Here is a 57,003-nt window from a genome sequence, read left to right as displayed (position 1 = left end):
CTTCTGCGGCCAGCGTGTCCTTAACGCTGTCGCCATAACCATCGGCCAGGGCTGCACTGGAAAGGGCTGTTAACGCGGTGCCAACGAGCAGCAGACGCACCGTCTCAGTCAATCGCGACATGAACCACACCCCACCAGCACTTAGCCCGCGGCCTCCTTCTCAAAGGCGCAGGCAACTCGAGAATAGAAAAGCGCAGCCCAGGCATCCGAACAAGAGCAAACGCAGGGCTCTCTCAAGGACGCTGCGGGCTTGTGTCTCCGCCGCCACGCCTATCGGGTTTGGTAGCTGAGATACAAACGAAAACGGGACCCGTGAGGGTCCCGTTCCGTTAGCTTTCGCGTGCTCGCCGGATTAGGGCAGCGTGATGCTGGCCGTGAAGACGAAGCGCTCGTCGGCAGTGCCCTCGTTCGAGATGTTCGTATCCCAGTAGCGGAAATCGAAGGTGAACTTCTCGACGCCGAGAGAGAGGCCGGCATTCCAGTACGTGTAGTCATCCTCGCCGAAGAAGAAACCAGCTTCGCTCGCATCGGAGTAACCGATGAGGCCGCTGATCGTCGGCGTGAAGATGCCGACCTGCGGCAGCTCATAGGCGGCCGTGCCCTCGATCGTGTAGGTCTCGGCGTAGTTGTCCTGATCCGGCGTGTACCAGAAGACCGGCGTCAGGGTCAGCTTGTCGACCGGCGAGAACTCGGCACCGGCCTTCAGCTCGACGTAGTTCGTCTCGCTGGGGTCGCCCCAGAAGTAGGTGTAGTAGACAACGCCGAAGTCGAAGGTCACAGGACCCCAGACCGGTTTGATACCAGCGTACCAGTCGAGCTCCACGGGCTCGAAACCGTCGCCGTCGATCATCGAGCCCCAGACGCCGGCATAGAAGATGCCGTAAGAGGCGTCGATCGATGCCTGGAATGCCGGATCTTCCTCGGTCAAGGAAATGCCACGGAAAATGTAGTCGCTGGTGCCGGTGGCCGTGACTGACCACTCAAACTTGCGCTCCTCGGCGAGGGCAGCGCCCGACATGGCCGCAACCGCGAGGCCTGCGGCCCCGACGGCTGTTCCGACCGATTTCATGAAGGATTTCGTCATCGACATCGTACCTTTGACCCCCAAAAGTCCCACACCTTGAATTTCGTGCGCCCCAGTCCTTCGGTTTCCAGGTGCCCTTTTGGGTACGACCTTCAACCAACGGCCCGATTATGACGGCGCGTCTTGAAGGTAGAAGAACCGAAACAGAGCCCGCAGCACAAGCGCAATGACGCAAAAGTCCACCACTCCCCTGGCTGACTGTCTCATCCGGGCCACTCTGGTTGCGATATGGGCGTCTCGTGCTCAAAAATGGCGCAGATTGTGGATGTCAGCAGACAGATCTTGCGCGCCGAGCAGGCTGATTTGCGCGCCAAGCACGCGAATCATCGGTCGATCGTCTCCGGCGCTCCTCAAATGCAGTCCGCTATGAGTGCACCGGTGCTGAAGTGGAATCAATTCTGGCGCAAAAAAGCGGGGCCCAATCGAAGCGGGCCCCGCAATCACGCTCCGTTATGAGCGCTCCGGATCAGTAGAGCGATACCGATGCGGTGAAGACGAAGCGCTCATCAGCTTCATCCACGTCGGACAGGTTCGTATCCCAGTAACGGAAGTCGAAGGTGAACTTGTCGTAGGCGAGCGACAGGCCTACGTTCCAGTAGGTGTAATCGTCCTCGTCGAAGAAGAAGCCATCGTCGCTCGACTCGGTGTAGCCGACAAGGCCGCTGATCGTCGGTGTCCAACCGCGGATGGCAGCGAATTCATACGAAGCCGTACCTTCGATCGTATAGGTCTCGGCGTAGTTGTCCTGGTCGGGTGTGTACCAGAACACCGGCGCCAGCGTCAGGTTCGTGATCGGCGAGAACTCTGCGCCGGCCTTCAGCTCGACGTAGTTGGTGTCGCTCGGGCTGCCCCAGAAGTACGTGTAGTAGACGACGCCGAAATCGAACGTCACAGGGCCGAGGGCCGGCTTGATGCCGGCGTAGAAGTCAAGCTCGACGGGCTCGAAGCCCTCGCCTTCGAGCGACGAACCCCAGACGCCGGCATAGAAGATGCCGTAAGAGGCATCGATGGCGGCCTGGAACGCCGGTTCCTCGTCGCTCAGCGAGACGCCGCGGAAGACGTAGTCGCTGGTCACCGTGCCGGTGACGTTCCACTCAAACTTTCGGCCCTCCGGCGGAGGCGTGATGTCGCTTGCAAAGCCGGGCACGGAAAGAGCCACGAGCGCTGCGCTCGCCACGCCGACCGATTTCATGAATGTACGTGCCGTCATTATATCTCTAACCCCCAGTTCAAGTTCCCACACGCTAAAGTCTCATGCCCAAGACGGCTCCCAATCGCGGCCAGCCCAGAGGGGGGCGTTGTCCGAATGTGTCACCTGTTGGTGCAATGCAACTCAGCTGTCATAGAGCGCTAAAATCCTCGGGGACAACAAGCGTTACCTCTTTGGCCGCCGGCGCTCTCGAGACTTGTGTCGCGTTGCGGCAACGAAAGCCCGCAGATGATCATAAGTTGTTCAAGTTACGCTCGCGCGGTGGGCATCAGGCGTCTGATCATGCTTGAATTTTGCGGCCAGGTTGCTCGCTTTGTACGCTAGATCTGATGGCAGACAGTATGTTGGCAGAGCTATTCTTCATTGCTCGGCCGTTCTCGTCGTCATGACTCGTACTTGTGCGATATGTGAAATAGGGACCCTCGTCACCTACGGGATAGCTTCATGTCCGCACACACCGTCCTGATCACCGGAAGCGCGCGCCGCATCGGACGCGCCATTGCGCTCGACCTGGCGCGGGCCGGATGGAAGGTGTGCGTGCACTACCGACGGTCGGCAGCAGAGGCCGAGGATCTCGTCTCCGAGATCGTGCGCCTCGGCGGCGCGGGTGTAGCTGTGGCGGGGGATCTCGCCTCGCAGGCGGATGTGGAGCGGCTCATCCCGGCGTGTCGCGAGGCGTTGGGCACGCCCATCTGTCTCATCAACAACGCGTCGGAGTTTCTCCTGGATACGGTTGAGACCGTGACGCCGGGGACGTGGGACACCCACCTCGATATCAATCTCAAGGCGCCGGTGTTTCTCGCCAGGGCCTTGTTTCTCAACCTGCCAGAGGGCGCGACCGGCAACGTGATCAACATTATCGATCAAAGGGTTTGGAAGCTCACGCCGGACTTCTTCTCCTATACGATCTCGAAAGCCGGGCTTTGGACGGCGACCCGCACCCTGGCGCAGGCTCTGGCGCCACGGGTCCGGGTCAATGCCATCGGCCCCGGGCCCGTGCTCAAGAGCATTCATCAGACTGACGCCGATTTCGCTCGCGAGGAAGACTCGACGCTGCTGGGCCGTGGCCCGACCCCGGACGAGATCGCAGCTGCTGTGCGCTTTATTCTCGCTTCGCCCTCGCTCACCGGACAGATGGTGGCGCTCGATGGCGGGCAGCACCTGACCTGGGGCTAGGCCAAGCCGGCCATCCAGGGGTGCGACAAGCGCGGCCTGGGTTCGGGAACGCCCGGACTATCCGTTGGCGCCACAATTCCTCCCTTTCCTCCCCCCACTGGCGCCCCAAACTTGGGCGACGGGTAACTAAGTGGGGTGGGTCGGTGGGTCGTGTGTAAACCAGCTCTTAAGCTTAAGGGTCTAGGAACAATTGTCCGGACCGCTGGGCGCCAACCCGCGATAAGCAATACGGGATGTTGGATGCGGGCTGCCAAATGCTGATCGTCGGGGATCAGGTCGGCCCAGCTTCCGGCGCCGCGTACAAGACTGGGGTGTCCTATGACCTGCCGACTTAGGTCGTCTCGTTTCGGCGTTGCGCTTCTTGCAGCGTCGCTTTTCGGTCCCGCGGCGGCCGGTGCCGCCGATCTGCCTCCAATCCGGACCAGTGGAACAAACCAGGTCGCGGACTGCGCTACGCCCGGCCGGCTTACGGTCTATCTCAAGCAGCGCAACCCCAAGCTCGATCCGCGCTATGAGAGCCTAGCCCACGAATATATGCGCCACGGCGAGGCGCTTAGCGTGCGCTGGGATTACGCCTTCTTCCAGATGATCCTCGAGACCGGCGCGCTGGCCTACGGTGGCGACGTCAAAGCCGAGCAGAACAATTTCGCGGGTCTCGGTGCGACCGGGAAAGGCGCCCGGGGCGAGCGCTTCCCAGATATCTCGACAGGCGTGCGCGCGCATATCGAGCATCTCGTCATGTACTCGGGCGATCGGGTCGAGAGTCCCGTGGCCGAGCGCACCCGCAACATTCAGGACTGGGGCGTTCTTACCGACTGGCAGCGTCAAATCGGCGGACCAATTACGTTTACACAGCTTGCGCGGAAGTGGGCACCGGGCAGCCGTCGCTACGCGACTGATATGACAAACATCGCCACCCGTTTCTTCGATGGCCCGTGCCGCGAGCCGGATCCCTATCTCGATGTGGTCGCATCACGCACCGAGGCGCTTTCTGAAAAACGCGCGCCGGTTCAGCAGGATGCAAGCGCACCCGCGTCCGAGCAGACGCCCGGCGATGCCGTGCGTGCCTCCATGGGTTCACCTGACGCGCCCGCCATCGTCGATGATGCGCTGCCGTCCAAGGGGGCTGCGGCTGTGGCGGCCGTTACTTCGCAAAATCAGACACAATCTCCTCAGAAGCAGACGGCCACGATGACACCGCCGGTTACGGTGCTCAACCCGGAGCCGGTAGCCGACGCACCCGCCCAGCCGGCGAAAGTCGGCGCTGCGGATGTCGCTGCCAACGCGAAAGCCAATGCCAATAGCAGCGCCAAGGCTAAAGCATCGTCGATGGAAGTTGCGGCGCTCCCCGGCGCGCTGAAGGGCGCGGGGCAAGCTGGAGCCGACAAGAAGGCCGAGACGAAGCCAGAGAAAAAGCCGGAAGCTGAAAAGAAGCCTGAGAAGAAGGACGCTGCGGCGAGCGGCAAGTGCCGTGTCTGGACGGCGAGCTACGGCGGAAGCAAGGCCATCATCATCAAGGCCATGGCCGACAAGACGGTCAACTACACCGTGCTTGACGTGAACGAAGGCGCGGAGAAGCGCGAGGCGGACGCCTACATCAACGCTTACGCCAAGGGCGGGCAGTCGGTGGGCGAGTTCTCAAGCCAGGCGCAGGCGCTGGAAAAAGCGTTCGAACTCTGCCCCGAAGGCTGATCGGAGTAGATGTCAGTGGTGTTCAGCAAAATGATCAGTTTGACGCCGCACCCCGCCGGTATGCGGCGGTCGCTTTCGATGGCGGCCGCCTTGGCGGCATTCGTCACGGTGGGCGGTCACGCAACGTCTGCCGCGCCGGCGCTGCCAGAGATCCGTCTTTCTGCGCAGAATGCCGTGCCCCGTTGCGTCACGCCCGAGCGGCTGATGGCCTTCCTCAAGCAGCGCACCGGCAACCTCGATCCGCGCTTCCGCAACATCGCCTCGTTCTACAAGCGTCATGGCGAGGAGTGGGGCGTGCGCTGGGATTACGCCTTCTTCCAGATGGCGATCGAGACCAATTTCCTCTCCTATCGTCGCCCGAACGGGCGCATGGGTGATGTTGATCCCCGGCAGAACAATTTCGCGGGCATCGGGACGACCGGTGGCGGCGTGCCCGGTGACAGTTTTCCAGACGTCTCGACGGGGGTGCTCGGGCAGATCCAGCATCTTGTGGCCTATTCGGGCGAGTGGGTGGATCGGCCCGTTGCGCAACGTACGGCGCTCAAGCAGCAGCACATTCTCGAGATTTCGCGCAAGCTGAACCGCCCGGTCCGCTTCTCGGATCTGGCGAAGCGTTGGGCCGTGGATCCCAAGTACGCCAGCTCCATCGAATGGGTCGCGTCACGTTTCCGCGCCGAGTACTGCAAGGGCCGCGACGTGCCGCAGGAGGCGGAAATTCTGCCCTGGCAGCAGCGGCCCGCCCGCGGGGCCGATGCGGGCCGCGGCACACAGCAGGCCAACGCCGCGAATGTTCCTCGCCCAGACCAAGCACCTGCATCGAAGGCCAAGGCTGCGAAACCTTTGCCAGCGGCGGTCCCACCCAAGTTGGCCGAAGTGGAAGTGATCCCCGCCCCGACCCCTGCACAGGCGGCCGGCGTGGAAACTCTACCCGCTCGTGACGACTCCGGGGAACGCCTCGCGCTGTTCTCACCCCCGGCTGGCCTTGCGGACGCGACGGTGCCCGGAACTCGCAACGATGAGCCTCAGGAGATGCCAGCGAAGGCGCCAATGGCGGTCGCAGGCGTCTCCGTCGGCGGTTTCCTGGTGAACGACAGGCCGGGGCTTCCACCTCCGTCGGGTCTCGGCGTGAAGCCCGGTCGCTGCGTTGTGGAGATGGCGCGCTACGGCGGCGAGACGACTGTACTCGTCAAGTCGTCGGCCGGTGCCGACGTGCGCTACATTGCGGTGTCGGTGCTCGACGGGTTCGAGGACAGCATGGTCAAGAACTTCCTCGCCTCGCGGGCACAAGGCGGCGAGGTGCTGGGCACGTTCCCGTCACGCGATGCGGCGCTTGTTCAAGCACGCCGGCACTGTCCGGAGTGATCGACAGAGGCTTCTTGGACGAGCGCTTGCCGATGCTACGGCTCGGGGGCGAGATACTTGAGGGCAGCCGACGAGATGGCGCCTCCGACAACGCACGGAATACCCGCCGCGACCATGCCGCCTGCTGCGGCGCCGACGCAGCCCAGGGCGAAGGCGGTTTGTCCGGCCTGACCCCACCAGGCGAAGTCACGTGATTTCTGCGAGCCCTTCGTCTTCAGCTCTTCGATGGCGGCGAGGGCATCTTTTCTGATCTTGCCGGTTTCGAAAGTCTCGGCAGCGTCGATCACCTCACGTAGCGGCTTTCTGACCTCGGCAGGCTGCGTGTTCATCTCGGCCGTCAGGATATCGAGCAGGTCCTTTTCACGCGACGCGTTGGTGGCAAGCGTCCACTTGACCATAGAGCCGATGGTCAGCTTCTCGACGTCGTTCTTTTCCGTCGAGAGCGCCAGTGCGCTCACGATCCGCTGGATCGGTTCGTGATAGCCGGTGGCGTAATAGTAGCCCCAGAGGGCATCGATGACGTAGGCGCCCTCATCGACAGGCAGCTCGGCCAGCGTCTTGCCGTCGCCGTAAAGATATTTGCGGATCAGCACCATGCGGGCCGGCATGCGCTCGATGAACTTCTGCAGAAGGTTCTTCCAGTCGGGTAGGCCGGAGTAGGCGATGGCGCGGATCAGCACCACCTGGTCCTCGGGCGGCATGGGGAAGATGCGCGAGACGAGAAGCTCGGCGCGGTCCGGATTGGAGCCGAGCACGCCGCCGATGAAGCCGATGTAGACGCCTGCCGAGTCGAGCTCGCGGAACAGGCCGAGATCGCCCATGGCGCGCACGACCTCAGGCAGCCGGTCGGGCTCGGGCGAGCGGCGGTATTCGTTGATCCATTTGAGCACCTGCTCGGACTTGCGGAACTCGAGCGGGGGCGGTTTGCGAGCGCCGTCGCGCGCCAGGGCCGGAGCCAGCGCGAGGACGGCTGAAAAGAAAGCGATCAGGATACGCATGGTGGCCGTCATCTCCGGACGTGCCTTGGTTGCTGCAGTCTCGTCCAGCCGGGGAATGGTCGCCCGAGCTGGCACTTATTTCCATTCCGGGCCAAGGGCCGCGATGTCCTAGGCGGTTTTGTGGCGAACGGGCGGGGCAATTCGCTCCGGGCCGCTTGACGGGCGCGTTCCGGCCGCCAATGTTCCGGCCATGTCCACCCCCTCTACCAAAGACGATGGTCCGGCGGCCTCCGTCCGGCCCGAGCCGGCGCGCGCGGACAGCGCTCCGCCCGCCACCGGGCCGGAGGTGATTGCCGGCTATCTGAAGACACTGACGACAGGCCCCGGGGTCTACCGCATGCTCAATGCGGCGGGTGACGTCATCTACGTCGGCAAGGCGCGGAACCTGAAAGCTCGCGTGCAAAACTATACGCGGCTCGCCGGGTTGCCGAACCGGACGCTGCGCATGATCCAGTCCACCGCCTCGATGGAATTCGTGACGGTTAGGACCGAAGCCGAGGCACTGCTGCTCGAAGCCAATCTGATCAAGCGCTTCCGGCCCCGCTTCAATGTCACTTTGCGCGATGACAAGTCGTTTCCGTATATCCTGATCCGCCGCGATCAGGGGGCGCCGCAGATCCTCAAGCATCGCGGTGCGCGCACGATCAAGGGCGAATACTTCGGCCCGTTCGCGTCGGCCGGCGCCGTGAACCGCACCATCAACATGCTGGAGCGGGCCTTCCTTCTGCGCTCGTGCTCCGATTCCGTGTTCGAAAGCCGGACGCGGCCGTGCCTTCTCTACCAGATCAAGCGCTGCTCGGCGCCGTGCACCGGGGAGATCAGTCTCGAGGACTACGGCCGGCTTGTCGACGAGGCGGTGCGCTTCCTGCGGGGTGAAAGCCAGTCGGTACGCGAGATGTATCAGAGGCTCATGGAGGAAGCGGCCGAGAAGCTCGAGTTCGAGCGCGCGGCGCGCTTTCGCAATCGGCTCTGGGCGTTGGCGCATGTCACGGCCGAGCAGGCGATCAACCCGGAAGGCGTCGAGGAGGCGGATGTGTTCGCGGCGTTCCAGGAAGGTGGGCAGACCTGCATCCAGGTGTTCTTCTTCCGCGTCGGGCAGAACTGGGGCAACCGTGCCTACTACCCGAAGGCCGACCGGTCGCTGCCGGTCGAGGAGGTGCTGGATAGCTTTATCGCGCAGTTTTACGATGACAAGCCGGTGCCGCGGCTGATCCTGCTCTCGCACGACATCGCCAACCGCGCTCTGCTTGAGGAGGCGCTGTGCATCAAAGCGGATCGCAAGGTCGAGATCCGGGTGCCGCAGCGTGGCGTGAAGTCTGGGCTTGTCGACCATGCGCTGAGCAATGCGCGCGAGGCGCTGGGGCGCAAGCTCGCGGAATCGTCGTCGCAGCGGACGCTCCTGGCGCACCTTGGCGAGCGCTTCGGGCTTGCGCGTGCGCCGCGGCGCGTCGACGTGTTCGACAATAGCCACATCATGGGCACCAACGCGGTGGGTGCGATGATCGTCGCAGGGGCCGATGGATTTGCGAAGAGCGCCTATCGCAAGTTCAACATCCGCTCTGAAACGCTGACGCCGGGTGACGACTACGGAATGATGCGCGAGGTTCTCGAGCGGCGGTTCCGGAGGCTGGCGGAGAACGAGGCGGAGGCGCCAAAAGAGACGCCGGCGGAGGCGTTGTGGGAGCACGTTGCAGCCGAGGAAGAAAGCGCTTCAGTCGAGGACGAGCCCGCCTTCGGGGAAGCGCTACCGGAGCGGCCGGATCTCGTGCTCGTGGATGGTGGCGCGGGGCAGCTCACCGTTGCGCGTGAGGTTCTGGCCGAGATCGGCCTCAATGACATCGCTGTCGTCGGTGTAGCCAAGGGGCCTGACCGCGACGCGGGGCGCGAGCATTTCCATGTGCCAGGTCGGCCGTCATTCATGCTCGAGCCGCGCGATCCGGTGCTCTACTTCGTGCAGCGGCTGCGCGACGAGGCGCATCGCTTCGCGATCGGGACACACAGGGCGAAGCGGGCCAAGGCGCTGGGCGCCAATCCGCTCGACGAGATTCCGGGCATCGGGCCGACGCGCAAACGGGCGCTGCTCAAGCATTTCGGATCGGCCAAGGCCGTATCCCGGGCGGGCGTCGAGGACCTGGCGGCGGTCGCCGGCATCTCGGAGGAGATGGCGCGAAAGATTTACGACTTCTTTCACGAGCGGCGCGTCTGACGGCCCGGCCAGGGCGTCTTCATTCATGCATTCTTCAGACTTCGCCGCTGCTGGGTCGATCTTTCTGAATATTTGTTGTGAAACAATCTCTTTGCTGCCCTGTGCTCAAATCCTTTATCAACTACTTCGCCAGCATATTCGAAGCGGTATCAAGGCGGGCGGCTCACGCATGAGGCCGCGCCGTGCCCATGTGTGCCCGGGAGCTGGGCACGTCACGAGGGCACCAAGGGGGGCAGTTGAGATGCGTACAAGTGAGATTGTGCGGAGCGGAGACGCGCGGAGTGCGCGTGCCCGAAAGGCAGTTGTGCAGACGGCGACAACCGCGACGCGGACCGCGCGCGGCGTAAAGGCCGCGAAGCCGAAACAGGCAAAGCCGGCGTCGCGCGCCAAATCGGCTGTAAAAGAGCCCGCGACCGGGTCGCTGCCCGTTCTTTACATGCTCTCGCCGCAAAAGTTCATGAGCCCGTTCGATTGCAATATGGCAATCGATTCCGGCTACAAGGTCGTGCTGCCCTACGATGGCGTCGGTGTCGGCGATGTGGGCGCGTTGGTGCAGGACGCGATTTTCTCGCGCCCACCTAAGGCGTGCACCGGCGTTTTCATCGGCGGCAAGGATATCAAGCTTGCGCTCGACATGATGGCCGCGGCACGCGCGGCCATGGTGCCGCCGTTCGAGGTGTCCGTGTTCGCCGATCCCGGCGGATCGTTCACGACGGCAGCGGCGATGATGGCCTCTGTCGAACGCCTGCTGAAGGGCCGCTTCGGACACAACCTCAAAGGGCTCCGCATCTCGGTGTTCGGCGCTTCGGGCGTGGTGGGCTTCGCTTCAGCCGTGATCGCGGCGCGCGAGGGGGCCAGGGTGCGCATCGTTGCGCACGACACCGTCGAGCCGCTCATCGCATTGGCTCAGTTTGCCAAGGAGCGCTTCGATGTGACGCTCGAGCCCGTTGCGGGTCAGACGGAAACGCTCAAGGCCAAGATCCTCGCTGTGTCGGACGTGGCGCTCAGCGCAGGGCCGGCGGGTGTCAACGTGCTGCCGCGGCGGCTCATCGCCCGCGCACCATCTCTTCTGGTGGCGGCCGACGTGAACGCGGTCGCGCCCTACGGCGTCGAAGGCATGGATCTCTTCATGAATGGCGCGCCGCTACCCGGATGCAGCACGCTTGGCGTTGGGGCCCTTGCCATAGGCGACGTGAAGTACAAGACGCAGGCGGGGCTTTTCCGCCGCATGCAGGCGGCGGCCCAGCCGCTCGCTCTCGATTTCCGGGACGCCTTCGACCTAGCGCGCGAGATCGTGTCTCCGCCGCGCCGGCCCGCCAAGAAGCGCCCGGCGCGCACTCGACGCTAGCGCTGAAACGAAAAGAGCGGAGCAGGAGCGTCTCGCTCCAGCTCCGCTCCATTGTGCGCTCGACTCCCAGATACGCGGCTACATTTCGAGCGCTGCCGACCAGCAGTCGACGACGCAATACGTACGGCGGCTGCTTGACGTTTCCGCGACGACACTCGGTCGTACGGCCTGATATATTATTTGCCCCACAATTCGTCAGTGGACAAGCTGCTTCGGCCGTTGTGATCATTCCTGGCCACACTTGCTGCAAGCGGTGTTGACGCTTTGCAACGTACCCCATTGACTGGTATTGGCCCCAATGGTGTTACCTAGGTGCCATGGATCCGCCCATCCCGACCCGGACTCACGCGATAAACCTGCCGAACGTGCTCACGTATGCGCGGATTGCGGCCGTTCCGGCGCTTGTTGCGTGTCTGCTGCACGTTCAGGGCGATGCGGGGCGGTGGTTCGCCTTCTGGCTTTTCGTCGGTGCGGCGATTACGGATTGGCTCGACGGCTATCTGGCGCGCCGCCTCGAGCAGCAGTCCACGCTCGGGCGCATGCTGGATCCGATCGCCGACAAGCTCATCGTCGGCGCGGCGATCCTGATGCTGGTTTACGATCGTACGATCGACGGGGTCTCGATCTGGGCGGCGGTCATCATTCTGAGCCGCGAGATCCTGGTTTCCGGGCTCAGGGAGTTCCTGGCCGAGCTCAACGTCAAAGTGCACGTGACGGCGCTCGCCAAATGGAAAACGGCGGTCCAGATGGTGGCGCTCGCGGTCCTGATCGCGGGGGAGGCCGGGGACCGCATTGTGCCGGGCATCTCGGCCGTCGGCATCATATTGCTCTGGGTGGCGGCGGTCCTTACGCTTTGGACCGGCTATGACTATCTCAAGGCCGGTATACGCCGCGCCATGGAAGGATGAGAGCCGTGCCGGACGGAACGATGACAGAGCCCGCCAACGCGGGGGCGGCCGGGCAGCGCCTCACAGTGCGCTATTTCGCTTGGGTTCGTGAGAAAGTCGGGCGCGCCGAGGAGCGTATCGTCGTGCCGGATGGGGTCGCGACTGTGCGGGATCTGGTGGGCTGGCTGAGAGAGCAGGGTCCCGAGTACGCGAACGCCTTCGAGCGCCCGGATGTCGTGCGGGCCGCGGTCGATCAGGTGCATGTGAAGCCCGCCCAGCCGATCTCCGGCGCCCGCGAAATCGCGTTCTTTCCGCCCGTCACGGGCGGATAGGAGGCCATATGGCGGTGCGGGTGCAGCGCGAGGCCTTCGATGCGGCGGCCGAGGTCGCGGCGCTGACCGAGGGTCGCCTCGACATTGGCGGCGTCGTCACGTTCACCGGGCTCGTGCGCGGGGACGTGGGTGGGCGCCCGCTCGCCTCTCTGACGCTCGAACACTATCCGCAGATGACGGAAGCCGAGCTTGCCCGTATCGAGGGGGAGGCGCGAGAGCGGTTCGATCTCATCGATTGCCTCGTTGTTCACCGCTATGGGGAGCTCAGGCCGGGCGACCCGATCGTGCTGGTCATCGCCCTCTCGGCCCACCGGCAAGCCGCCTTCGCCGCTGCGGAATTCCTGATGGACTATCTGAAATCCCGGGCGCCGTTCTGGAAGAAGGAGACGTTCGCGGACGGGGGCCAAACGTGGGTCGACGCGCGTGAGACGGATGGTGAGGCAATCGCCCGCTGGGCGGGCTCGGCAACCCAAAAGTAACCGTATCCAATATTTTAGTCCGCCCTCTTACGCTGTTGAATCTCTGATATTTTAATGGTAATTACCTCGTTCATGCACGGGGTGGTTAGAACTTCCTTAACCTTTATCGATCCATAAAATTGGCGGATGGCGTCCTGCAAAACGCCATCTTCTGTGGATATTTAATGACCGTCCCGCCAAAGGACAGTGTTGCGTAGACGGGGGTCACACAACGATGTCGATTGGACTTTTGCGGCGCAGTGCGCCGCAGCTCATCTGTGCGCTCTTCGCGCTCGCCATTCCGCACGCCGTTCCGGCTGCGGAAGGCAGCCGGGTGCAGCCAGCAAAGTCAGGCGTTTCCGCCGCCAAGTCCAAATCCGCCCAGACCAAAGTCGCGCTGGCCGCACCTGCCCCGTCTGCCACGCTCGGCGGCGACGTCACCCACACGCGCTTCCTGATCGGCCTTCCGAAAGAGGTCGAATACCGCGTCTTCTCGCTCGCCAACCCCAACCGCGTGATCGTCGACATCGCTGAAACGGCGCTCCGGCTTCCCCCGCAGCCGGACGAAAACATTGCCGTCGGCCTCGTGAAGTCGTTCCATGCCGGGCGTTCCGCTCCGGGCAAGTCCCGCGTTGTGATCGAGGTCATCCGCCCGGTCATCGTCGAAAGTGCCGAGATCGTCGCGTCCGAGGACGGGAAGGGGCATCGCCTGGCGCTCGACATCATGCCGGTGTCTCCGGCCAATGTCGCCGCGAAGAAGCCGATCAAGACCGCATCCTTGTCATCGCTCGGCGCTATCGACGTGCAGCCGCCGCTGCCCATGCCGGCGCTGCGTCCCGATGAAATGGCGGCGCGCGCCTTCAAGCCGATCATCGTCATCGATCCGGGCCACGGCGGGCATGACTCGGGCGCCATGAAAAACGGCGTCGTCGAGAAGGAGGTCGTGCTGGCCTTCAGTCTCAGGCTTAAACAGAAGCTCGAGCAGAGCGGGCGCTACAAGGTTCTGTTGACACGCGACAAGGACGAGTTCGTCGATCTCGACAAGCGCAAGGAATTTGCCGAGGCGCACAAGGCGAACCTGTTCATCGCCGTGCATGCGGACTATGCCGGCAAGAACTCGCAGGCGCGCGGCGCCACCATCTACTCGCTACGCCAGAACGTGGCCAATGCGCTGCAGCGCTCGGCGAAAGGTCAGGCGAAGGGCGCGGTTCTGACCAAGGATGAGGTCCAGACGATGGAGCAGGCCAGCGTGGGGAACGATCTCTCCGCGGTGCGCAATATACTTGCCGATCTCGCCGGGCGCGAAGTGGAAGTCACTCAGGAGCGGACGAGCGTCTTCACGCGCTCGGTCATCGAGTATATGGGCGCCAGTACGGAGATGCGCGCCAAGCCGGACCAGCAGGCGGCTTTCCGCGTGCTCAAGACGGCGCAGTTCCCGTCGGTTCTGATCGAGCTTGCCTACGTCACGAACAAGCAGGATGCCAAGCTCTTGAGCTCGGATGCGTGGCGCGACAAGGTTTCGGATTCGATCATGACGGCGGTCGACAACTACTTCAGCAACCAGATCGCGCGGCTTCCGATGTAATCGCCTGAGGCGGTCTGGCGTCTGAAAGATCTCGCTTCATTGCTGCCAGGAAACAAGAAGGCCGGTCCCTCGCGGGACCGGCCTCTGGTTTTTCTGGCCGGCTTCCGGGTCGCACGCCCTGCCGGCTAAAGCTCAATCAGTTTCTACTTGGAGGATGCGGAGGTTTGAGGCGCCAAAGGAGTACAAATTTCCAATCCATCTCGTGCCGAAGCTCACGGGCGTGGATGTCGCTCCCTGGTCGGGTCGCGTCGGTGGACCAGTGACGAAGGTGCTTCAGCATAGTGCACTCCATCTTCGAGTTGGGGCCGTGTCCTGTCTGCACCCGGCATCAGCCGCGACACACCTCTCCCTTCGCCGGGGATGGCGAAGCGAGACGACGACGGTGCTGATGAGGTTCGGGAGGACGCGGCGGTCCTGGACGGAACTGGGCGGTGCAATGCGGGCCCTCGGAACGCTCCCTCTGGCAGCTCCGTCCGGGACTGCCACGCGTTCCGCTGGGCTCGGCGACCAGCTGTTAGGTCGTAAAAGCTCAGAGTGCTCAAAGGACGCCAGTCCCCAGGCTCTGACGCATGCACTTTGCAGAAACGCGAGCAGCAAGCCCACATTCCCGGCGAGGCAAGTTCTTCCCCCACGACCTAGAAGTTAAACGATTCGTGCTAAGCGAAGCCGGTGCCAGCGTAAAATTTACGGGGCGTGGCCGCGTTGACTCAGTTGGCGGTGGCGTCATCGACGATGGGCGCCTCGGACACCGTCTCGTCGTTGCTGCAAGAGCTGAAGAGTGATGTGATGCAGGTCCAAGTTTGGGTCGCGGCGCTTCCGAGTGCCGTTCCCGCGTTGCCGATCTGTTCGCCAGCCTTCTTTGCGGTGCCGCCAATGGCGTCGCCTGCGGTCTTGAGCCCTTGCTGGGACGATCTGACTGTATCGCCGGCCAGCTCCTCCATCGTGCGCGGCACTTTCTTCTTGGCAGGGGGTGCAGGCTCGGCCGGATCGCTTGCCGTGGCCTCTGCGGGATGAGGCTGCTCGAGGCCGGCCTCGTCGGGTGATGGAATATCCCGCGGCAGCGCGCGCGGCTCTGTCACCACCGACGTCAGGCCGGGGCAGGGGAATGGCGCTCCGCGCGAAGCAGAGCAGGTCTCGTGGCCGCCGCGCTTTGCCATCTGAGAGATACAATGCAAGGAGGCGCTCTGATCACGACCAGGGCCGTCCTCTGTGCCTTCGATCACGCAGCGATAGATGGCGGGTGGCCCGACGCAGGTGACGCAGTACTCCAGCGCCAGCGCCGCGTCTGCTGTCGGCAAGAGCAGCCAGAGGCTGCCCATCAGGGCATGCGAACGCTTCAACATGGTGACCTCCCACGTGAGCCCGCCGGCGCCGGAACCGATGCGAGCCCAGGATCGTCAGTCTGCTTTATAACGAACCTGTGGCAAACCAATGAACCGAGATCCTAGGGCAGGGGGTTTTGCGAAGGCCGGCCTGTGCTTGCCAACGCAGGAGGTCGCCTCTATACGGGTGCTTTCCCGGAGACGTGGCCGAGAGGCTGAAGGCGGCGGTTTGCTAAATCGTTATACCCTCTAAAGGGGTATCAGGGGTTCGAATCCCCTCGTCTCCGCCAACTCCATCTAGCTTGCTGTCTGTCCACGTTGATCTGTGTCGATCTTTGGCCAGATATTCCAGTCACTTAGTGTCTGTTGTGTCTGATGAGCGTTGCTCAGCGCGCGAGATAGGGCTCGGACCATACCCCTGAGGGGCCGAACACATGGTTCCGCTCGCACTAGACGAACCCGATCCCTTGACAGCCCCGGAGCCGTCCACACATGGCCCATATAGAACCTTAGCTTGGCGTCGAGACCAGATATCCGACCACTGTTGCCTTGGTGGGTGCCCTTCAAGTAGCTGAGACCTCGGCCAACGGGAAAGAATAAGCGCGGGCGAGCTTTAGGAGGCAAGCATGACGAGCATACTACTCGGTGCGGTGCTAATTCTCGTAGGTTTGGTGTACATGGCATATCAGCCTCTACGGCGGCACCGGTTGAGTGGCGGAAAACGGCTTCCTCCCGACAAACCCGCCAACACTCTCGAGCCGATAAATCCCGCCGAAGGATTTGGAATCAGGGCCGTGTGGCCAGGGCTCGCGCTTGTCGCGGTCGGCGCCGGCCTGCTGCTGACTGCTGGCCTCTAAGTAGGCGTGATCTCAGGTTTGCGCTTTCATCTTTAGTGCAAGATTTCAGAGAGATGGGCTGCGTCAGCCCGCAGATCTGATATACTAGTAGTAGTTTTTTACGGTGTGATGGTGACCTTAGGCCATCGACAGGGTCGCCAGGCCTGCTCGGCGCATTGATGAGCGCTAGAAGCGACACTCAGATCTTGCGCCAGCTCGTAACCGGTAACGGGAGCGGTGTCATGTTGAAGGTCCTTGAACAAGCCATTGCCCGAGTTGGTGTTCTTCCAGAAGATCGGCAGCGTGCCGCCGCCGAGGCCCTCGATCACATCGTAACGGGAACTCCGGCCGGGCCGGTCGAAGCCTATCCGGGCGTGGATCTCCATTGGCCAGCGTCCGCTATATGGCGGCCGGGCGAGCCAGCGATCAACACTATCGGATTGGCGGATTTAAGGGATGCGCTGAAAAAGGGTTGGGAGGACTTCGCAGCCGTTCCGAGCCACGCGATTTTCCTCTGCATCATTTATCCGATCATCGGGATCATTCTATTCAGGCTCTCGTTTGGCTACGAGGTGCTGCCGCTCGTCTACCCGCTGCTCGCGGGGTTCACGCTCGTCGGCCCGTTTGCAGCCGTTGGCCTCTACGAGTTGAGTCGGCGCCGCGAGCTCGGTCTCGACGCGTCGCCCTCGCACGTCTTCGATGTCTTTCACCTCCCCTCGCTCGGTTCTATTTTCGTGTTGGGCGTGGCGCTCATGGCGATCTTCTTCGCTTGGCTTGCCGTGGCCCAGCTCATCTACCAACAGATCTTCGGGTCCGCGGTACCAGCCTCTGTCGGCGAGTTCTTGAATGAGGTTCTCACCACGCAGGCCGGCTGGCAGTTGATCCTGGTAGGCAACGGCGTCGGCTTTGTTTTCGCCGCCCTTGTGCTCGTGATCAGCGTCGTATCGTTCCCCATGCTGGTCGACAGGAATGTTGGTGCGGCGACCGCTGTGCGGACATCCGTCCGAGCGGTGCTCGAGAATCCCGTGACCATGGCAGTCTGGGGCTTGATCGTCGCCACGGCCCTTCTGTTAGGCTCTCTGCCCTTCTTCTTCGGCCTCGCCGTCGTCTTCCCGTTGCTCGGACATTCGACTTGGCATCTCTACCGCAAGGTCGTGGCGACCTGACGTTCCATGCTCAGTGTGCGGGAGGCGCAATGTCAGTTTGGGAGTATGGCCCAAAGAAGTGCTGTCGGGTGAAGAGTGTGTAGTCGGATTCGAACGCCATGATGGCGACGAACACGAGCACTGCCACGGGCGGGACCAAGATGGCATAGATCAACGCCAGCCGCTCCCATGCCATGTGCATGAATACGGCAACGATCAAGCCAGCCTTCACGATCATGAATAGCAGGATCAGGGACCACCTGAGATAGCCCTGCAGCTGGAAGTAATCGACCAGATACGAGCACGCGCTGAGCACGAACAGCCATCCCCAGACCACGAGATAGAGCTTGATCGGGTGCTGTTGTGTGCCTTCGTGAGCGGGCACGTGTGCCGTGGCTATCGTGTGTGTCACTGCTTGTTCCATGCTGCCTCTCACCACAAATAGAACAGGGCGAAGATGAACACCCACACGAGATCGACGAAGTGCCAATAAAGACCCATGATCTCGACGCTCTCGTAGTTGCCCTTGCGGCTCGTAAAGAATCCCCGAGCACCGACGTCATAATCGCCGCGCCAGACCTTGCGGGCGATGATGAGCAGGAAAATTACGCCGAATGTGACGTGCGTGCCGTGAAAGCCCGTGATCATGAAGAAGGATGAGCCGAACTGAGCCGCACCCCAGGGGTTCTCCCAAGGCCGCACACCCTCCATGATCAGCTTCGTCCATTCGAAGGCTTGCATGCCGACAAACGTCGCGCCGAAAGCCGCCGTCACCAGCATTAGAATGGCTGTCTTTTTGCGGTCATGGCGATAGCCGTAGTTGACGGCCATTGCCATCGTTCCGCTGCTGCTAATGAGGACAAAGGTCATGATGGCGATGAGGAGGAGGGGGAAGTTCTCTCCGCCTATCTGCAGGGCAAAGACCTCGCTCGCATTTGGCCACGGAACGACCGTCGACATGCGTGCCGTCATGTAGGCGATGAGGAAGCAGCTGAAGACAAACGTATCGCTCAAGAGGAAGATCCACATCATAGCCTTCCCCCAGGAGACGTTCTTGAACGCTCGCTGGTCCGAAGACCAATCGGAGGCAACGCCTTGCCAGCCGCTTAGCTGTGCTCCGTCGATCTTTGTATTGCTCAACGCTGTTTCGACCATCGCGGCGACCCTCGACTAGGTGAGCAGTTGGCGACAAATGGCGAGGAATTCGCCTCCCCAGCCTGCCAAGAGGAAGAAAAGGACGAGCCAGACAAAGAGCAGAAAGTGCCAGTACGTGGCGCAGAGCTCGACGCTCAGCGATGCTTCGCGCATCTCCACCTGATCGTCGTCGACCCATACTCTGGCCGTCGTCCGCCCCAACGCCACGAGCCCGCCTGCCACATGCAGCCCGTGCAGTGCGGTCATCAAATAGAAGAAGGCGTTAGCGGGGTTTGCCGACAGGAAATAGCCCTCGGACATCAATTGCCGCCATGCCAGAAGCTGTCCAATGAGAAAGAGGAGGGTTGTGCCGCCGCCTGCCAGCACGCCGGCTCTCATGCCCTCAATCCACCCCTGGCGCGCGGAACGCTCTGCCGCGTAGAGCGCGATGCTGCCCAGGACCAACATGGCCGTGCTGAACCACAAGATCCTCGGCAGGGGAAGAGGCAGCCAGTCGCCGATCGGCATTCGCATGGTGTAGGCGCTGATCAACAGCACGAAAAGCGCGCTGACGATGGCAAGAAAGGCCCAGAGCCCGACTTTCGCAGGCGGCAGAGATGTAGTGCTCATACCTCGTAGGTCGCTTGGCGCACCCTCCTCGAGCCAGGGCTTGCCGAACAAGCCCTGGTGCCACAGCCACCAGAAGGCTACGGCGCCCGCGACTGCCACGAAGAGGAGGGTGATGCTCATTCGGGCTCCTCCTATGCGGCCTGAGGAGCGGGTGGCTGATTCTGGGGAATGAAATCCTCTGGCGCACCCGGCACGCTGTAGTCATAGGCCCAGCGATAGACGACCGGTAACTCTTTGCCCCAATTGCCGTGCGGCGGTGGCGTCTCCGGCGTCTGCCATTCGAGCGTCGTCGCGCGCCACGGATTTCCGCCCGCGGGCTTGCCATAGAAGTAGCTCCAGATGAGATTGAACAAGAACACCATCTGCGCGGCGCCCACGATCAATGCCGCAAGGGTGATGAATTGGTTGAGCTCCACGGCGGACTGCAGGTTGGACGCCGTCTCGCCGATCTCGAAGTAGCGGCGCGGCACGCCCATGAGGCCCACGTAGTGCATAGGAAAGAAGATGGCATAGGCGCCGACGAAGGTGACCCAGAAATGAATGTGCCCGAGCGCATTGTTCAGCATGCGCCCCGTGATTTTCGGATACCAGTGGTAGATCGCCCCAAACACGACGAGGATGGGCGCCACACCCATCACCATATGGAAGTGCGCGACGACGAACATGGTGTCCGAGAGCGGCACGTCCACGACCACGTTGCCCAGGAAAAGACCCGTAATGCCGCCGTTAACGAACGTGACGATGAACGCCACGGCGAACAATAGCGGTATCGTGAGGTGGATGTCGGCGCGCCATAGCGTCAGCACCCAGTTGTAGACTTTGATGGCCGTCGGAATGGCGATGATGAGCGTGGTCGTGGCGAAGAAGAAGCCGAAATAGGGATCCATGCCACTGACGTACATGTGATGCGCCCAGACGATGAAGCTCAAGGCGCCGATGGCGACGATGGCCCACACCATCATGCGATAGCCAAATATGTTGCGGCGGGCGTGCGTGGCGATCAGGTCGGATACGATACCGAAGGCCGGCAATGCCACGATGTAGACCTCTGGATGCCCGAAGAACCAGAAGAGATGCTGGAACAGGATGGGCGTGCCGCCGCTGGTGTTCAGTTGCTCTCCCATCTGCGCAATGGCCGGCATGAAGAAGCTGGTGCCGAGAAGCCTGTCGAACAACATCATCACCGCGCCGACGAACAGAGCAGGAAATGCAAGGAGCGCCATCACAGTTGCCGTGAAGATTCCCCACACGGTCAGCGGCATGCGCATTAGCGTCATTCCGCGCGCACGCCCCTGGAGCACGGTCACGACGTAGTTGAGGCCGCCCATGGTGAAGCCGATGATGAACAGAATGAGCGACGAGAGCATCAGGATGATGCCCCACTCCTGTCCGCCTGGAGTCCCGGCGAGGATTGCTTGTGGCGGATAGAGCGTCCAGCCGGCGCCCGTCGGCCCTCCCGGCACGAAAAAGCTCGCCACCAGGACGAGCACTGCGAGCAAGTAGATCCAATAGCTCAGCATGTTGACATAGGGAAACGACATGTCCCTCGCCCCCACCATCAAGGGGATGAGGTAGTTGCCGAAGCCGCCTAGGAACAGCGCCGTGAGCAGGTAGATCACCATGATCATTCCGTGCATGGTGATCATCTGATAGTAAAAGTGCGCATCGATGAACGGAAGCACGCCGGGGTAGGCGAGCTGGATGCGCATCAGCCACGACAGAACGAGAGCTACGAGGCCGATAGCCATTGCCGTGGTCGCGTACTGGATCGCGATGACCTTGGCATCCTGCGAGAAGACGTAGGTCGTCCACCAACTCTTGGGGTGATAAAGCTCGACCTCCGGCACCTCGGCGGGACGGATACCTTCGTATGCGCCACGTGCGACGTCGGCCATCAGAATGCCTCCTCGCGTTTGGTGGTGAGACTTACGTCATTGAAATCTCACCGTTTCGCTCCCGTTGTTTTTTCGCCTTGGTCCATTGGCTCTTCGCCAACGGCCGCGGTCTTGGTATGCGCGGCTTCCGCCGTCAGGCTCTCGAACGTCTTTTGCTGACTGAGCCACGTCTGGTAGTCCGCCTCGGTGTCGACAACCACCTTGCCGCGCATGGCGTAGTGTGCAGTGCCGCAGAACTCGGCGCAGAAAACCTCGAATGTCCCGGTCCTGGTCGGCGTAAACCAAACGTAGGTCACCATCCCAGGCACGATATCCATCTTGGTCCTGAACTCAGGGACGTAGAAATTGTGGATCACGTCGACAGACCGCATCAAAAGCTTCACGGGCTTGTCGATTTCCAGGTGCAGGTCGGCACCTTCGATCACAATGTCATCTTTGGCGTTGGGATCATGCGAGCTGAGTCCCAGCGGGTTATCGGTGCTGACGTTGTGCGTCCCGGACATGCCGAGCCGGCCATCCTTGCCGGGCAGGCGGTAGCTCCATTGCCATTGCTGGCCGAGCGCTTCGACCTCCGTCGCATCTTCCGGCACGGTTATGAACTGGTTCCACACGAAAAGGCCAGGGGCGAGCATGGCTGCGACGCCCACGCCCGTGGCGATGGTGAGCCCCCACTCGAGCTTCTTGTTCTCGGGTTCGTAAATGGCCTTCTGACCGGGCCGGTGGCGAAAACGGATGAGACAGTACGCCATGAACAGAACGACGGCGACGAACACGATCCCGGTGATCCAGAACGTGATCAGGATCGTGTCATCGATATAGCGCCAGTTCGAGGCGATCGGCGTCCACCACCACGGGCTCCAGACATGGAACAGCACCGAGCCGACAACGACCAATATCAATACCAGCGCTATAGTCATTCGGTTTCATCCTTGCCTCTCGGTGCCCGACAAAGCGGGCTAAAAGGCTCTTGCTTCGTCTCCGATTTTTTCAGGGTGCAGTGTCATGCTTCGACAACCGCACGATAGAGATGCCACGTCGAATGCCCGAGTATCGGGAATACGATAACAAGACCGACAAGAAACGGCAGCGACCCGACCAACAGAGCGCCTGCAACGATGAGAGCCCACATCGCCATGGTGCGCGGATTCTCAAGTACCGCTCTTACCGACGTTTCAACGGCGGTTGCAAAGTCGACGTCGTGATCCAGAAGCAGCGGGATAGACACGACGCTGATGGAAAACGCCACGATGCCAAAGATCAAACCGACGAAGCAGCCAACGACGATCAGCGTCCAGCCGGCAGGTGTCGTGAGAACCTGGGCAGCAAACTCCGCAAATGAGGGCGGTACCCAGTCGCCGAAACTCAGGCGGTAGACTTCCATTGCTGCAACCAGCCAGAAGAAGAATAACCCCAGGAGCACGATACCGAGTGCAACAATCCCCCGAATGCACGGGAAATGGATGTCCTGCAAAGCGGCGAGAGAGATGTCGAGACCCTGCTCGCGGCGCCGGCTCAATTCATAGAGCCCGATCGCAGCCAGTGGGCCTATCAATGCGAAGCCCGTCATGAGTGGAAGAACCAGCTGCATCATGTCGAGGCCGAACGTCAGCCAGAACAGGATGAGGCCGATGACAGGGTAAACGATGACAAGAAAGAACGAAAAGGTCGGCATGGCGATGAAGTCGTCGAAGCCTTTGGTCAAGGCTTCTACGAGATCCGTCGGATCAATCCGACGGACATGCGGGTGGGCGAGGTTTACGACATCAGTGATGTCTGACTTCCGACTCGTCATATCCAGTCCCCTCAGCCACTCGTTTGAGCAGTCACGTTCGTAGGGGCGAAACCGAGTACGGCCACCGATCTCATCAGATCGGAGGTCTTCAGTGTTCAATGATACTACACCGATAGACTGTTTGTATCAATCCAGCCTCGAGCTCGGTTCCTCTCAGAACGCAAAAACACGCGCCACCATCAGTTATTTCCGGCCGAGCGCGGCAGTGAATTCGAATCCGGTGGCCAAGGGCGGCTGCTGCCCTGCGGAACGGTGGAACCGCGCATGTCCTTCGCGTCCTTGGGCGGTTTCACGTGCCGGAACTCGAGGAGAAGCAACAGGTCGTAGACGATTTTCAGAGCGCCGCAGATGACGAGCTGCCATCCGCGAAACGAGGTGGCGAGAAGTGCGCCGCCCACGGCTGGGCCGGCGGATGCCGCGAAGCGAGACGACACCGACGTGATAGCCGCCGCGGTAGGGCGCTCGTACTCGGCCACGATTGCCGTCAAGTATGCCGATCGGATCGATGCATCCGCCTGCGAGAGGGTGGCGCGGAGCAAGAGCAGGATCAGCGCCATTGAGAGCGTTGGTGCGCGACGCACTTCTCATTCTCAGCTCGACCCTGCCCGACTTCAGGAAGGCGTTTGGTGCTAAGGATCAGGTCGATCCGATACGGCACCTGATCGGGAGTGCGGCCGCCTGGGGCGGCAATCCCGAGAAGGACGCAATCTATCTCAACATCACGCCGAAGAAGAACGATGGGACAACTGTCTACAAACTCGAAGTGACAGACGTACCGGTCGACGGCTTCTGGTCCGTCAGCCTCTATGACGCGGACGGCTACTACGAGAAGAACCCGTACAATGCCTACACGCTCAACAACATTACAGCCGAGAAGAGCACCGATGGCGCGATCGACATCCAGTTCGGTGGCTGCGACGGCAAGATCCCGAACTGTCTGCCGATCATGGCGGGGTGGAATTACACGGTGCGCCTCTACCGCCCGCGGGCCGAGATTCTGGATGGAAGCTGGAAATTTCCCGAGTCTCAGCCTGTCAGCTCAACATCGGTGGAGGGTGCCAGCAGCGGCGAAGGGAAGGGCTGATATCCTGATCTCCGTTGCGGCAAGGGCGACTTGCCATCCGCCTGCAAGGCCATAGACGCGGCGCGCGCCAAAGACCGTTTCCGGTCGCGGCCGGGAGGGGGCTTTGGGTCCAAATGCTGGGCCGGTAACACCAGCCCACCGAGCCCCGTGAACAGACAGGCGATCAGCCAAATATATGCGGGCCGGAAATCCCGATAGCTGAAGATTATCGTTCCCCAGATCCCGGCCAGGGCGAACGACATAAGCACGATCACGATATAGAGGGTGAAGAAATCCAGCATCGGGTCAGGCGACCGCGGGAACGAGCGGCAACGCCTAGCGGATTTGCCTCAACGAGGTCCGAAGCAACCGGATCGAATTTTATCGATCGAAGGTATTCGCTTGTGGCTCCAACGTTTTTGCGAAGCGGAGAATATCCGCTTCGCTTGTCGCCAGGCGCTAAGCGCCCGCGAGTGCAGGAGGCGAGGGCGAGGCCGACAGATCTCGGGCCGGCGGCAGCAAGAGAGGAGCGTCTTCTTTCTGTCGGCGCACCCTGAACCACGCTGCATAAAGAGCTGGCACGAACAGCAGCGTCAGGATCGTGGCAACTAGGAGGCCACCCATCATCGTGATCGCCATCGGTCCCCAGAAGACGGAGCGCGACAGCGGGATCATGGCCAGGATGGCGGCCAGTGCCGTCAGTACGAGGGGGCGAGAACGGCGCACCGTCGATTCGATGATCGCATCCCAACGCGGCAGGCCTGCCGCTACGTCGGCGTCGATCTGGTCGACCAGGATGACGGTGTTACGCATGATCATGCCGGCGAGCGCGATGAGCCCCAGGAGCGCGTTGAAGCCGAACGGAGCATCGAACGCGAGCAGCGAGAAGCTTGCGCCGATGAGGCCGAGGGGCGCCGTCGAGAAGACCAGGAAGAGCGTCGAGAAGCTGTGAAGCTGCAGCATCAGAATGGTCAGCATCGCGAGAAACATCAGCGGAAAGATTTTGAACAGCGCCGCGTTTGCCTTCGCGCTTTCTTCGACTGCGCCTCCGACCTCGATCCGCATGCCGGGCGGCAGCGAAGCCGCGATCTCGTCGATAGCAGGCTGGATCTGAGCCGTGACGTCCGGGGCTTGCACGTCAGGCGCAATGTCCGAACGTACTGTCAGGACGACGTCGCGATTGCGCCGCCACAGGATCGGCTCCTCGAACTCGTAGTGCACCCGTGCCACCTGTGAGATCGGCACCGCCTGGCCCGACCGCGTAGGAATGGTAAGGTCCGCGAACGAGCCGAGCCCGAGGCGTTCCTGTGGAATGGCGCGTGCCACGACAGGGACGAGCTCGATACCTTCCTTGTATTCGGTCACCGTATAGCCAGAGAGCAGCGTCTCGAGCGTCTGTGCGATGTCCTGCGGCGTGAGACCGAGCGAGCGGGCACGATCCTGATCGACCTCCAGGCGGATTGATTTCTTTTGCTCGTTCCAGTCGAACTGGACGTCGCGCGTGTTCGGATTGGCCCGCATGGCCGTGCGTACCTGATCGGCGACGGCCCGCACGCTGTCGCTGTCCGGTCCGAGTACGCGGAACTGCACGGGGAAACCAACCGGCGGCCCGAAGTTCAGACGGTCTATCCTGAGCCGCGCTTCCGGAATGACGTTGTCGGAGACGAGCGTGTCGAGCCGGGCTTTCAGCCGCTCGCGGGCTTCCGCGCCCTTGGTCATCATCACGATCAGGGCGAAGTTCTCGTTCGGCAGCACGGGGTTCAATGCCAGAAAGAAGCGTGGCGATCCTTCGCCAATGTAGGTGGTGTAATAGTCGAGGTCCGAGTCGTCCTTGATGAGGGCCTCTGCCTTTTTGGCCGCTGCTTCGGTAACGCCGATAGAGGTGCCTTCCGGCATGCGGATCTCGATGAAGAGCTCGGGGCGCGACGAGGTTGGGAAGAACTGCTGCTGTACTTGGGTAAAGGCGGCGATGGACGCGCCGAACGCGCCGAGCGTGAGCGCTATGACGACCCAGCGAAACCGCACGGACCAGCCAACGGCCCTGCGCAAAGCGCGGTAGAGCCGTGTATCATAGATGTCGTGCGCTCCGTGTGAGGCTGCGTGCTTGGTGAGATTCGGCAGCAGTTTGACGCCGATATAGGGCGTAAAGAAAACGGCGACGATCCACGAGACGACGAGCGCGAGCCCGACGATCCAGAAGATGTTGCCGGCATATTCGCCAGCGGTTGAGCGCGCGATGCCGACGGGCAGAAAGCCGGCGGCCGTCACCAGCGTGCCGGTCAGCATGGGGAATGCGGTCGAATCCCAGGCGAAGGCCGCTGCCCGGATGCGGCTCCAGCCCTGTTCCATTTTTACGACCATCATCTCGACGGCGATGATCGCGTCGTCGACCAGGAGGCCGAGTGCGATGATGAGCGAGCCGAGCGTGATGCGGTCCAGATTGAGTCCTGCCACGTTCATGACGACGAGGACGACCGCCAACACGAGCGGCACCGATGTGGCAACCACGAGACCCGAGCGCCATCCGAGCGAAATGAAGCTGACCGCCATCACGATGGCGAGGGCCTCGATGAACGAGCGCAGGAACTCGCTGACCGACTCCTCGACGACGTGTGGCTGATCGGTGATCTGGTCGATCTCGGCGCCGGTCGGTACCTGCGTCCTGGCGTCTGCGATCGCGTCCTTGAGCCGCTCGCCGAGCTCGAGCACGTTGGCACCCTTGGCCACCGCAACAACGACGCCGACGGCTTCCGTCCCGTTGTGGCGCACTATGCTGCTGGGTGGATCTTCGTAGTCGCGCTTGACGGTGGCGATATCGCCGAGCCGGAACGTGGCACCGCCGGATTCGATCGGTACCTCCGCGATGGCGGCCTCGCCCTTGAAAGCACCGGTTACCCGCACGTCGATACGATCAGCGCTGGTCTCGATGGTGCCGGCCGGCGTGACGGCGTTCTGCCGTGCCACGCTGTCGAAAATCGTCTGGGGCGTGATGCCAAGGGTTGCGAGCTTGGCGTGACTAAATTCGATGAAGATGCGCTGATCGCGCACGCCGACGATGTCGACTTTGGAAACACCGTCAGTCCGCAGCAGGCGCTGACGGACGATCTCCGCATAATCCTTGAGCTTGGCGAGCGAGACGTCGGAGCCCGACAGCATGTAGACCGCCGAATAGACGTCTCCATACTCGTCATTGAAGAATGGGCCCTGTACGCCCTGCGGTAGCGTGGGGCGGCTGTCGTCGAGCTTTTTGCGGACCTGGTACCAGGAGTCTTCGACCTCCTTGCCACGCGCCGTGTCCTTGAGTTGCACCTGGATGACGGTCACGCCTGGGCGGGTGTAGGTGCGCACGAAGTCGAACAGCTCGAGCTCCTGCAGGCGCTTCTCGAGCTTGTCGGCCACCTGATCCTGCATTTCCTCGGCGGTGGCACCGGGCCATGCGGCTGTGACGACCATCGTCTTGATCGCAAACGACGGATCTTCGGCCCGGCCAAGGTTGAAATAGCTCACGAGCCCGGCGACGGAGCACACGATGATGAGGAACTGGACGAGGGCCGGGTGAGCAACCGCCCACGCCGAAAGATTGCCGCGCGAGATGGCGTGTTCAGGAGGGGTTGGAGCGCTCATGGCAGCACCTCCACGATCCGTACGGGAATGCCGGCGTCGAGCTTGTGCACGCCTGCAGCCACCACCTTCTGTCCGGCCGCGAGCCCGCCCGAAATAATGGCCGACGTCTCGGTCCAGGCGCTGACCTCGACGCCGGTCTTGACGACGCGGCCGTGCTTTTCATCGATCAGCCATACCGAGGGTTGCCCCTGATCCTTGAACACGGCGGCCAACGGCAGCGTTGCGCGCTCGCCGTGCCCCGCGCTCGCGAGGTGGACCGTGGCGGTCTTGCCGAGTGTAATTGCGGAGTTGGGATCGAGCAGAGAATAGCGTGCTTGGTAGGTGCGTGTGGCTGCGTCGGCCTGGGGTGAGATCTCGCGCAGCTTGGCTTTGTAGACGCGATCGGAGTCCGCCCACAGCGTGACCGTTGCGGCGGCAGCCCGGTCCGCGTCGATGCGGCCTTCAGGGATCGAAACAACCGCCTCTAGCTCGTCGAGGCGAGCGACCCGTGCAATCAGTTGTCCAGCACTGACGACTTGCCCGACCTCCACCGGCAGTGCGGTGACGACACCGGCTTCAGTGGCGATGAGGTCGGTATACGCGAGCTGGTTCTGGGCAAGGGAAAGGGAGCGGAGTGCTCGTTCGGCGCGGCCGCGGGCTTCGTCGGCGGCGGCCTTCTTCTGGTCGTAGCTCGCGTCGCTGACCCAGCTCTTTTTGTTGAGATCGGCATAGCGAGTTTCGTCAGCTTCCGCCTGCTTGAGGTTGCTCTGTGCGGCTTTGAGCTCGGCTTCCGCGGATTCCAGGGAGAGCCGGTAGTCCGCAGCGTCGAGGCGGGCGAGTGTCATGCCCGGCGTTACCCTGTCCCCGACGTTGATGAGACGCGCGACGATCTTGCCGGCGACCCGAAAGCCGAGATCGCTCTCGTAGCGCGGTTTGACGGTGCCGGTGTACGACCGGCTCTCGGTCGGCGTGGAAATCGTAACGGAGGCGGCGCGGACCGGCTGTGGCGCGGCTACATACGGCGCGCTCTCGCTTTTGCAACCGGAGAGTCCGGCGGCGAGAACGACGAACGCGCCAGCCGTAAAGCCGGCGCGTGGGAGCCGCCTCGTGTTGAATGTGAAGGTCGATGTCGTGCTCATATCAAGTCCTCGTCGCGATGTCGGATCGAGAAGGGGGCGTGCTGCCTCTTGTAAGTTAGTCTCGCTCACTTAAGTGAGTATCACTAACTTTGCAAGCCGAAACTTGCGGGCGCGTGCAAAAAGTTAGGCAAGCTAACTTAAGTTAGGTGTGCTAACTTGTTGACTCGCCACCCAATCCCGCCGGAAAAAATTGTTATGGCCAGAGCACAAAAACAAACCGCCGCCCGCCCGAAGAAGAGCTTCCATCACGGCGATCTCCGCGAGGCGCTGATCGCCGCGACCCGCGAGCTTTTGATCGAGCATGGGCCGGACGGTTTCACGCTCGCCGATGCCTGCCGGCGCGCTGGCGTCACCACGGCTGCGCCCTACAAGCATTTCCGCGACAAGCAGGAGATCCTCGAGGAGATCGTCTATCGCGGCTTTGAGGAGCTGACGGAAGTCAATGAAAAGGCTCTTGCCGAAAGCGGAGGCCCAGGCACGCTCGAGGGCATCACGGGCATGGGTATCTCATACCTCGACTTCGCCGTGGCCCAGCCGGCAGTCTTCCGCTTGATGTTCGGTCACAAGACGAAGATCAGAGAAGTTCGCCAAGTCGATGAAAGCGGCAACCAGTGCCTGAAGAACGTGATCGATGCCGTGGCGGTCTATAGCCGCAAGCACGGACACACGGCCGATGCCGAGAAGATAGCGATCAGGCTGTGGACGTTTGTGCACGGCGCGGCGTCGCTGCAACTCGATGGCGACTATGGCCGCGTGGCGCCGGGGCTAGATGTCTACGCAATGATCGGCGAGGTCACGCCGAAGCTTCTCGGCGTTTCGACGCCGCGGCGGACAAAGGCAGGCGGTGCGTAGAGTGGTCTTTGTTGTTCCGATCGTTTGTCTGCGGTTCGCGTGCTCACGAGCAGCAGGAAAACAGACAAAGGCGAAGACGGAACGGATGCTCCATAGGGAAAATGTTCCTGTTGCACAAGTGTATCGTCAAATGCGGCGTAGTCGCGTCAGAAGAGAATACCGTTTGACAGCTTGTTCCTCTTGATGCGCTCTAGAGGCGTGACGGTGTCGCCGTATGCGAAGGCATGCGGAGACGAAGAGGGAACACGGTGAGACACGCGAGTGTCGAGTCCGTGGCTGCGCCCGCAACTGTAAGCGGCAAGCTTCCGTCGTAATGCCACTGGTGATGTGCTGCATCGCTGGGAAGGCCGACAGAAGCGTTCGAGCCGTAAGCCAGGAGACCTGCCGGCACAAGTCGCCCATCCTCGGTGCGGGACGCCCGAAGGAACGGTTACCCCGTAGCGGCGACTGATGTGCAACCGATTGGGAGCCACGTCAGGTATGGCCGGAGGGAACTGTAACTTCCGTCGAAATTGAGTGGGTTGAAGGCTGCAATCGCCGTAGGTGGATCGCGTCAGCGATAGCCTGACGGTGTGTGCTCCATGCCCTATTGAGCCGTGTCTGCAGGCTCCCGTCAGCTATGTGACGGGGGAACCGATGTCGTTTTGTGTTCAAAAGACTACGTCTAAAACTCATGCGTTTCGCTGTGTTCTGTTATCGGGCTGTGCGAGCCTGCCGCTGCTCGGTGGTAGCGCGTTCGCGCAGGAAGCGGCGCAGCCTGCGGAGGTGGGGCAGGAATTGCCTCCGCTCGAGGTGACGACCAAGGCTCAGGTCAAGCAGGCGAAGAAAAAATCATCCAGTCAGCCCGCGCAGTCCGCGGCCGATCAACCGCAATCGTCTTCTGAGCCGGAGCCCGGCACCGGCGCAGGTGAGCAAGGCGCAACGCAACCGGGCCTCAATCTCGATGCACCCACCGCGACCGGCAGCCGGCTCGGCCTATCTCCGTTCGAGACGCCTGCAAGCGTGGAGATCATCCCTGGCGATACGATCCGCGATCGCGGGCAAACCAACGTCAACGATGCAGTGACCCAGAATGCGGCCGGCTTTACATCGACCGCGGCGCCCGGCAACGGCGGCACGGGGCTCGCGGCGCGCGGCTTCGTCGGCCATGGCTCGGTGATGCGCCTCTATGACGGCACGCGGCTTTACATCGCCTCGGGTACCATAACCTTTCCGTTCGACACATGGTCGGCCGAGCGCATCGAGGTGCTGCGCGGTCCGGCGTCGGTGATGTACGGCGAAGGTGCGATCGGCGGCGTCATCAACGTGGTACCCAAGAAGCCGACCGACTATTTCACACATGAAGCCGAAGTGGCCATCGGCACGGACGGAATGCGTCGCTTCGGGCTTGGCTCCGGCGGCCCGATCAACGAGCGCCTTTCCTACCGCTTCGACGTTAGCGGAATCCAATCGGACGGATGGCTCGATCAGGAGGGCGATTTCGAGTCTCTCGCAGCCTCCGGCGCACTGACCTACAAGGCGACGAGCGATCTCAGGTTCACGATCTCTCACGACCATGGCGTGCAATCGCCGCTGCGCTACTTCGGTACGCCGCTGATCGACGGCAAGATTCCGGACCGCATCCGCGACAAGAACTACAATATCCGCGATAGCGACGTGAACTACGTCGACAACTGGACGCAATTCAAGACGGAGTGGAGTCCGACGGATTGGTTCGAGCTGCGTAACGTCGCCTACCGCATCACCACGAACCGGCATTGGAAGAACATTGAATCGTACGCCTACAATTCCGGGACCGGAATGATTGACCGGTCAACCTATCTCGAAATCTTCCACGACCAGGAGCAATACGGCAATCGCATGGACGCGACGTTCCGCGCGGGGCTCGGCGGCGGCGTCAAAAACGAGTTTGTCACCGGATTCGATGTCAACCGCATCGACTTCCTTCATACCAACAACTCGCCGTACACCGGCACCTCGCCGGTCGATCCGTTCAATCCCGATTCCGGTTATTGGGATGACGCCGAGGGTGGCGGCCCACTCCCGTCTTCTCCGCACTTCGACTCGAGCATCGACCAGTACGCTCTGTTCGCCGAGAACCGACTGACGCTGTCGCCCGAGCTCTCCGTGGTGGCCGGCATCCGGCTCGACCGTCCCACGGTCACACGGAACGACCTCCGCAACTCCAACAACAACTACAAGAAGGATTTCTCCGACGTCTCGTGGCGTGCGGGTGCTGTCTATACGCCGGTGCCTGGACTCGCCTTCTACGGCCAGTATGCGACGGGCGTCGATCCGGTAGGCGGCGCGGTCCTGACGATGAGCAAGCTCAACGCGGACTACGAGCCGACGACCGGTCGGCAGATCGAGGTCGGCGTCAAACAGTCGTTCTGGGAGGGCCGGGGCGAATGGACGCTCGCCTTCTACGATAACGAGAAAAAGAACCTCGTCACGCCTAACCCTGACAGCCCGGGTGACTCGCTGCAGATCGGGCAGCAATCGTCGCGTGGTGTGGAAGTGTCGCTCGGCCTGCAGCTCACCGATACGCTGCGCTACGACGGTAATGTTGCGCTGCTCCAAGCCGAGTATGACGAGTTCGGCGCGGTCTCCGGCGGGAACTACATAGATTACGCGGGCAATCGGCCGGCCAACGTGCCGGAGCAGATCGTGAACAGCTGGCTGACATGGCAGTTCATGCCGCGGTGGGAGGCCTATGCTGGCGTGCAGTGGATCGGCTCGGTTTACAATGACGTCGCCAATACCCTGAAGCGCCCGTCGGCCACGATTGTGAACGCGGGCCTCTCCTACGACGTCGACGACCGGAGCGAGATTGCTCTGCGCGTGTTCAACGTGTTCGACGAGGTCTATGCCACGGGTGGCAGCAGCACGAAGTGGCAGCTCGCTCCGCCGCGCTCGGCCGAGATCAGCTACCGCATCAAGTACTGAGATGGGGCGGTTCGAGACGATAACACGCGCGCCGGGAGCCAAGTCCGGCTCCTGGCGCGGTGCGGTGAAGGCTTGCAATCGGTGGCTCTACTGGGGCCACCGCTGGCTCGGCATCGTCACTTGCCTGTTATGCGTCATGTGGTTTCTCTCTGGTCTCGTGATGCTCTACGTGCCGTTTCCTTCGTGGAGCGACGCCGAGCGACTGACGCATTTGCCGCGGGTCGCAATCGAGCGCGTATTTGTGACACCGGATGATGCCTTTGCGGCTTCGGGCGCAAAGGCCCTTCCGCAGACGTTCCGCCTTGAGATGTTGGCTGATGAGCCCGTCTATCGCGTCGTTGCGGGCGGCAAGATCTCATCGATTTCCGCTGTGACGGGACAGCCTGTCGGCCCAGTCGACGCCGAGCAGGCGCGGCGGCACGTTGTCGCCGTCTTTCCCGGCACGCAACCGAAGTTGATAGAGGCGCTCGGTTACGATCAATGGACGGTTGCGCGTCGTTTTGATGCGCACCGGCCGCTCTACAAGCTCACGCTTGACGACGGACTGGGAACGATCGTTTACGTCTCATCAAAGACCGGTGAGATCGTCCAGAACGCAACGCGCAACGAGCGCTTCTGGAACTGGCTCGGCGCGGTGCCGCACTGGATCTATTTCTCACCGATCAGGAAGGATCAGGAGCTTTGGCGGCAAGCGGTCATGTGGCTTTCCGGGCCGCTGGTCATCGGGGCAATCGCCGGATTTTGGATCGGTATTCTGCGGCTCCGCGTGCGTCAGCCATATGCGCAGGCCCGCGTGACGCCCTATCGCGGCTGGATGAAATGGCATCATGTCGGCGGGCTCGCGGGCGGCCTGTTCCTCACGACCTGGATTGCGAGCGGATGGCTTTCGGTCAATCCGTTCTCTCTGTTCGCGCGCACTCAGTTTTCCGACGCGCAGCGTGTTGCGTACGCCGGCTGGTCGGAGGGGCAGCCGTTCGGCGTCACGCTCGCGGCACTGCGCGCGGCGGGAGACGAGCGACCGACCGAGATTTCATTTGTGCGCATCGGTGGTGAACCGCGTCTTCTTGCAAAACGCAACGACAGCACGGTGATGGTGGAGCCGGAGTCCGGCTCGCTTGCGGTGATTGCGGACGCTGAGCTGATAGCGGCGGCGCGGCGCGCGTTACCCGCGGCAGATATGGTGCGTGCCGATAGGCTCACTGAGGAAGACCTGTACTGGTACTCACACCACCGTAAGCGCCCGCTCCCGATTCTGAAGGTGGAGTTCGACGATCCGTCGGCGACGTGGCTCTTCATCGATCCGGCAACGGCGGGCATCGTGGCGGTGAGCGATCGCAGCGCGCGCGTCTACCGGTGGCTCTTCAACTTCCTGCACGATTACGATCTGCCGATCCTGCTTCGCAATCAGCCCGCGCGCGACATTCTCGTATGGGTCCTGTCGATCGCCGGGCTGGTCGTCTCGGTGAGCGGCATTGTCGTTGGATGGCGGGTGCTGGCCCGACGCATCTCGTGAGCGTTTGGAGAAGGCTTAGAACTCGATGCCTTCCTGGGCTTTGACGCCGGCTGCGAAGTGATGCTTCACGGGCGTCATATCGGTTACGAGATCGGCTGCCTCGATGAGATCGGGCTTGGCGTTGCGACCGGTGACGACGACGTGCAAGTCAGGCCGCCGGGTTTGCAGCGTCTCGAATACCTCGGAGAGAGCGAGATGCTCGTAGCGCAGCGCGATGTTGAGCTCATCGAGGATGATGAGCCGAAACGAGGGGTCGGCGAGCAGGCTCTTGGCGGTGGCCCAGGCCTTCTCGGCGGCGGCGACGTCGCGCGCGTGGTCCTGTGTCTCCCAGGTGAAGCCCTCGCCGAGCGTGTGCCAGACGACCTGGTCTCCGAATTTCTCGATCGCCTTTCGCTCGCCGGTTTCCCATGCCCCTTTGCCGAACTGCACCACGCCAACGCGCATGCCGCGACCGAGTGCGCGCAGAAGCAATCCCCACGCGGCCGTGGATTTGCCTTTGCCTTTGCCCGTGTGGACGATCAGGAGACCCTTCTCGACGGTCTTGGCGGAGACCTCAGAATCCTGCGCGGCCTTGCGCTTGGCCATTTTCTCTTTGTGTCGGGCTTCGTCGTGCTCGCCGGTCTGCATGTTTGCATCTCCTTGGTAGGGCGCTCCCGACGTCGCCGGTCACAATTGACGTGTCAATTCGTGAGCCTTTATCAAACCTGATGCAGCTCTCTGCAAGGGGATTGCGCGTGATGCCGCGCGTTGCGGCTTGATTGCTTGATGCGGCACCATTCAGAAGGCATCTCATGACATCCGCGCGGTTCGATCCGATATTTCACGGCGGCGATCTCGATACGGTGCGTGCCGTGTATCCGGGTGCGCCCGAGCCGTGGATCGATCTTTCGACAGGCATCAATCCCTGTGCCTATTCGCTGCCGCTTATCGACGAGCGTGCATGGGCGCGTTTACCCCAACGCTCAGATCAAGACAGGCTCGTCGAGGTTGCGGCGCGTCGCTATGGCGCCAGAAGCCCTGAGATGGTGGTGTCGGCGCCGGGCACCCAAGCGCTGATCCAGATCCTGCCGCGGCTGGTGCCGCCAACGCACGTGGCCATCGTCAGCCCGACCTACGCCGAGCATGCGGCCGCGTGGCGACGCGAAGGGCATGAGGTGTTCGACATTCAAGACGTTGACGCAGCGCGGGGCGCGCGCGTCGTCGTGGTGGTCAATCCGAACAATCCGACGGGAAGGCTGTATCCGCCGGAACGGGTGCACTCGTTGGCAGCGGAGCTCGCGGCGCGCGACGGGTTTCTCGTCGTCGATGAGGCTTTCATTGATGTGCTGCCTAGGGAAGCGAGCATCGTTCCCGATTTGCCGCCGGCAACGGTTGTGCTGCGCTCGTTCGGCAAAACATACGGCCTTGCAGGCTTGCGGCTGGGCTTTGCAATCGCCGCCGCCGACATGGCCGATAGGCTCCGTGAGACATTTGGGCCGTGGGCGGTTGCGGGGCCGGCCTTGACGATTGGCGCCGCGGCTCTGGCGGATGATCGGTGGCTTCGCGAGACACGGACAAGGCTCGAGACCGATAGCCGGCGATTGGACGCCATTTTGACGGCAAGCGGCTGCGAAGTTCTTGGCGGCACGCCGTTGTTCCGCCTTGCGCGTCACCCGGCAGCTGCACGCGTGGTTGATGCGCTTGGTCGGGGGGGCATTCATGTCCGGAGGTTCACGGACTGGCCGACGTGGCTACGTTTCGGTCTCCCGGGGACGAACGACGCGTGGCAGCGTCTCGAGCGGGCGCTTTTGGAAGCAGCCCGAGCATAAACGAGGGCGGGGCATCGCGCCTCGCCGGATTTCCGTTGACGCCGCACTACGGGTGCTTCTATCAAACCCTGGACGGTTCCTCGCAAGAGGATCACGGGAATGCGGTGCGCCACTTGGGCAATGCCGCAGCTGCCCCCGCAACTGTAATCGGCGAGTGCTTGGTCGGAATGCCACTGGGAAACCGGGAAGGCGGCCAGGCGCGGCGACCCGAAAGCCAGGAGACCGGCCGTCCAGAATACTGACGCTCATATGACCCCGGAGGGGTGGTCAAGGAGAACGCTCGTGAACGCACAATCCTATACGACGACTCTCTCTGCCGCCGGGCGGAGATCAGAAACGCTGAAGGCTGCCGCTATCGCACTTTTTGTGGGTGTGGCCTTGGTCTTTACGGCGGGATTCTCACACTCGTCGACGCTCCATAACGCCGGCCACGATACGCGCCACGCTCTCAGCTTTCCTTGTCACTAAGCGAGGGTTGGCATGATCACACGCCTTTTGGCGGCCGCGCTCGCGGCCGGTTTTGCTGCTGGCTTGGTCGTAGCCGTCCTGCAGCATTTCACGACGACGCCTCTGATCATTGCTGCCGAGGCCTATGAGGGCGCGGCCGCCCATCATCACGCATCGGTGCGAGCCCCCACTGTCGAGATGTACGGCGCTCGTCTCATTCTCGCGCATGCGGGGAACGATGGTGCCGAGGGCGAGGAAGGCGCGTGGGCACCGGCTGACGGCTTCGAGCGCACGTTCTACACGAGCACGGTCACGGTTGCGACGGCGGTCGGATTCGCGTTCCTGCTGCTCGCCGCACTGCTGGTGTCCGGCGAATCCATCGATACGCGGCGCGCGCTCGCATGGGCGGCCGGTGGTTTTGTCGTGACCGGGCTTGCGCCGGCTCTCGGGCTTCCACCCGAGCTGCCGGGCATGCTGGCGGCGGATCTTATCGATCGGCAAGTGTGGTGGATCGGGACTGCGGTCGCCACTGCGGCTGGTCTGTGGCTCGTTCTGCGGTCTCCCGGGTTCGGGCTTCCGGCGCTCGGCATCGCGCTGCTCGTCTTGCCACATGCGATCGGCGCGCCGCATCCCGCGGAGGTGGAGGCGAGCCGTGTTCCCGCCGAGCTCGCGGCGCGTTTTGCGTCCGCTTCCCTGGCTGTGCATGCCGTGCTGTGGGCGCTGACCGGCGCTCTGGTCGGCTGGTTCTGGCAAAGGAACGAAAGCCCTGTCGTGGCCGAGGCGTAGGCGAGGCGATGACAGAGACCCCCGTAACCGTATTCGTATGCGTTTCCTGCCGGCGGGCGAACCCGGATGGCGAGGGCTTTCACTTGCCGGGTCGTCAGCTCGTCGATGCTCTGCAGGAGCGTCTCTCGTCTGATGCGGCCATCACGGTAACGCCGGTCGAGTGTTTGGCGGTGTGCAATCGCCCAAGCACGATCGCGCTCGTCGGTGCCGACAAGTGGACCTATCTGATCGGCAATCTCGATACCAAGACGCATCTCGACCAGATCGTTGCGTCGGCCCGCGCGTTCCAGGAATCGAACAACGGTATCATCCCGTGGAAGGAGCGGCCCGAGGCTTTCCGCAAGGGGGTCGTCGCTCGCGTGCCACCGCTCGGCTTTTCTCATCCGGAGCAAGATCCCTCATGACCGCGCTCGCGAAAGTTCCGTGCAGCATCGTGACCGGCTTCCTCGGTGCCGGCAAAACGACGCTCGTGCGCAACATCCTGCAGAACGGGGCAGGCCGGCGTCTCGCCGTGGTCGTCAATGAGTTTGGTGACGTCGGCATCGACGGCGAGATCCTCAAGGGATGCGGCATCGAGAGCTGCAGCGAGGACCGCATCGTCGAGCTGTCGAACGGCTGCATCTGCTGCACGGTGGCCGACGATTTCGTGCCGGCGCTCGAAAGCTTGTTGGCGCTGCCGGAGCCGCCCGAGCACATTCTCATTGAGACCTCAGGTTTGGCGCTGCCCAAGCCGCTGGTGCAGGCGTTCAATTGGCCGGCTATCGCCTCACGCGTGACCGTCGATGGCGTCATCGCCGTTGTCGACGGCGCGGCCGTTGCGGCGGGTCGCTTCGCCGATGATCCAGAGGCGCTGGCTGCACAGCGGGTCGGAGATATTTCAGTCGATCACGAGAACCCGCTCGAGGAAGTCTTCGAGGATCAGTTGCTCTGCGCTGATCTGATCGTGCTCAACAAGACGGACCTTATGACGGCGGCCGAGCGGGATAAGGTCGCGAGCGATATCAAGGTCGCCGTGCCGCGCGCGGTGAAGGTCGTGGAGACCACGGGAGGGCAGCTCGATGCCAACGTGCTGCTGGGCCTAGGTGCCGCGGCGGAAACAGATCTGGCCGCGCGCCCGTCGCATCACGACAACGAGGCAGAGCACGATCACGACGATTTCGACACGTTCTTTGTCGAGATTCCGACGCTCGATGGCGCCGAGGCGCTTCTGGAGCGCATCCGTCTCGCCGCTGATGCCCACGATATCCTGCGTATCAAGGGTTTCGCTGAGGTCAGGGGCAAGCCGATGCGCCTCTTGATCCAGGGCGTCGGCTCGCGTTTGCAACACCAGTTTGATCGCCCCTGGCGACCCGAGGAGCCGCGTCAGGGCCGCCTCGTCGTCATCGGCCAGAAGGGCCTCGATCGCGAGGCCATCGCCCTAGCGATCGGGAGCGGGTAAGGTTGACGAATGCATCTGCTCGCAGTCGAGACAGGTTCGCTGGATGAGATAGACGGTGCGGTCGATCTGGGTCAGACGCCCGCCGACGTCGTCGTCTTGTCGTTCAGCGATAGCGATCTCTCGGCACTGGCAGCAGTCTGGAGCGAAAACCCGTCGCGCTTTCCGACCTTGCGGCTTGCAAGCCTCAAGAAGCTGCGTCACCCTATGTCGGTGGATCTCTACATCGAGCGCGTGATCGCAGGTGCGCGCCTCGTGATCGTGCGCGGTCTCGGCGGTCTCGACTACTGGCGCTACGGTTTCGAGCAGATTGCTGAGGCGGCACGTAAGCGGCAAATCCTGTTTGTTGCGCTGCCGGGCGACGATCGGCGCGATCCGCGGCTCGACGCGATCTCGACCGTGTCGCGTGATGCGCTGGCGGCGTTCGAGCGTTACTTTCGGGCTGGCGGGCCGGCCAATGCGCGCAATCTCCTGCTCTATGCGTGCCAGTTGCTTGGCGCTGATGTCACAGCGGGGCCGCCGGTGGGGTTGGACGCTGCGCTCGCGTTGTCCCCGAATGGCGACACTGTTCCTCTGGCCCATGTCGATGCGGTGCAGGGAAAGCCTGTTGCGCTCGTCGTTTTCTACCGCGCAAGCCTGCTGGCCGGTGACTATCAGCCGATCACCGCGCTTGTGGAGGCACTTGCTACGCGTGGCCACCATGCCGTTGCGGTCGCGGTCACGAGCCTCAAGGATCCGGAGGTTGCACAGCCCGTTGCGGACCTCATCGCCCGCGTCCGGCCGGATGTCATCCTCAATGCGACGGCGTTCTCGGCGTTACGCGCAGACGAGACGACGCTGCTCGATGCTGCCGATTGTCCGGTGCTGCAGGTTGCGCTTGCAGGGCATCCGCATAGCGCCTGGACTGGGGCATCGCGTGGATTGTCGCCAAGCGACCTTGCCATGAACGTCGTGCTGCCCGAGCTCGACGGTCGTCTGTTCACGCGTGCTGTTTCCTTCAAGGCTGATCTTGTGGCCGAAGCGGGGCTTGAGTATGCGCGCGTCGTGCATGAGCCGGATGCCGGTCGCGTCGCGTTCGTGGCGGATATTGCTGCGGCGTGGGTTCGTTTGCGTCGCAAGCCGCGGTCGGAGCGCAAGCTTGCGCTGCTGCTTTCCGACTATCCCAATCGCGCAGGGCGAACGGGCTACGCCTGCGGGCTCGATACGGCTGAAAGCGTCGTCGAGATCGTGGCCGCGCTCGGTGGGGAGGGCTACGCTGTCGGCGCAGAGCCAATAGAAGCTAGCGGCCTGATCGCGCAACTTTCCGGAGCGGCGCCGTCTGATCTGATCGAAGTGCCGCTCGATTGGTATAAGCGCCACTTTGCCCGCTTGCCACCGGAGATCCAGGGCGTGCTTGCCGGTGCATGGGGCGCGGCGGAAGACGATCCGAGCTTCCGCGACGGACATTTCCGTTACTCGTGTATTTGGCACGGCAATCTTGTTGTCGGGCTGCAGCCCGACCGTGGCGCGCATGGCGACCGTAAAACCGCCTACCACGATCTACAACTTCCGCCGCGGCACGCTTATGTGGCGCTTTATGCCTGGCTGCGCGAGCAGGAGCGGATCGACGCACTCGTGCACATGGGCACGCACGGAACGCTCGAATGGCTGCCCGGTAAGGCGCTGGCGCTTTCGGAGACGTGTTTTCCTGAGGCCGTGCTGGGGCCGATCCCCGTCATCTACCCGTTCATCGTCAACAACCCAGGCGAAGCGGTGCAGGCCAAACGGCGCATCTCCGCCGTTACCATTGGCCACATGACGCCGCCCTTGTGCGAAGCCGGGCTCGAGGGACCGCTCGGTGAGCTCGAAGGCTTGATCGAGGAGTATGCCGAAGCCGATGGCGTCGACCGGCGCCGCATCGCTATCCTCGAACGCGAGATCCTCGATCGCGCTTGGCGCTCAGGTCTCGCCAAGGATTGCGGTCTCGAGAAGACGGACGCGCCGCGTGAGGCCATCGCCAAGCTCGACGCTCAGCTCTGCGATATCAAGGATCTTGCGATCCGCGACCATCTCCATGTCTTTGGACGAGAGCAGTCCGCGGAGGCATGCGCCGCTCTGGCAAACGCCATTGCTCGTGCATCGGCTAACGCCGACGTTGCGGTGGTTGAGGCGGCTATTGCCGATTGCGCGCGCCACGAGCGCGAGGCGCTGCTCGCTGCGCTCGATGGGCGCCGCGTTGCGCCGGGTCCGTCTGGCGCGCCCACGCGCGGACGGCGTGACGTGCTGCCGACGGGACGCAATCTCACGACGATCGATCCGCGTGCGGTGCCAACGCGCACCGCCGCCATCGTAGGAGGGCGCGCGGCCGATGAGGTGGTGCGCCGTTACCTTCAGGATCACGGCGACTATCCGCGGGCGCTGATGCTCGATCTCTGGGCCTCGGCTTCGCTGCGCACGGGTGGCGACGATCTCGCTCAGGCGCTCGCTTTCCTAGGCGCTCGGCCGAAATGGGACGACGGCTCGAACCGCGTGATCGGCATCGAGGTGTTGCCGATGGCCAAGCTCGAGCGTCCCCGCATCGACGTCACGTTACGTATCTCGGGTTCGTTTCGCGACATCTTTCCGGCACAGATTGCGCTGTTCGACCTCGCGGTGCGCCTTGTTGCCGAGCGAGACGAGCCGGACGACTGGAACCCGCCGGCGGCTGCCCGGCGCAAGGGCGCGAGCCTCGCGCGCATCTTCGGTGGTGAGCCCGGGACGTATGGCGCAGGTGCCGCCTCTGCGGCACTTGATGGCCCTTGGGCCACGCGCAACGATCTGGCTGAAGCGTATCTCGAAACATCTTCGCACGCCTATGGTGGCGATGGCGCCGAGCGGTCTGCGCCGCAGGAGTTCGCGGGCCTCGTTGCTGCGGCAGATGCGCTGGTGCATCCGCAGGACGACCGCGAGCGTGATCTGCTCGACGGCGATGGTGTTGCCGATTTCGCCGGCGGTTTCGCGGCAGCTGCCGCGCAGTTGGGGCGCTCTCCGTCTCTCTATCATCTCGACACGAGCCGGCCGGAGGCACCGCGTGCCCGCACGATCGAGGAGGAGATCGTGCGCATCGTGCGCGGCCGGCTAACCAATTCGCGCTGGCTCGCAGGCATGATCGGGCACGGGCATCGCGGTGTCGCCGAGATCGCGCAGGGCGTCGATGCTCTTTATGCCTTCGCGGCCACGGCCGGCATTATTGGTGATCATCTGTTCGATGCCGTTCATGACTGTGTCATTGTCGATGAGGCGCGCCTCGCGACGCTGATGGAGCTCAACGCGCCTGCCATGCGGGCCATTTCTGCGCGCCTTAAGGATGCGATTGATCGGCGCCTCTGGACGCCGCGCCGCAACGCCGTGCACGCCGAGCTTGCGCATGTGCTGGCTGGATCGCGTGGAAGATCGACTGCCGCTGAGGTCACGTCATGAGCGCGATCGGGGCTATGGCTGAGCCCGCGTCGGTCAAGGGCTGGTGCCCTGGGGCGCTGAGGCCCATGCAGACCGGGGACGGCCTGATCGTGCGTGTGCGTCCGCGCTGCGGGGCGATCAGCGTTGCTCAGGTGTTGGCGCTCTGTGAGGTGGCGACGCGCCATGGCAATGGCCACATCGATCTCACGCGCCGCGCCAACCTGCAGATCCGAGGGATCGATGCGTGCGCTCTTCCTGAAGTGTGGGCAGCCTTATCGGGCGCCGGCTTGATGGATGCGCATGCCCACGCGGAGGCCGTGCGCAATGTCATAGTGAGCCCGCTGGCCGGGATCGACCCGACAGAGATCTGCGACGTGCGCCCGATCGCAGCGGCGTTGGAACAGGCTTTGGCCGATATGCCCGCGCTGTGGTCGCTGCCGGGAAAGTTCGGGTTCTCTGTCGACGGCGGTGGTCTGCTGGGGCTCGATGGCGAGCGCGCGGATATCCGGTTCAAAGCCGTTGCCGCCGAGGGGCGTGTTGGGATCGCGCTGGGCGTCGATACGGTGGAGGGTACGCGATGGCTATGCGTGCTCGATCGTGACGAGGCGGTCACCGCTGCTGTGCGTTTGGCGCGGGCGTTCGTTGTGTTACCCAAATTGCCGCGTGCGCGAATACGCGATCTCGACGAGAGCGCATTCGTCTCACTGCGGTCAGCGCTTGGTGATGATGGATCTGCGATCGATCATGCCTCCGTCGATGTCTCCGCTTCGGATCGCGTAGGGCTTATCGAAGCGCGTGGTGAGATGATTGCGGTCGGTTTAGGCGCGCCGTTCGGGCGTCTTACGGCTGAGACGCTGGCGTTGATTGCAAGCACGGCAGGCGATCATGCTGTCACTGCCTTCCGCGTGTCGCCGTGGCGTGTGCTCTACGCGGCGGTGCCTGATCGTGATGCTGCCGTGGCGCTCAGTTCGACGGCGCGCGACTACGGGCTCGTGACGGTTCCGGCAGATCCCATCATAGCGATCGATGCGTGTCCGGGTGCCCCGGCTTGCCGTTCCGCGTGTGGGGATACGCGGGCGGCCGCACGCCGCATCGCCGCGATGATGCCGTTGCCCGGCGTCTCATCCGCGCACGTCTCGGGATGCGCCAAGGGATGCGCCCGCTCGCGGTCCGCCGATCTGGTGCTGGTTGCAGGTTCGGGCGGCTTCGGTATTGTCCGCCACGGCACCGCCGCGACAGCGCCCAATGCGTATCTCGCGCCAGCCGATCTCAACGATCTTCCCGCTATTCTCAGGTCTGGAGCCTGACCTCATGCAGCAAGAGCGCTCCTATCTCCGCGATGGACCGGAGATCTACCGCAACTCGTTCTCCATCATTCGGGCGGAGGCCGATCTCTCGCGCTTTGCGGGCCATGCGGAGAAAGTGGCCGTGCGTATCATCCATGCTTCCGGCATGGTTGAGATCGCGTCCGACATCCTCATGTCGGACGACTTCGCGTCGGCCGCTCGCGCTGCTCTGCTTGTAGGGGCGCCGATCCTTTGCGACGCGAACATGGTGGCGTACGGCGTCACGCGCAGCCGCCTGCCGGCCGATAACGCCGTTATCTGTTCACTCGGCGATCCGGCGGTGCCCGAGATTGCAGATCGCCTGCAAACGACGCGTTCGGCGGCGGCTCTCGAGCTGTGGCGGCCGTTGCTCGGCGGCGCGGTGGTTGCGATCGGGAATGCGCCAACGGCGCTGTTCCGGCTGCTTGAAATGTTGGACGAAGGCGCGCCGCGTCCGGCAGCGATCATCGGAATTCCCGTCGGCTTCGTCGGCGCGGCTGAATCCAAGGAGGCTTTGAGGGCCTCCGGCCATTGCCCGTATCTGATCGTCGCGGGCCGAAAAGGCGGTAGCGCAATGGCCGCTGCCGCGATCAACGCGCTCGCAAGTGAGACCGAATGATCCCTCTTGAGGACATCGCTGGAACGGCAAAGGCCGGCACGCTGTACGGCATCGGCGTCGGCCCCGGCGACGCGCGCTATCTGACGCTCCGCGCGGCCGCGCTGGTGCGCTCGGTCGATGTGCTTGCCTACTTCGCCAAGAAGGGCCGGCAGGGAAACGCTCGCAAGATCGTCTCGGGGCTCGTTGATGATACGCGGCGCGAGCTGAAGTTCGTCTATCCCGTGACCGACGAGATTCCGGCCGAGCACCCGGACTATCAGACGCAGATCGCCGCGTTCTATCGAGAGACCGCTGACGCGATCGAGCGGGAGCTCAAGAGCGGTCATTCCGTGGGCCTGCTGGCAGAGGGCGATCCGTTCTTTTACGGCTCGTTCATGCACATGTGGCGGCGGTTGGACGCCATCGTGCCGGTCGAGGTCGTGCCGGGCGTCACGGGCATGTCGGGATGCTGGACGCGGGCAAACGCGCCTATCACCTGGGGTGACGACATTCTGACGGTCGTGCCCGGGACGCTCGATGAGGCCAGTCTCGCACAGCGTCTTGCGTCGTCCGATGCGGCGGTGATCATGAAGATCGGGCGCAACCTCGCCAAGGTGCGTCGCGCGGTCGATATCGCCGGTCTGAGCGAACGCGCGATCTACGTCGAGCGGGGCACGATGGAGGACGAGCGCATTCTGCCGCTTAGCCAGTGCGATGATATCGAAGGGACGTATTTCGCCATGGTGATCATTCCCGGCCAGGGGCGTCGGCTGTGAGCGGCAAGCTGACCGTCGTCGGCCTGGGGCCGGGCAGCGCGGAGTTGACGACTCCTGCCGTGAGCCGGGCGCTCGCTGAAGCGACCGATCTTGTCGGCTACGTCACCTATCTCGATCGTGTGCCGCCTAGTCCTGTGGGCCAGCGCCGTCACGCGTCAGACAACCGTGTCGAGGTCGAGCGCGCGCGTGAGGCTTTGGCTTTGGCGGCGGCGGGGAAGAGCGTCGTCGTTGTCTCGAGCGGAGATCCTGGCGTGTTTGCCATGGCCTCCGCACTGTTCGAGGCGGTGGAAGCTGGCGAGCCGTCGTGGCGCGCACTCGATATTCGTATCGAGCCCGGCGTGACGGCGATGCTCGCGGCTGCGGCCCATGTCGGGGCGCCGTTGGGCGGCGACTTCTGCACCATCTCGCTCTCCGACAATCTCAAGGCGTGGAGCACCATCGAGCGGCGTCTCGAAGCGGCGGCCCAGGGTGACTTCGTTATTGCGCTTTACAACCCTGCGTCTGTTGCGCGGCCTGATCAGCTCGGCCGTGCGTTTGCGCTTCTTCAGCGGTGGAAGTCACCGGACACGCTTGTCGTGTTCGTCAAGGCAGCCGGCACGCCGAATGCGGAGACGCGGATCGCGCGGCTTGGCGACGCCGACGCGGCGGGCGCAGACATGCGCACGCTCGTTCTCATTGGTTCGAGCCAGACGCGGGCTATCGAGCGCTCGGGTGCCGCGCCATGGATTTACACGCCGCGGTCGGAGCGGGACATCGCATGACGTGCGACCAGCCAGTCGAGCGCCTCTTCCGCGGTGGCCACAAAATGGCGACCGGCCTTGTACGGCCGCTCGATCATCACGACCGGAAGCACGAGGCGGCGCGCAGCCTCGATCTTGGCGTAGGTCGCAGCGCCGCCTGCATTCTTGCTGACGACGACATCGATGTGTCGGGACCTCAGAAGATCGATTTCGTCCTCAAGCGTGAAAGGGCCGCGCATCTGGATCACCGTCGTGTCGGGCGGCAGCGCGTTGTCTTCGGGCGGCTCGATGCTGCGGATGACGTAGCTGTGCTGTTGCGCACGAAGGAAGGCGCCAACGCCTTGCCGACCGATGCTCAGGAAAACGCGTTGCGGCTCGGTGCCCAGGGCGTCGGCCGCAGCTTCCATCGAATGGACTGTTTGCCAGCGATCGGCCGGATCGGGCTGCCAGGGCGGGCGGATCACGGTGCAAAGTGGAAGGCCACGTTCTGCTGCCGCCGTATCGGCATTGTGCGAAATTTGCGCGGCATAGGGGTGCGTCGCGTCGATGACGACCGCGATCTTTTCTTCCGCCAGCCAGCGTGCGAGCCCTGCGGAACCCCCGAAGCCTCCGACGCGCAGTGCCAAACCCGGAGCCGCGGCGGGATTGCTCGTACGTCCAGCGAGCGACAGCGTCACCGCGAAGCGTGGATCTTGCGCGAGGTGGCGCGCGATCGCCGACGCCTCTGTGGTGCCTCCGAGGATCAGGACGCGCATCTTGGGGGCTTCCATGGGTGAGTCTCAGCGGCGATTGGATGGGCGCTGGCTGGCGCTGATCGGAATCGGCGAGGATGGCGTCGCCGGTCTTTCCGACGCGGCCAAGGCGCTTCTTGGGCAGGCCGAGCTGGTCGTCGGTGGCCAGCGTCATCTCATGTTGGCGCGAGATGCGCTTCGCGGCAAGCAGCTCGCGTGGCCGAGCCCGATCAGCGGCGCGTTTCCTGAGATCGTTGCGCGACGCGGGCGGCCGGTCGCGGTGTTGGCGAGCGGGGATCCGTTTTTCTTCGGCATCGGTAAGCAGCTTGTCGAGATTGTCGCGGCGGAGGAGATTCTGTGCTTGCCGCAGCCCTCGGCATTCAGCCTGGCGGCAGCACGGCTTGGCTGGGCGCTGCAGGATACTGCGCTCGTCACATTGCATGGGCGTCCGCTCGAGTCGATTGCGCGCTATCTGCAACCTAGCGCGCGGATCCTGGCGTTGTCGTGGGATGGCGAGACGCCAGCCCGTCTCGCTCGGCTGCTCGCGGCGCGCGGGCTGGGCATGGCGACGCTCACGGTTCTCGAAACGCTGGGCGGTTCGCGCGAGCGCATTCGGACATCTTTGGCGTCCGATTTTGCGCTTTCGGATATCGATGCGCTCAACACCGTAGCTATCAGTCTGCCGCAGGATGTGACTGCAGCCATGATCGGTCTTGCCTCGGGACTCGATGATGACCTCTTCGAGAGTGACGGGCAGTTGACGAAGCGCGAGATCCGCGCCGTTACGCTTTCGTCGCTGGCACCGCGCGCGGGAGAGTTGCTGTGGGACGTTGGGCTCGGCGCGGGCTCGATCGCCATCGAGTGGCTGTTGCGTCATCCGTCCATGCGCGCCGTCGGCATCGAGGGGCGCGCGGACCGGGCCGAGCGGGCTGCGCGAAACGCGGCAACGTTGGGCACGCCGGATCTTCGCGTCGTGATGGGACGTGCGCCGGATGCGCTTGCCGGTCTGCCTGCGCCCGACGCCGTCTTCCTCGGCGGTGGGATGAGCGATGCCGGTGTGTTCGAGGCCGCGTGGGATGCGCTGAAGCCTGGAGGCCGGCTGGTGGCCAACGCGGTCGCGCTCAGGACGGAACAGCGTATGCTCGATCTCTATGGTCGACTCGGCGGCGATCTCGTTCGTCTCGACGTGGCGCGCGCGGCGCCGATCGGCAACGAGATGGGCTGGACGCCAGCGCGGCCGGTGACGCAATGGCGGGTGGTGAAGCCATGCTAGCGTGCGGTATCGGCTGTCGACGTGGAACACCCGCCGAGGAGATCGAAGCCGCGATTAGCGCTGCATGGGCGAGCTTGGGCTACGCGGGTGAGATCGCGGTGCTTGCGACGGAGGTTTCCAAAACCGAGGAGCCGGGGCTCCGCGAAGCCGCACGTCGGCTTGGTGTCGCGCTGGTAGCCTTCAGCGCTGAGGAGCTGCGGAGCGTGGCGGGCTCTATTCTTACCTTCTCGAAGGCGGCGCTTCAGCACAAAGGCACGCCATCCGTTGCGGAAGCGTCCGCATTGCTGGCCGCCGGAAAAAATGCCCGGCTTCTTGGTCCACGTTGGGCCGGCCCCACGACCACGTGTGCTTTGGCAGTTGGCGATGGGAGGCTGCCATGACCGTGCATTTCATCGGTGCAGGCCCTGGTGCGCCGGATCTGATCACGGTACGCGGGCGCGACCTCATCGCTGCTTGTCCGGTGTGCCTCTATGCGGGATCTCTGGTGCCCAAGGCGCTGCTGGAGCACTGCCCGGCCGGCGTGCGCATTATCGATACCGCGCCGCTCTCGCTCGACGAGATCATGACCGAGATCAAGGCGGCACATGATGCCGGGCTGGATATCGCGCGGCTACATTCGGGAGATCTTTCGATCTGGAGTGCGGCCGGAGAGCAGATCCGCCGCCTTCAGGCGCTCGGCATTCCTTACACCATGACGCCGGGCGTGCCCGCGTTTGCGGCCGCGGCTGCCGCGCTCGGTCAGGAGCTGACGTTGCCTGAGATTGCCCAGTCGCTCGTCCTGACGCGTACCTCTGGACGCGCGTCCGGCATGCCGCCAACCGAAACGCTGGCCGCCTTCGCGGCGTCGCGGACGACGCTTGCGATCCATCTGTCGATCCAGAGCATCGCGCGCGTCGTGGCCGAGGTTGAGCCTTTTTACGGGGCAGACTGTCCGGCCGTCGTCGTTACGAAGGCAAGCTGGCCCGACCAGGAGATCGTGCGCGGCACGCTCGGCACGATCGCGGGTGCTGTTCAGGAGACGGCCATCGATCGCACGGCGCTTATCCTCGTCGGGCCGGCGCTCACCTGCGGCGATTTCCGGGAAAGCGCTCTTTACAGCGTCGATTACCAGAGACGCTATCGGGGACGCTGATGGCAGAGGTGCTTACTCGTCCGCGGGGGCTTGTTATTGCCGCGCCGAGCTCCGGCTCGGGGAAAACGACGGTTGCGCTTGGTCTTCTTGCAGCGTTTCGCCAAAGAGGCCTTGCCGTGCAGCCGTTCAAGACCGGGCCGGATTATCTCGACACCGGACACCACGGCCGCGCGGCGGGACGACCAAGCTTCAATCTCGATACGTGGGCGATGCCGGAGACGGTCGTCGGGCAGATCGTCGCTTCTGCCGGAAAGAACGCCGATCTTTGCATCGCGGAAGGCGTGATGGGTTTGTTCGACGGCGCCGGTGATCAGGGTCTATCCGGGCGCGGCTCCACGGCGGATCTGGCGGCGCTGCTCGGCTGGCCGGTCGTGCTCGTGCTCGATGTTTCCGGGCAGACGGAAACTGCGGCTGCTTTGGCGCTTGGGTGCGCGCGCTATCGCTCCGATGTGCGCGTTGCGGGTGTCATCCTGAACCAGGTCGCGAGCGAGCGGCACGAGGCGCTGATCCGCCCGGCTTTTGAGAGCATCGGAACCCCAGTTTTCGGTGCGTTGCGGCGCGCCGATGCCATTCGTCTTCCGGAGCGCCATCTCGGTCTCGTCCAGGCCGACGAGCACGCAGATTATATGCAGCGTATCGCGCAGCTCGCCGCTCTCGTTGAGGCGTCGCTCGATCTCGATGCAATCCGGGCCGCGGCAGGTGAGGCCGGAATTTCAACGCGGGGCACGTGGGGCATGCGCCCTCCCGGCCAGCGCATTGCTGTTGCGCATGATGCGGCGTTCTCGTTCACGTACGCGCATCTTTTCGAGGGATGGCGGGCGGCCGGGGCGGAGATTGTCTTCTTCTCGCCGCTCAATGACGAGGCCCCGCCGGGCGATATCGATGCGGTGTGGCTACCTGGAGGTTATCCGGAACTCCATGCCGGTAAAATCACGGCCGCGTCGCGCTTCATCGCCGGCTTGAAGCTGCTCGCGGAGCGATCCGTCCCCATCCACGGCGAGTGCGGCGGGTACATGGTGCTCGGACGCGGGCTCGAGGATGCCGACGGGACACGCCACGCGATGGTCGGTCTGCTGCCGGCGGAGACGTCCTTCCGCACGCGCAAGCTACATCTTGGCTATCGCCGGGCTACGCTCCGATCGGATTGCCTTCTCGGACGCAAGGGTGCGCAGATCTACGGACATGAGTTCCACTATGCGACCTTGCTCTCGGACGATGGCGAGCCTTTGCTGGAGCTGGCGGATGCTTCGCGCGCACGTGTTGCCGCCGGCTCGCGTGTCGGCAGCGCCACCGGCTCGTTCTTCCATCTGCTGTCGGCTTCGGACGCCTGATCATTGCGGGCGGATTCGCCGCAAGAGATAGGTGTCCATGATCCAGCCGCTGCGTGCCTTCCCGGTGGCGCGAATACGCTCGATCTCGTCGATGACGTCTCGCAGCCTGCCGGAAACGAGCTCCTCGTCGGGCGTGCCGAGGTAGGCGCCCCAGTAGATCTCCACGTCCTCCTGCGCCGCCGCTGCCTTTAAGCCGTCGCCGCGGTCGAGCATGACGACGACGCTGTCGGCATCAGGTGGAAATCCGTTTTCTGCGAGCGCGCGCCCCGTGCTGATCTGCACCGCACCGCCGATGCTGTTGAGCACGAGCCGGTGTTGCGCGGCGAGCGCTTGAACGCTGCTGATGCCGGGGATCACCTCGCAGTCGAATGGGAGATCGCCCGTGTCGCGAAGCAGGTCCAGCAGGCGCAACGTACTGTCGTAAAGGCTCGGATCGCCCCAGACGAGAAACGCGCCGCATCCGTCTTCGCCGAGCTCGGTCGCGATCCGTGAGGCCAGCCGAGCGGCTCGTTCCCGATGCCATTCCTCGACGCCGCGCTTGTAGCCGGTCGGCAGCGGATCGCGCACGGGATCGTCGACAGAAACGAAGCGATAAGAGCGATCCTTGATGAACCTCTCGCAGATCTCCTTGCGGAGACGGATAAGGCCGCTCTTCGATTCGCCCTTATCGAAGACGAAGAAGACGTCGGCTTTGTTCAGTGCGTTGATTGCCTGGACGGTTACGAAGTCCGGGTTGCCAGCACCTATGCCGATAACGAGCAGCTTTCTCATGGACACTTCTGCGAGGTCATTGTGATTTCGACTTCCGGAAACCTGCCCAGAGTTGATTCCGTAGCAGCAGGCAGCATTAAGATGGCGTAAGGCGAGACGTCAACGCGGCGCCGAACCACGGTTTCTGGCTGTGTGAACGGGCGCTACGGGGCCTTAACACTAAGCTTTGATAGAGACGAATTGGCGTTGTGCTCGACGGGTAGCCCAAATAGGCTCAGCTCATCCGGCGGGCAAGGGCAGTGCCATGCACACAAAGCGCATCGTCATTTTCGGAGGCGTGGCCTGCATTCTGGCGATCCTTGCGTATCTTTTCGTGTTCGCGGACGCGCCGATCGTCGATACGCCGCCGCCCGCCGCGTCTGTGGCGCCCTGAGTGTTTTCAGCGAGGGTTGTGGCGAGTTCGGCAATGGCGGCTCCTCCCTCTGCATCCTCGTCTGACCCAAACTCTGGTTCCGACCAAATCGGATTGCTGGCCGCCGTGTCGATCGGTATCGGCGGCATGGTCGGCGCGGGCATCTTCTCGATCCTGGGTGTGGTGGCGCAGGTGGCGGGCAATGCAATGTGGCTCGCCTTTGCCATTGGTGGCGTCGTGGCGCTGCTCAGCACCTATTCCTACGCCAAGCTCGGAGCCGCGTATCCTTCTGCGGGAGGTGCCGTGCATTTTCTCGTCAAGAGCTACGGAGACGGCGTGCTTGCGGGCGGTCTCAACCTCTTCATGTGGGCCGGTTACATCATCTCGCTTGCGCTCTATGCAACGGCGTTCGGGAGCTACGGTGCGACTTTTATAAGTGAAAGACCGTCGGCGCTTCTGATTGAGGCGCTGGCCGTGGGCGCGGTGGTTGCGCTCACCGTCGTCAACGCGTTCGGTGCCAGGATCATGGGACGTGGAGAGACGATCATCGTTGCCGTAAAGGTGGTGATCCTCGTGCTGTTTGCCGCTACCGGCCTTTGGTTCGTCAAGGCCGAGAACCTTTCGCCGATGCACTGGCCGCCGATGCAATCCGTGCTGTTCGGAGCCGGCCTTTTGTTCATCGGGTACGAAGGGTTCGGTCTCGTGACAAACGCGGCTGCCAACATGCACAATCCACGCAAGTTGTTGCCGCGCGCGCTCTATGCCGCCGTACTTATCGTCATCGTGCTTTACCTCGTCGTGGCGGTGACGGTGACGGGAAACCTCAGCAACGCAGAAATCGAGCAGTCGAAGGACTACGCTCTTGCAGAAGCCGCCAAGCCGTTTCTCGGCGAGCTTGGTTTTCGTCTGATCGCGGTTGCCGCGCTCTTCTCCACGGCTTCGGCGATCAATGCCACGCTCTTCGGATCGGCCAACGTGTGCTACATGATCGCGCGTGACGGCGAGTTGCCCGTAAGGTTGACGCGCACAGCGTGGAAGGACGCGACCGGAGGCCTCATGCTCACCGCGGGTCTCGTGATCTTGGTGATGCTGTGCTTCGACCTCTCAGGCATTGCTATGATGGGCAGTGCAGCGTTCCTGTTGGTCTATGCGGCGGTTAATGCGGGCCACTTGCGTGTGCTCAAGGAGACGGGTGCGAGCGCAGTCATTGTATGGCTGTCTCTCGTCACATGCCTCGGCATGTTCGGGATTCTTTCCGTCTACACCTATCAGCAGCAGCCGGCCGCGCTTCTGGCTCTCGTTCTCATTGCGGGCGCGTCTTTCGCGGCGGAGTCGGTCTACCGTCACATGACGGGGCGACGCATTGCGGCCGCACCCTAGAAGAACTTGAGATAGCGGGCTTTCTCCCAGTCCGAGACGTGGTTGATGTAGCTCATCCATTCGTCGCGTTTGAAATCGAGCCATGTCTTCCACATCTTCGGGCCGAACGTCGCTTCGGTGAGGGTATCGGCCTCAAAGGCATCGAGTGCGTCCTCGAGTGTCTTCGGAAGGTGCGTGATGCCAAGCGATTCGAGCTCGGATTCGCTCTTTAGATACATGTTGTCCGTGTGAGGGTCGCCGGGATCGAGCTCCTTCTCGATGCCTTCGAGGCCGGCCATGAGGACGAGCGCTGCTCCGAGGTATGGATTGCACGAGCTGTCGGCCGCGCGTAGCTCGACGCGCCCGCCGCCAAGCGGGATGCGCAGTGTGTTCGTGCGGTTGTTGTTGCCGTAGCAGGCCCAGACCGGCGCCCAGGTGAAGCCTGACATAGAGCCCTTGAGCACCAGGCGCTTGTAGCTGTTGACGGTCGGCGCGACCACGGCGCAGATCGCCGGCAAGTGCTTCAGTACGCCGGCGAGGAACTGATAGCCGAGCTTGGACAGGCCGCAGCCGCGCGGGTCGCTTGGATCCGAGAACAGGTTTTTGCCTGACTTCACGTCGGCGAGCGACATGTTGAAGTGGGCGCCGCTGCCTGCGCGGTCTCCGTATGGCTTCGGCATGAACGTCGCGAAGCCGCCGTGCTTGCGTGCGATCTCGTTGGCCATCAGGCGGAAGAAGACGTAGCGGTCGGCCATCGAGAGCGCGTCGAAATAGCTGAAGTCGATTTCGAACTGGCCGATGCCGTCCTCGTGATCGAAGCTGTAGACGTCCCAGCCCAGGCTGTTCATCGATTGCACGAGTTCGTCCATCCAGCCCATGTTGTCGAGCATGCGCGAGACGTCGTAGGCGGGCTTTTCGAGGTTCTTGCGATCCGAGAGCGGCTTGTAGCCAAGAGCCGGGTCATCCTGCAGCACAAAGAACTCGGCCTCCATGCCGAGGTTCATGGCGTAGCCCATGCTCCCGGCCTTCGCGAGCGCGCGTTTTAGGATATTGCGGCTGCAGGCTTCGAAGGGCTTTCCTTCGCACCACAGGTCGCTCGCGAACCAGGCGATATCCTTTTTCCAGGGTAGTACCGTACAAGAGGCGGGATCGGGATGCGCGGCCACCTCCTCGTCGCTCACATCCTGCGGCACGCCGTCGAGCGCCGCCCCCGTGCACAGCTCCGAGCCAGACATCATGCGGTCGAGGTGCGCGATGGGTACGACCTTGCCCTTCGAGACGCCATGCATATCGACGTAGCTCGCCAGCATGTAACTGACGCCGGATTCATTCAACTTTCTGCCGATATCGTCGGGGTTCTTGTCGGTTATGGCATCCATTGTCGTGCTCCCGTTTGAGTGCGTCCGCAATCTGCGCTGCGCAGGCCCGTACGAACACGCGTCTTGTATTTAATTAATCAGTGAATTAATTTATTCTTCAAGCGAAAACGTTTGCAGCATCGTTCCTTTTTTGAACATCCGTTCCACCAGAATGCTCATTGCTGCGGCAGCGACGTCGGCGACGAGTCGGCTACAAAGGAAGTCGGAAACGATGAGACACGCTGAATGGCGCGAGAGCAAAAGCCGTTAACTCAGAACAAGGCCGCGACCTCTCGCGCCCGGCGCGGGACTGGCGTCGGGCGGCCGAAGCTCAGCGTCGCGGCGCCGGATGCTGAGTTGCGGATCAGGGAGGCAGCGCTTGAGCTTTTCTCCACACGCGGCTTCTCCTCCGTGACGACGAAGGACATCGCGGACGCGACGGGCTTCAATCCGGCGCTGATCTATTACTATTTCGGTAGCAAGGAGGAACTCTTCCGGCGCGCGGTGTCACTGGCTGTGGAGCGGGCCTTCGAGCAGTTCCGCATCTCGCGCCAAGGGCGCGAGCGTCCGCGTGACATCATCTACGGCTGGCTCGACACGCACATTCTGCAGTTCGGTACGATTGCCAAGCTGGTCATGATCTCGATCGACTATGCCAAGACGGCCAAGCGCAAGTCGCGGCTCGACGAGGTGATCCACCGCTTTTACGACGAGGAGCGGGACGTGCTGCGGCAGACGCTTTCGGCAGGCGTGAGGTCCGGCGATTTCCGCGACGTGGATGTGGATGAGACGGCAACGTTCATCTCAACGTATCTCGACGGTGTCTTCGTGCGATCCGTGATCCTGAAGAAGTTCGATCCCCTCGCGGCGATCCGGCAGCTGCGTGCCTTTCTCGACGCTCACCTCAAGCCGTAGTCCAGGCCTAGCGGCGAGGGGCGTTGATGCTGCGCAGGTGGCGCGTGGGGCACACCCTGGGCTGAGCGACAAAGAATTGCGTTGACAGATGGGCAAACCTGCGGCGGATTAGAGGCGTGACGGTGTTGCCACACGCCCCGTGCGGGTGGCGACTAAGAGGGAACACGGTGAGGCGCTCGCGCCGATCCCGTGGCTGCGCCCGCAACTGTTAGCGGCGAGTCCTCTCCAATATTTGCCACTGGAGCCCCGCGTTGAGGCTCCGGGAAGGCTGGAGAGCGATGCTTGAGCCGTGAGCCAGGAGACCTGCCGACACAAGTCGCCCATCCTCCGTGCGGGACGCTCGGTGGAACGGTTACCCGTAGTGGCGGCTGATGTGCAACCGATCGGGAGCTACGTCAGGCATGGCCGGGGTTTCATTCACCCACAGATCGTGAGATCGAACTCGCGTTAGCGAGCCGCGCTGCGTAACGCGTGCGCGCAAGCGATCGCCCAGTTTTGTAGGCCGCACCTGCTGAGCTCCCGTCATCGACCGTGACGGGGGACCTTCGTGTCTTATAGAATTCGGACGACTGCTTCACACAGTCTCGGCGCTTCCAGAGCGCTGCTGCTGTCGACGTGTGCATTTCTAGGCGCTGCCTCAAGTGCCGCTCTCGCGCAGGACGCGGGAACGACCGTTCTCGAGGGCATCACCATCTATTCCGCCAACCGAACGCCTACCGATGCGGCCAAGGTCGGCTCGTCCGTCGAGGTGTTGACTGAGAAGGATCTCGAGAAACAGTCGCGCACCTATCTCAAGGACTACCTCGAGCAGCTGCCGGGCGTGAATTTCAGCCAGAACGGCCCGCCCGGCTCGTCGACCCGCATCTCGCTGCGCGGCGCCGCCGGCAAGTACGTCAAGGTGCTTGTCGACGGCATCGATATCAGCGACCCGTCGGGCGTCGAGACGGTGGCTCAGTTCGAGAACCTGCTGGTCGGCGATGTGTCGCGCATCGAGTTGCTCAAGGGTTCGCAAAGCACGCTTTACGGCGGCGACGCGGTGGCCGGTGTGATCAGCATCGAGACCAAGGGTGCGACGAAGCCCGGCTATTCCATGAGCGGCGGTGTCGAGGGCGGCGAGTACGGCACTTTCCGCGGAGCGGCCACGGCGGGCTATGCGGCCAACGACGGCTCGAATATCGCCTTCACGGTGCAGGGCGTCGACACGGACGGCTTCTCTGCTGCAGCGGTTGGAACCGAGGATGACGGATACCGGAATCTCACGTTCTCCGGTCGCGGCGAATACTACCTCTCGCCGTCCGCGAAGATCTTCTTCGCCGCTCGCTCGCTGGATGCCACCAACAAATTCGATGGCTTCCCGCCGCCAACATTCACGCTCGGCGATACGCCGGATTATACGGATACCGTGCAGCACGCTGGCCGAGTCGGCACCGAGTTTTCGCTGCTCAACGGTGCGTTTCAGAATACGTTCGCCGTGCAGGGCATGAAGGTCGAACGCGACAACTTCTCCGGCCCGCTCTCCACCGGCTTCTTCGAGGGTGACCGCATCAAGGGCGAGTACAAGGGCGTCCTGACATTCAATGACCGCCTGACCTTGCTTGCCGGTGCGGACTGGGAGGAGACAGGCGCGGAAAGCGTCAATACGGTGGGTCGCAATACGGCAGACGTCACTGGTGCCTATGCCCAGCTCATGATGGAGCCGATCGACGGTCTCGTGCTGGCGGGCGGTGGTCGTATCGACGATCACAGCAGTTTCGGCCAGTTCGACACCTACCGCCTGACGGCTGCCTACCTGATCCCCGGGACGGAGACCAAGCTGCGCGCCAGCCGGTCGACGGGTTTTCGCGCGCCGAGCCTTGATGAACTGTTCGGCTCGTATTCCTTCGCGCCGGATTACGGCAACCCGAATCTCGATCCGGAGGAAAGCGAGAGCTGGGACGCGGGTATCGAGCAGGGCTTCCTAGATGGACGTGTGAAGCTCAGCGCTACCTACTTCGAGCTCAACACCGATAATCTCATCGTCTACAACTTTGCCTGCGGTGCGCCGGGTGTTTTGTGCCTCATCAACGTGCCCGGCGAGACGCAACGCAGCGGCGTCGAGCTATCTGCTGCCGCGCTGATTACCGATGGTCTCGCCATAACCGCCGGCTATACGTACGTCGACACCGAGACGCCGAACGGCGAGCGGCTCAATCATGTGCCGCGTCACAACTTCGTGGCCGGCATTGATATCGAGCCGATGGA

The 57,003-nt window shown here is 62.9% G+C and carries 49 protein-coding genes, 1 tRNA gene, 1 pseudogene and 3 riboswitches (2 of these 54 cut by a window edge); of the genes and pseudogenes, 33 read left to right on the top strand and 18 right to left on the bottom strand.

Annotated elements, in window-relative coordinates:
- From CS1GBM3_RS09410 to CS1GBM3_RS09400, 3 genes are all read right to left on the bottom strand, one after another.
- Positions 1-121, bottom strand: partial view of a TorF family putative porin gene (locus CS1GBM3_RS09410; RefSeq protein ID WP_072397378.1) — the 5' portion only. The gene continues 689 nt to the left of window position 1, outside the view; the window shows 121 of its 810 coding nt (coding positions 1-121); its start codon is at positions 119-121; the stop codon falls past the left edge of the window.
- Positions 122-352: 231 nt separating this feature from the next.
- Complete coding sequence (locus tag CS1GBM3_RS09405) at positions 353-1,069, bottom strand: TorF family putative porin (RefSeq protein ID WP_244534609.1); 717 nt, start codon at positions 1,067-1,069, stop codon at positions 353-355.
- A 481-nt stretch (positions 1,070-1,550) separates the two neighbouring features.
- Positions 1,551-2,294, bottom strand: coding sequence for a TorF family putative porin (locus CS1GBM3_RS09400; RefSeq protein ID WP_072394853.1), 744 nt, complete (start codon positions 2,292-2,294; stop codon positions 1,551-1,553).
- Positions 2,295-2,738: 444 nt separating this feature from the next.
- Between CS1GBM3_RS09400 and CS1GBM3_RS09395 the strand changes: the two genes are divergently transcribed.
- From CS1GBM3_RS09395 to CS1GBM3_RS09385, 3 genes are all read left to right on the top strand, one after another.
- The gene (locus tag CS1GBM3_RS09395) at positions 2,739-3,470 is read left to right on the top strand and encodes an SDR family oxidoreductase (RefSeq protein WP_072394851.1); all 732 of its coding nucleotides are present in this window, start codon (positions 2,739-2,741) and stop codon (positions 3,468-3,470) included.
- Between the two features lie 318 nt (positions 3,471-3,788).
- Positions 3,789-5,162 carry a glucosaminidase domain-containing protein gene (locus tag CS1GBM3_RS09390; RefSeq protein WP_072394849.1) on the top strand — a complete coding sequence of 458 codons (1,374 nt, stop codon included), beginning with the start codon at positions 3,789-3,791 and terminating at the stop codon, positions 5,160-5,162.
- A 15-nt stretch (positions 5,163-5,177) separates the two neighbouring features.
- Positions 5,178-6,524, top strand: a complete 1,347-nt coding sequence (locus tag CS1GBM3_RS09385; RefSeq protein WP_244534608.1) for a glucosaminidase domain-containing protein — start codon at positions 5,178-5,180, stop codon at positions 6,522-6,524.
- Positions 6,525-6,559: 35 nt separating this feature from the next.
- Here the strand turns inward: CS1GBM3_RS09385 and CS1GBM3_RS09380 are convergent, their stop codons facing one another.
- Complete coding sequence (locus CS1GBM3_RS09380; RefSeq protein ID WP_072397377.1) at positions 6,560-7,522, bottom strand: hypothetical protein; 963 nt, start codon at positions 7,520-7,522, stop codon at positions 6,560-6,562.
- Positions 7,523-7,712: 190 nt separating this feature from the next.
- Between CS1GBM3_RS09380 and uvrC the strand changes: the two genes are divergently transcribed.
- The 6 genes from uvrC to CS1GBM3_RS09350 all read left to right on the top strand — a co-directional run bounded on the left by uvrC (position 7,713) and on the right by CS1GBM3_RS09350 (position 14,338).
- A complete protein-coding gene (uvrC, locus tag CS1GBM3_RS09375; protein ID WP_072394845.1) occupies positions 7,713-9,728 on the top strand; it encodes an excinuclease ABC subunit UvrC in 2,016 nt (671 codons plus the stop codon).
- Positions 9,729-10,164: 436 nt separating this feature from the next.
- On the top strand, positions 10,165-11,076 hold the full coding sequence (locus CS1GBM3_RS09370; RefSeq protein ID WP_072397376.1) for a methylene-tetrahydromethanopterin dehydrogenase N-terminal domain-containing protein: 912 nt from the start codon (positions 10,165-10,167) through the stop codon (positions 11,074-11,076).
- 317 nt (positions 11,077-11,393) lie between these two features.
- Positions 11,394-11,984, top strand: a complete 591-nt coding sequence (gene pgsA, locus CS1GBM3_RS09365; protein ID WP_072394843.1) for a CDP-diacylglycerol--glycerol-3-phosphate 3-phosphatidyltransferase — start codon at positions 11,394-11,396, stop codon at positions 11,982-11,984.
- Between the two features lie 20 nt (positions 11,985-12,004).
- Positions 12,005-12,295, top strand: coding sequence for a molybdopterin converting factor subunit 1 (gene moaD / locus CS1GBM3_RS09360; protein WP_072397375.1), 291 nt, complete (start codon positions 12,005-12,007; stop codon positions 12,293-12,295).
- A gap of 8 nt (positions 12,296-12,303) precedes the next feature.
- A complete protein-coding gene (locus CS1GBM3_RS09355) occupies positions 12,304-12,774 on the top strand; it encodes a molybdenum cofactor biosynthesis protein MoaE (RefSeq protein WP_072394841.1) in 471 nt (156 codons plus the stop codon).
- Between the two features lie 214 nt (positions 12,775-12,988).
- A complete protein-coding gene (locus tag CS1GBM3_RS09350; RefSeq protein ID WP_083567387.1) occupies positions 12,989-14,338 on the top strand; it encodes an N-acetylmuramoyl-L-alanine amidase in 1,350 nt (449 codons plus the stop codon).
- A gap of 707 nt (positions 14,339-15,045) precedes the next feature.
- Here the strand turns inward: CS1GBM3_RS09350 and CS1GBM3_RS09345 are convergent.
- Positions 15,046-15,681, bottom strand: coding sequence for a hypothetical protein (locus CS1GBM3_RS09345; RefSeq protein WP_072394839.1), 636 nt, complete (start codon positions 15,679-15,681; stop codon positions 15,046-15,048).
- 176 nt (positions 15,682-15,857) lie between these two features.
- Between CS1GBM3_RS09345 and CS1GBM3_RS09340 the strand changes: the two genes are divergently transcribed.
- Positions 15,858-15,950: transfer RNA gene (locus tag CS1GBM3_RS09340), tRNA-Ser, on the top strand.
- A 788-nt stretch (positions 15,951-16,738) separates the two neighbouring features.
- Complete coding sequence (locus CS1GBM3_RS09330) at positions 16,739-17,662, top strand: DUF2189 domain-containing protein (protein ID WP_083567385.1); 924 nt, start codon at positions 16,739-16,741, stop codon at positions 17,660-17,662.
- 10 nt (positions 17,663-17,672) lie between these two features.
- On the opposite strand, the gene CS1GBM3_RS09325 is transcribed toward CS1GBM3_RS09330, so the two are convergent.
- From CS1GBM3_RS09325 to CS1GBM3_RS09295, 7 genes are all read right to left on the bottom strand, one after another.
- Positions 17,673-18,053, bottom strand: a complete 381-nt coding sequence (locus tag CS1GBM3_RS09325) for a cytochrome C oxidase subunit IV family protein (RefSeq protein WP_244534607.1) — start codon at positions 18,051-18,053, stop codon at positions 17,673-17,675.
- A gap of 20 nt (positions 18,054-18,073) precedes the next feature.
- Positions 18,074-18,796, bottom strand: a complete 723-nt coding sequence (locus tag CS1GBM3_RS09320) for a heme-copper oxidase subunit III family protein (RefSeq protein WP_072394833.1) — start codon at positions 18,794-18,796, stop codon at positions 18,074-18,076.
- 15 nt (positions 18,797-18,811) lie between these two features.
- Entirely contained in the window at positions 18,812-19,525 is a 714-nt protein-coding gene (locus tag CS1GBM3_RS09315) for a cytochrome c oxidase subunit 3 (protein ID WP_072394831.1), read from the bottom strand.
- Positions 19,526-19,536: 11 nt separating this feature from the next.
- Positions 19,537-21,300 (bottom strand): cytochrome c oxidase subunit I, encoded by a 1,764-nt coding sequence (locus CS1GBM3_RS09310; RefSeq protein ID WP_072394827.1) that lies wholly within the window; start codon positions 21,298-21,300, stop codon positions 19,537-19,539.
- A gap of 47 nt (positions 21,301-21,347) precedes the next feature.
- A complete protein-coding gene (locus tag CS1GBM3_RS09305; protein ID WP_072394825.1) occupies positions 21,348-22,217 on the bottom strand; it encodes a cytochrome c oxidase subunit II in 870 nt (289 codons plus the stop codon).
- 83 nt (positions 22,218-22,300) lie between these two features.
- Positions 22,301-23,092, bottom strand: coding sequence for a DUF2189 domain-containing protein (locus tag CS1GBM3_RS09300; RefSeq protein ID WP_072394823.1), 792 nt, complete (start codon positions 23,090-23,092; stop codon positions 22,301-22,303).
- Between the two features lie 179 nt (positions 23,093-23,271).
- The gene (locus CS1GBM3_RS09295) at positions 23,272-23,673 is read right to left on the bottom strand and encodes an MFS transporter (RefSeq protein WP_171946450.1); all 402 of its coding nucleotides are present in this window, start codon (positions 23,671-23,673) and stop codon (positions 23,272-23,274) included.
- Here CS1GBM3_RS09295 and CS1GBM3_RS09290 point away from each other — a divergent pair.
- A pseudogene (locus CS1GBM3_RS09290) lies at positions 23,661-24,176 on the top strand (DUF1214 domain-containing protein); the annotation flags it as partial. The gene CS1GBM3_RS09295 and the pseudogene CS1GBM3_RS09290 sit on opposite strands and share 13 nt — an antisense overlap.
- A gap of 438 nt (positions 24,177-24,614) precedes the next feature.
- On the opposite strand, the gene CS1GBM3_RS09285 reads toward CS1GBM3_RS09290, so the two are convergent.
- Both CS1GBM3_RS09285 and CS1GBM3_RS09280 read right to left on the bottom strand, forming a co-directional pair.
- On the bottom strand, positions 24,615-27,749 hold the full coding sequence (locus CS1GBM3_RS09285) for an efflux RND transporter permease subunit (protein ID WP_083567818.1): 3,135 nt from the start codon (positions 27,747-27,749) through the stop codon (positions 24,615-24,617).
- Between the two features lie 26 nt (positions 27,750-27,775).
- On the bottom strand, positions 27,776-28,897 hold the full coding sequence (locus CS1GBM3_RS09280; RefSeq protein WP_072394820.1) for an efflux RND transporter periplasmic adaptor subunit: 1,122 nt from the start codon (positions 28,895-28,897) through the stop codon (positions 27,776-27,778).
- 195 nt (positions 28,898-29,092) lie between these two features.
- Here CS1GBM3_RS09280 and CS1GBM3_RS09275 point away from each other — a divergent pair, with 195 nt between their 5' ends.
- The 3 genes from CS1GBM3_RS09275 to CS1GBM3_RS09265 all read left to right on the top strand — a co-directional run bounded on the left by CS1GBM3_RS09275 (position 29,093) and on the right by CS1GBM3_RS09265 (position 34,208).
- On the top strand, positions 29,093-29,749 hold the full coding sequence (locus tag CS1GBM3_RS09275) for a TetR/AcrR family transcriptional regulator (RefSeq protein WP_072394818.1): 657 nt from the start codon (positions 29,093-29,095) through the stop codon (positions 29,747-29,749).
- 185 nt (positions 29,750-29,934) lie between these two features.
- Positions 29,935-30,153, top strand: a riboswitch (cobalamin riboswitch).
- A 232-nt stretch (positions 30,154-30,385) separates the two neighbouring features.
- Positions 30,386-32,695: a TonB-dependent receptor gene (locus CS1GBM3_RS09270; protein ID WP_072394816.1), complete on the top strand. Its 2,310-nt coding sequence runs from the start codon at positions 30,386-30,388 to the stop codon at positions 32,693-32,695.
- A 1-nt stretch (position 32,696) separates the two neighbouring features.
- Complete coding sequence (locus tag CS1GBM3_RS09265; protein ID WP_083567381.1) at positions 32,697-34,208, top strand: PepSY domain-containing protein; 1,512 nt, start codon at positions 32,697-32,699, stop codon at positions 34,206-34,208.
- Positions 34,209-34,223: 15 nt separating this feature from the next.
- Here CS1GBM3_RS09265 and cobO read toward each other — a convergent pair whose 3' ends face one another.
- Positions 34,224-34,835 carry a cob(I)yrinic acid a,c-diamide adenosyltransferase gene (cobO, locus tag CS1GBM3_RS09260; RefSeq protein ID WP_072394815.1) on the bottom strand — a complete coding sequence of 204 codons (612 nt, stop codon included), beginning with the start codon at positions 34,833-34,835 and terminating at the stop codon, positions 34,224-34,226.
- Positions 34,836-34,999: 164 nt separating this feature from the next.
- Between cobO and cobD the strand changes: the two genes are divergently transcribed.
- The 10 genes from cobD (at position 35,000) to cobJ (ending at position 45,561) form a co-directional block, all read left to right on the top strand.
- Positions 35,000-36,016 (top strand): threonine-phosphate decarboxylase CobD, encoded by a 1,017-nt coding sequence (gene cobD, locus CS1GBM3_RS09255; protein WP_072394813.1) that lies wholly within the window; start codon positions 35,000-35,002, stop codon positions 36,014-36,016.
- A 56-nt stretch (positions 36,017-36,072) separates the two neighbouring features.
- Positions 36,073-36,262: riboswitch (cobalamin riboswitch) on the top strand.
- A 3-nt stretch (positions 36,263-36,265) separates the two neighbouring features.
- Positions 36,266-36,484 (top strand): CbtB domain-containing protein, encoded by a 219-nt coding sequence (locus CS1GBM3_RS09250; RefSeq protein WP_171946469.1) that lies wholly within the window; start codon positions 36,266-36,268, stop codon positions 36,482-36,484.
- Between the two features lie 12 nt (positions 36,485-36,496).
- Positions 36,497-37,249, top strand: coding sequence for a CbtA family protein (locus CS1GBM3_RS09245; RefSeq protein WP_072394809.1), 753 nt, complete (start codon positions 36,497-36,499; stop codon positions 37,247-37,249).
- A gap of 8 nt (positions 37,250-37,257) precedes the next feature.
- Positions 37,258-37,653: a DUF1636 family protein gene (locus CS1GBM3_RS09240; RefSeq protein ID WP_072394807.1), complete on the top strand. Its 396-nt coding sequence runs from the start codon at positions 37,258-37,260 to the stop codon at positions 37,651-37,653.
- Positions 37,650-38,687 (top strand): cobalamin biosynthesis protein CobW, encoded by a 1,038-nt coding sequence (cobW, locus tag CS1GBM3_RS09235; RefSeq protein WP_072394805.1) that lies wholly within the window; start codon positions 37,650-37,652, stop codon positions 38,685-38,687. The genes CS1GBM3_RS09240 and cobW overlap by 4 nt, the downstream gene beginning before the upstream one ends.
- 9 nt (positions 38,688-38,696) lie before the next feature.
- Entirely contained in the window at positions 38,697-42,122 is a 3,426-nt protein-coding gene (gene cobN, locus CS1GBM3_RS09230; RefSeq protein ID WP_072394804.1) for a cobaltochelatase subunit CobN, read from the top strand.
- A complete protein-coding gene (gene cobG / locus CS1GBM3_RS09225; RefSeq protein WP_083567378.1) occupies positions 42,119-43,408 on the top strand; it encodes a precorrin-3B synthase in 1,290 nt (429 codons plus the stop codon). Before cobN ends, cobG begins: the two co-directional genes overlap by 4 nt.
- A 4-nt stretch (positions 43,409-43,412) precedes the next feature.
- A complete protein-coding gene (locus CS1GBM3_RS09220; RefSeq protein ID WP_072394802.1) occupies positions 43,413-44,045 on the top strand; it encodes a precorrin-8X methylmutase in 633 nt (210 codons plus the stop codon).
- The gene (locus CS1GBM3_RS09215) at positions 44,042-44,800 is read left to right on the top strand and encodes a precorrin-2 C(20)-methyltransferase (RefSeq protein WP_072394800.1); all 759 of its coding nucleotides are present in this window, start codon (positions 44,042-44,044) and stop codon (positions 44,798-44,800) included. The genes CS1GBM3_RS09220 and CS1GBM3_RS09215 overlap by 4 nt, the downstream gene beginning before the upstream one ends.
- Positions 44,797-45,561 (top strand): precorrin-3B C(17)-methyltransferase, encoded by a 765-nt coding sequence (cobJ, locus tag CS1GBM3_RS09210; RefSeq protein ID WP_072394798.1) that lies wholly within the window; start codon positions 44,797-44,799, stop codon positions 45,559-45,561. The genes CS1GBM3_RS09215 and cobJ overlap by 4 nt, the downstream gene beginning before the upstream one ends.
- On the opposite strand, the gene CS1GBM3_RS09205 is transcribed toward cobJ, so the two are convergent.
- Positions 45,528-46,310: a cobalt-precorrin-6A reductase gene (locus CS1GBM3_RS09205; protein WP_072394796.1), complete on the bottom strand. Its 783-nt coding sequence runs from the start codon at positions 46,308-46,310 to the stop codon at positions 45,528-45,530. The two genes, cobJ and CS1GBM3_RS09205, sit on opposite strands and share 34 nt — an antisense overlap.
- On the opposite strand from CS1GBM3_RS09205, the gene cbiE reads away from it, so the two are divergent.
- Genes cbiE through CS1GBM3_RS09185 form a run of 4 tightly spaced genes read left to right on the top strand, consistent with a single transcriptional unit; the run spans position 46,309 to position 50,007 of the window.
- The gene (cbiE, locus tag CS1GBM3_RS09200; RefSeq protein WP_072394794.1) at positions 46,309-47,544 is read left to right on the top strand and encodes a precorrin-6y C5,15-methyltransferase (decarboxylating) subunit CbiE; all 1,236 of its coding nucleotides are present in this window, start codon (positions 46,309-46,311) and stop codon (positions 47,542-47,544) included. The genes CS1GBM3_RS09205 and cbiE overlap by 2 nt on opposite strands.
- Positions 47,520-47,924 carry a cobalamin biosynthesis protein gene (locus CS1GBM3_RS09195; RefSeq protein WP_244534606.1) on the top strand — a complete coding sequence of 135 codons (405 nt, stop codon included), beginning with the start codon at positions 47,520-47,522 and terminating at the stop codon, positions 47,922-47,924. The genes cbiE and CS1GBM3_RS09195 overlap by 25 nt, the downstream gene beginning before the upstream one ends.
- A complete protein-coding gene (gene cobM / locus CS1GBM3_RS09190) occupies positions 47,921-48,676 on the top strand; it encodes a precorrin-4 C(11)-methyltransferase (RefSeq protein ID WP_072394791.1) in 756 nt (251 codons plus the stop codon). The genes CS1GBM3_RS09195 and cobM overlap by 4 nt, the downstream gene beginning before the upstream one ends.
- Positions 48,676-50,007: a cobyrinate a,c-diamide synthase gene (locus tag CS1GBM3_RS09185; RefSeq protein WP_072394789.1), complete on the top strand. Its 1,332-nt coding sequence runs from the start codon at positions 48,676-48,678 to the stop codon at positions 50,005-50,007. The genes cobM and CS1GBM3_RS09185 overlap by 1 nt, the downstream gene beginning before the upstream one ends.
- Here the strand turns inward: CS1GBM3_RS09185 and cobF are convergent, their stop codons facing one another.
- The gene (gene cobF, locus CS1GBM3_RS09180; RefSeq protein WP_072394787.1) at positions 50,008-50,778 is read right to left on the bottom strand and encodes a precorrin-6A synthase (deacetylating); all 771 of its coding nucleotides are present in this window, start codon (positions 50,776-50,778) and stop codon (positions 50,008-50,010) included.
- A gap of 244 nt (positions 50,779-51,022) precedes the next feature.
- Here cobF and CS1GBM3_RS20260 point away from each other — a divergent pair, with 244 nt between their 5' ends.
- Entirely contained in the window at positions 51,023-51,151 is a 129-nt protein-coding gene (locus CS1GBM3_RS20260) for a hypothetical protein (protein WP_280173195.1), read from the top strand.
- Positions 51,152-51,184: 33 nt separating this feature from the next.
- Positions 51,185-52,510, top strand: a complete 1,326-nt coding sequence (locus CS1GBM3_RS09175; protein ID WP_072394785.1) for an APC family permease — start codon at positions 51,185-51,187, stop codon at positions 52,508-52,510.
- Here CS1GBM3_RS09175 and glnT read toward each other — a convergent pair.
- Positions 52,507-53,868, bottom strand: coding sequence for a type III glutamate--ammonia ligase (gene glnT, locus CS1GBM3_RS09170; protein ID WP_072394783.1), 1,362 nt, complete (start codon positions 53,866-53,868; stop codon positions 52,507-52,509). The genes CS1GBM3_RS09175 and glnT overlap by 4 nt on opposite strands.
- A gap of 225 nt (positions 53,869-54,093) precedes the next feature.
- Here glnT and CS1GBM3_RS09165 point away from each other — a divergent pair, with 225 nt between their 5' ends.
- Both CS1GBM3_RS09165 and CS1GBM3_RS09160 read left to right on the top strand, forming a co-directional pair.
- Positions 54,094-54,762 (top strand): TetR/AcrR family transcriptional regulator, encoded by a 669-nt coding sequence (locus CS1GBM3_RS09165; RefSeq protein ID WP_072394781.1) that lies wholly within the window; start codon positions 54,094-54,096, stop codon positions 54,760-54,762.
- Between the two features lie 103 nt (positions 54,763-54,865).
- Positions 54,866-55,088: riboswitch (cobalamin riboswitch) on the top strand.
- Positions 55,089-55,309: 221 nt separating this feature from the next.
- On the top strand, positions 55,310-57,003 hold the 5' portion of the coding sequence (locus CS1GBM3_RS09160; protein WP_244534605.1) for a TonB-dependent receptor plug domain-containing protein. It continues 238 nt past the right edge of the window; only the first 1,694 of its 1,932 coding nucleotides appear in the window; the start codon lies at positions 55,310-55,312; its stop codon lies beyond the right edge, outside the window.

Source organism: Hyphomicrobium sp. CS1GBMeth3, from assembly GCF_900117455.1.
Classification (GTDB): Bacteria; Pseudomonadota; Alphaproteobacteria; order Rhizobiales; family Hyphomicrobiaceae; genus Hyphomicrobium_C.
Note: the sequence above shows the minus strand (reverse complement) of the source record. Positions and strands in the feature narration are given on the sequence as shown.

Coding starts and splice junctions, on each gene's coding strand:
- CS1GBM3_RS09280 (WP_072394820.1), bottom strand. CDS start 28,897: ATGAGCACGACATCGACCTTCACATTCAACACGAGGCGGCTCCCACGC.
- cobG (WP_083567378.1), top strand. CDS start 42,119: ATGAGCGCGATCGGGGCTATGGCTGAGCCCGCGTCGGTCAAGGGCTGG.
- CS1GBM3_RS09240 (WP_072394807.1), top strand. CDS start 37,258: ATGACAGAGACCCCCGTAACCGTATTCGTATGCGTTTCCTGCCGGCGG.
- CS1GBM3_RS09395 (WP_072394851.1), top strand. CDS start 2,739: ATGTCCGCACACACCGTCCTGATCACCGGAAGCGCGCGCCGCATCGGA.
- CS1GBM3_RS09175 (WP_072394785.1), top strand. CDS start 51,185: ATGGCGGCTCCTCCCTCTGCATCCTCGTCTGACCCAAACTCTGGTTCC.
- CS1GBM3_RS09315 (WP_072394831.1), bottom strand. CDS start 19,525: ATGAGCATCACCCTCCTCTTCGTGGCAGTCGCGGGCGCCGTAGCCTTC.
- CS1GBM3_RS09355 (WP_072394841.1), top strand. CDS start 12,304: ATGGCGGTGCGGGTGCAGCGCGAGGCCTTCGATGCGGCGGCCGAGGTC.
- CS1GBM3_RS09195 (WP_244534606.1), top strand. CDS start 47,520: ATGGCGGGTGGTGAAGCCATGCTAGCGTGCGGTATCGGCTGTCGACGT.
- cobO (WP_072394815.1), bottom strand. CDS start 34,835: ATGCAGACCGGCGAGCACGACGAAGCCCGACACAAAGAGAAAATGGCC.
- cbiE (WP_072394794.1), top strand. CDS start 46,309: ATGGGTGAGTCTCAGCGGCGATTGGATGGGCGCTGGCTGGCGCTGATC.
- CS1GBM3_RS09250 (WP_171946469.1), top strand. CDS start 36,266: ATGACCCCGGAGGGGTGGTCAAGGAGAACGCTCGTGAACGCACAATCC.
- CS1GBM3_RS09380 (WP_072397377.1), bottom strand. CDS start 7,522: ATGCGTATCCTGATCGCTTTCTTTTCAGCCGTCCTCGCGCTGGCTCCG.
- CS1GBM3_RS09350 (WP_083567387.1), top strand. CDS start 12,989: ATGTCGATTGGACTTTTGCGGCGCAGTGCGCCGCAGCTCATCTGTGCG.
- cobD (WP_072394813.1), top strand. CDS start 35,000: ATGACATCCGCGCGGTTCGATCCGATATTTCACGGCGGCGATCTCGAT.
- CS1GBM3_RS09305 (WP_072394825.1), bottom strand. CDS start 22,217: ATGACTATAGCGCTGGTATTGATATTGGTCGTTGTCGGCTCGGTGCTG.
- CS1GBM3_RS09215 (WP_072394800.1), top strand. CDS start 44,042: ATGATCCCTCTTGAGGACATCGCTGGAACGGCAAAGGCCGGCACGCTG.
- CS1GBM3_RS09265 (WP_083567381.1), top strand. CDS start 32,697: ATGGGGCGGTTCGAGACGATAACACGCGCGCCGGGAGCCAAGTCCGGC.
- CS1GBM3_RS09345 (WP_072394839.1), bottom strand. CDS start 15,681: ATGTTGAAGCGTTCGCATGCCCTGATGGGCAGCCTCTGGCTGCTCTTG.
- CS1GBM3_RS09320 (WP_072394833.1), bottom strand. CDS start 18,796: ATGGTCGAAACAGCGTTGAGCAATACAAAGATCGACGGAGCACAGCTA.
- CS1GBM3_RS09370 (WP_072397376.1), top strand. CDS start 10,165: ATGCTCTCGCCGCAAAAGTTCATGAGCCCGTTCGATTGCAATATGGCA.
- CS1GBM3_RS09220 (WP_072394802.1), top strand. CDS start 43,413: ATGCAGCAAGAGCGCTCCTATCTCCGCGATGGACCGGAGATCTACCGC.
- CS1GBM3_RS20260 (WP_280173195.1), top strand. CDS start 51,023: ATGCACACAAAGCGCATCGTCATTTTCGGAGGCGTGGCCTGCATTCTG.
- CS1GBM3_RS09245 (WP_072394809.1), top strand. CDS start 36,497: ATGATCACACGCCTTTTGGCGGCCGCGCTCGCGGCCGGTTTTGCTGCT.
- pgsA (WP_072394843.1), top strand. CDS start 11,394: ATGGATCCGCCCATCCCGACCCGGACTCACGCGATAAACCTGCCGAAC.
- CS1GBM3_RS09185 (WP_072394789.1), top strand. CDS start 48,676: ATGGCAGAGGTGCTTACTCGTCCGCGGGGGCTTGTTATTGCCGCGCCG.
- uvrC (WP_072394845.1), top strand. CDS start 7,713: ATGTCCACCCCCTCTACCAAAGACGATGGTCCGGCGGCCTCCGTCCGG.
- CS1GBM3_RS09310 (WP_072394827.1), bottom strand. CDS start 21,300: ATGGCCGACGTCGCACGTGGCGCATACGAAGGTATCCGTCCCGCCGAG.
- CS1GBM3_RS09400 (WP_072394853.1), bottom strand. CDS start 2,294: ATGACGGCACGTACATTCATGAAATCGGTCGGCGTGGCGAGCGCAGCG.
- CS1GBM3_RS09390 (WP_072394849.1), top strand. CDS start 3,789: ATGACCTGCCGACTTAGGTCGTCTCGTTTCGGCGTTGCGCTTCTTGCA.
- cobW (WP_072394805.1), top strand. CDS start 37,650: ATGACCGCGCTCGCGAAAGTTCCGTGCAGCATCGTGACCGGCTTCCTC.
- CS1GBM3_RS09270 (WP_072394816.1), top strand. CDS start 30,386: ATGTCGTTTTGTGTTCAAAAGACTACGTCTAAAACTCATGCGTTTCGC.
- cobN (WP_072394804.1), top strand. CDS start 38,697: ATGCATCTGCTCGCAGTCGAGACAGGTTCGCTGGATGAGATAGACGGT.
- glnT (WP_072394783.1), bottom strand. CDS start 53,868: ATGGATGCCATAACCGACAAGAACCCCGACGATATCGGCAGAAAGTTG.
- CS1GBM3_RS09165 (WP_072394781.1), top strand. CDS start 54,094: ATGGCGCGAGAGCAAAAGCCGTTAACTCAGAACAAGGCCGCGACCTCT.
- CS1GBM3_RS09205 (WP_072394796.1), bottom strand. CDS start 46,310: ATGGAAGCCCCCAAGATGCGCGTCCTGATCCTCGGAGGCACCACAGAG.
- CS1GBM3_RS09405 (WP_244534609.1), bottom strand. CDS start 1,069: ATGAAATCGGTCGGAACAGCCGTCGGGGCCGCAGGCCTCGCGGTTGCG.
- CS1GBM3_RS09330 (WP_083567385.1), top strand. CDS start 16,739: ATGTTGAAGGTCCTTGAACAAGCCATTGCCCGAGTTGGTGTTCTTCCA.
- CS1GBM3_RS09300 (WP_072394823.1), bottom strand. CDS start 23,092: ATGACGAGTCGGAAGTCAGACATCACTGATGTCGTAAACCTCGCCCAC.
- moaD (WP_072397375.1), top strand. CDS start 12,005: ATGACAGAGCCCGCCAACGCGGGGGCGGCCGGGCAGCGCCTCACAGTG.
- cobM (WP_072394791.1), top strand. CDS start 47,921: ATGACCGTGCATTTCATCGGTGCAGGCCCTGGTGCGCCGGATCTGATC.
- CS1GBM3_RS09275 (WP_072394818.1), top strand. CDS start 29,093: ATGGCCAGAGCACAAAAACAAACCGCCGCCCGCCCGAAGAAGAGCTTC.
- cobF (WP_072394787.1), bottom strand. CDS start 50,778: ATGAGAAAGCTGCTCGTTATCGGCATAGGTGCTGGCAACCCGGACTTC.